The 57,671-nt window shown below is 43.9% G+C and carries 48 protein-coding genes (1 of these 48 running past the window's edge); 44 read left to right on the top strand and 4 right to left on the bottom strand.

Annotated features, from left to right (window positions below):
- The 23 genes from MHI51_RS18410 to MHI51_RS18300 form a co-directional block, all read left to right on the top strand.
- On the top strand, nucleotides 1–703 hold the end of the coding sequence (locus MHI51_RS18410; RefSeq protein ID WP_076277809.1) for a glycoside hydrolase family 52 protein. Its footprint begins 1,409 nt before the window's first position; 703 of the gene's 2,112 nt are visible here — the last part of the coding sequence; its start codon lies off the left edge, out of view; its stop codon occupies nucleotides 701–703.
- A 184-nt stretch (nucleotides 704–887) separates the two neighbouring features.
- Nucleotides 888–1,742, top strand: coding sequence for an AraC family transcriptional regulator (locus MHI51_RS18405; protein WP_076277791.1), 855 nt, complete (start codon nucleotides 888–890; stop codon nucleotides 1,740–1,742).
- A gap of 138 nt (nucleotides 1,743–1,880) precedes the next feature.
- Nucleotides 1,881–2,768, top strand: coding sequence for a DUF6923 family protein (locus tag MHI51_RS18400; RefSeq protein WP_340033241.1), 888 nt, complete (start codon nucleotides 1,881–1,883; stop codon nucleotides 2,766–2,768).
- Between the two features lie 32 nt (nucleotides 2,769–2,800).
- Nucleotides 2,801–4,177: an ABC transporter substrate-binding protein gene (locus tag MHI51_RS18395; RefSeq protein ID WP_405173171.1), complete on the top strand. Its 1,377-nt coding sequence runs from the start codon at nucleotides 2,801–2,803 to the stop codon at nucleotides 4,175–4,177.
- Between the two features lie 104 nt (nucleotides 4,178–4,281).
- A complete protein-coding gene (locus MHI51_RS18390) occupies nucleotides 4,282–5,172 on the top strand; it encodes a carbohydrate ABC transporter permease (protein WP_076129840.1) in 891 nt (296 codons plus the stop codon).
- Nucleotides 5,173–5,256: 84 nt separating this feature from the next.
- A complete protein-coding gene (locus tag MHI51_RS18385; RefSeq protein ID WP_081393686.1) occupies nucleotides 5,257–6,093 on the top strand; it encodes a carbohydrate ABC transporter permease in 837 nt (278 codons plus the stop codon).
- Nucleotides 6,094–6,105: 12 nt separating this feature from the next.
- Complete coding sequence (locus MHI51_RS18380; RefSeq protein WP_405173170.1) at nucleotides 6,106–6,966, top strand: metallophosphoesterase family protein; 861 nt, start codon at nucleotides 6,106–6,108, stop codon at nucleotides 6,964–6,966.
- A complete protein-coding gene (locus MHI51_RS18375; RefSeq protein WP_341003053.1) occupies nucleotides 6,963–8,165 on the top strand; it encodes a Gfo/Idh/MocA family oxidoreductase in 1,203 nt (400 codons plus the stop codon). Before MHI51_RS18380 ends, MHI51_RS18375 begins: the two co-directional genes overlap by 4 nt.
- A 2-nt stretch (nucleotides 8,166–8,167) precedes the next feature.
- Nucleotides 8,168–8,683 (top strand): GNAT family N-acetyltransferase, encoded by a 516-nt coding sequence (locus tag MHI51_RS18370; RefSeq protein ID WP_405173169.1) that lies wholly within the window; start codon nucleotides 8,168–8,170, stop codon nucleotides 8,681–8,683.
- 187 nt (nucleotides 8,684–8,870) lie between these two features.
- Nucleotides 8,871–9,908, top strand: coding sequence for an ROK family protein (locus MHI51_RS18365; protein ID WP_076277785.1), 1,038 nt, complete (start codon nucleotides 8,871–8,873; stop codon nucleotides 9,906–9,908).
- 10 nt (nucleotides 9,909–9,918) lie between these two features.
- Nucleotides 9,919–11,121 carry an MFS transporter gene (locus tag MHI51_RS18360; protein ID WP_405173168.1) on the top strand — a complete coding sequence of 401 codons (1,203 nt, stop codon included), beginning with the start codon at nucleotides 9,919–9,921 and terminating at the stop codon, nucleotides 11,119–11,121.
- Nucleotides 11,122–11,186: 65 nt separating this feature from the next.
- Nucleotides 11,187–12,278: a glycosyltransferase gene (locus MHI51_RS18355; protein ID WP_405173167.1), complete on the top strand. Its 1,092-nt coding sequence runs from the start codon at nucleotides 11,187–11,189 to the stop codon at nucleotides 12,276–12,278.
- Entirely contained in the window at nucleotides 12,278–12,895 is a 618-nt protein-coding gene (locus MHI51_RS18350) for a glycerol-3-phosphate acyltransferase (protein ID WP_342409886.1), read from the top strand. Before MHI51_RS18355 ends, MHI51_RS18350 begins: the two co-directional genes overlap by 1 nt.
- Before the next feature lie 223 nt (nucleotides 12,896–13,118).
- Entirely contained in the window at nucleotides 13,119–15,350 is a 2,232-nt protein-coding gene (locus tag MHI51_RS18345; protein ID WP_076277782.1) for an AraC family transcriptional regulator, read from the top strand.
- A 195-nt stretch (nucleotides 15,351–15,545) separates the two neighbouring features.
- Complete coding sequence (locus tag MHI51_RS18340) at nucleotides 15,546–16,520, top strand: sugar ABC transporter permease (protein WP_076217808.1); 975 nt, start codon at nucleotides 15,546–15,548, stop codon at nucleotides 16,518–16,520.
- A 30-nt stretch (nucleotides 16,521–16,550) separates the two neighbouring features.
- Complete coding sequence (locus MHI51_RS18335) at nucleotides 16,551–17,414, top strand: carbohydrate ABC transporter permease (RefSeq protein ID WP_076129850.1); 864 nt, start codon at nucleotides 16,551–16,553, stop codon at nucleotides 17,412–17,414.
- Between the two features lie 87 nt (nucleotides 17,415–17,501).
- Nucleotides 17,502–19,088 carry an extracellular solute-binding protein gene (locus tag MHI51_RS18330; RefSeq protein ID WP_076277781.1) on the top strand — a complete coding sequence of 529 codons (1,587 nt, stop codon included), beginning with the start codon at nucleotides 17,502–17,504 and terminating at the stop codon, nucleotides 19,086–19,088.
- A 104-nt stretch (nucleotides 19,089–19,192) separates the two neighbouring features.
- Complete coding sequence (locus MHI51_RS18325) at nucleotides 19,193–20,629, top strand: glycosyl hydrolase family 28 protein (RefSeq protein WP_405173166.1); 1,437 nt, start codon at nucleotides 19,193–19,195, stop codon at nucleotides 20,627–20,629.
- A gap of 31 nt (nucleotides 20,630–20,660) precedes the next feature.
- Nucleotides 20,661–26,180, top strand: a complete 5,520-nt coding sequence (locus MHI51_RS18320; protein ID WP_405173165.1) for a discoidin domain-containing protein — start codon at nucleotides 20,661–20,663, stop codon at nucleotides 26,178–26,180.
- A 214-nt stretch (nucleotides 26,181–26,394) separates the two neighbouring features.
- Nucleotides 26,395–26,817, top strand: a complete 423-nt coding sequence (locus MHI51_RS18315) for an SRPBCC domain-containing protein (RefSeq protein WP_076129854.1) — start codon at nucleotides 26,395–26,397, stop codon at nucleotides 26,815–26,817.
- 1 nt (nucleotide 26,818) lies between these two features.
- Complete coding sequence (locus tag MHI51_RS18310; RefSeq protein WP_076182444.1) at nucleotides 26,819–27,151, top strand: helix-turn-helix transcriptional regulator; 333 nt, start codon at nucleotides 26,819–26,821, stop codon at nucleotides 27,149–27,151.
- Between the two features lie 109 nt (nucleotides 27,152–27,260).
- Nucleotides 27,261–28,292 carry an ATP-binding cassette domain-containing protein gene (locus MHI51_RS18305; protein ID WP_076129855.1) on the top strand — a complete coding sequence of 344 codons (1,032 nt, stop codon included), beginning with the start codon at nucleotides 27,261–27,263 and terminating at the stop codon, nucleotides 28,290–28,292.
- 2 nt (nucleotides 28,293–28,294) lie between these two features.
- The gene (locus MHI51_RS18300; RefSeq protein ID WP_038574573.1) at nucleotides 28,295–29,110 is read left to right on the top strand and encodes an ABC transporter permease; all 816 of its coding nucleotides are present in this window, start codon (nucleotides 28,295–28,297) and stop codon (nucleotides 29,108–29,110) included.
- Between the two features lie 139 nt (nucleotides 29,111–29,249).
- Here MHI51_RS18300 and MHI51_RS18295 read toward each other — a convergent pair whose 3' ends face one another.
- On the bottom strand, nucleotides 29,250–29,903 hold the full coding sequence (locus tag MHI51_RS18295) for a TetR/AcrR family transcriptional regulator (RefSeq protein ID WP_076277777.1): 654 nt from the start codon (nucleotides 29,901–29,903) through the stop codon (nucleotides 29,250–29,252).
- Nucleotides 29,904–30,102: 199 nt separating this feature from the next.
- Here MHI51_RS18295 and MHI51_RS18290 point away from each other — a divergent pair, with 199 nt between their 5' ends.
- Nucleotides 30,103–30,888: an SDR family oxidoreductase gene (locus MHI51_RS18290; protein WP_076277776.1), complete on the top strand. Its 786-nt coding sequence runs from the start codon at nucleotides 30,103–30,105 to the stop codon at nucleotides 30,886–30,888.
- Between the two features lie 49 nt (nucleotides 30,889–30,937).
- On the opposite strand, the gene MHI51_RS18285 is transcribed toward MHI51_RS18290, so the two are convergent.
- Nucleotides 30,938–31,147 (bottom strand): hypothetical protein, encoded by a 210-nt coding sequence (locus MHI51_RS18285; protein ID WP_405173164.1) that lies wholly within the window; start codon nucleotides 31,145–31,147, stop codon nucleotides 30,938–30,940.
- 1,230 nt (nucleotides 31,148–32,377) lie between these two features.
- On the opposite strand from MHI51_RS18285, the gene MHI51_RS18280 reads away from it, so the two are divergent.
- The 13 genes from MHI51_RS18280 to MHI51_RS18220 all read left to right on the top strand — a co-directional run bounded on the left by MHI51_RS18280 (nucleotide 32,378) and on the right by MHI51_RS18220 (nucleotide 45,973).
- The gene (locus tag MHI51_RS18280; RefSeq protein WP_076129753.1) at nucleotides 32,378–32,704 is read left to right on the top strand and encodes a PadR family transcriptional regulator; all 327 of its coding nucleotides are present in this window, start codon (nucleotides 32,378–32,380) and stop codon (nucleotides 32,702–32,704) included.
- Nucleotides 32,705–32,710: 6 nt separating this feature from the next.
- Nucleotides 32,711–33,673 (top strand): permease prefix domain 1-containing protein, encoded by a 963-nt coding sequence (locus tag MHI51_RS18275; protein ID WP_076219900.1) that lies wholly within the window; start codon nucleotides 32,711–32,713, stop codon nucleotides 33,671–33,673.
- Between the two features lie 251 nt (nucleotides 33,674–33,924).
- Nucleotides 33,925–34,683 (top strand): YveK family protein, encoded by a 759-nt coding sequence (locus MHI51_RS18270; RefSeq protein WP_076219899.1) that lies wholly within the window; start codon nucleotides 33,925–33,927, stop codon nucleotides 34,681–34,683.
- Nucleotides 34,631–35,338, top strand: coding sequence for a CpsD/CapB family tyrosine-protein kinase (locus MHI51_RS18265; RefSeq protein ID WP_405173163.1), 708 nt, complete (start codon nucleotides 34,631–34,633; stop codon nucleotides 35,336–35,338). Before MHI51_RS18270 ends, MHI51_RS18265 begins: the two co-directional genes overlap by 53 nt.
- Before the next feature lie 5 nt (nucleotides 35,339–35,343).
- The gene (locus tag MHI51_RS18260) at nucleotides 35,344–36,579 is read left to right on the top strand and encodes an oligosaccharide flippase family protein (RefSeq protein ID WP_076194869.1); all 1,236 of its coding nucleotides are present in this window, start codon (nucleotides 35,344–35,346) and stop codon (nucleotides 36,577–36,579) included.
- A gap of 76 nt (nucleotides 36,580–36,655) precedes the next feature.
- Nucleotides 36,656–37,882: an O-antigen ligase gene (locus MHI51_RS18255; RefSeq protein ID WP_076194873.1), complete on the top strand. Its 1,227-nt coding sequence runs from the start codon at nucleotides 36,656–36,658 to the stop codon at nucleotides 37,880–37,882.
- Nucleotides 37,830–39,140, top strand: coding sequence for a glycosyltransferase family 4 protein (locus tag MHI51_RS18250; protein WP_405173162.1), 1,311 nt, complete (start codon nucleotides 37,830–37,832; stop codon nucleotides 39,138–39,140). The genes MHI51_RS18255 and MHI51_RS18250 overlap by 53 nt, the downstream gene beginning before the upstream one ends.
- A gap of 66 nt (nucleotides 39,141–39,206) precedes the next feature.
- Entirely contained in the window at nucleotides 39,207–41,117 is a 1,911-nt protein-coding gene (locus MHI51_RS18245; protein WP_076194875.1) for a nucleoside-diphosphate sugar epimerase/dehydratase, read from the top strand.
- 3 nt (nucleotides 41,118–41,120) lie between these two features.
- Nucleotides 41,121–42,239: an LCP family protein gene (locus tag MHI51_RS18240; RefSeq protein WP_256721903.1), complete on the top strand. Its 1,119-nt coding sequence runs from the start codon at nucleotides 41,121–41,123 to the stop codon at nucleotides 42,237–42,239.
- Between the two features lie 24 nt (nucleotides 42,240–42,263).
- Nucleotides 42,264–42,890 (top strand): sugar transferase, encoded by a 627-nt coding sequence (locus MHI51_RS18235; protein ID WP_076129746.1) that lies wholly within the window; start codon nucleotides 42,264–42,266, stop codon nucleotides 42,888–42,890.
- Nucleotides 42,887–43,684 (top strand): N-acetyltransferase, encoded by a 798-nt coding sequence (locus MHI51_RS18230; RefSeq protein ID WP_076277769.1) that lies wholly within the window; start codon nucleotides 42,887–42,889, stop codon nucleotides 43,682–43,684. The genes MHI51_RS18235 and MHI51_RS18230 overlap by 4 nt, the downstream gene beginning before the upstream one ends.
- Entirely contained in the window at nucleotides 43,677–44,810 is a 1,134-nt protein-coding gene (locus MHI51_RS18225) for a GNAT family N-acetyltransferase (RefSeq protein ID WP_076219539.1), read from the top strand. Before MHI51_RS18230 ends, MHI51_RS18225 begins: the two co-directional genes overlap by 8 nt.
- On the top strand, nucleotides 44,807–45,973 hold the full coding sequence (locus tag MHI51_RS18220) for a DegT/DnrJ/EryC1/StrS family aminotransferase (RefSeq protein ID WP_405173161.1): 1,167 nt from the start codon (nucleotides 44,807–44,809) through the stop codon (nucleotides 45,971–45,973). Before MHI51_RS18225 ends, MHI51_RS18220 begins: the two co-directional genes overlap by 4 nt.
- 6 nt (nucleotides 45,974–45,979) lie before the next feature.
- Here the strand turns inward: MHI51_RS18220 and MHI51_RS18215 are convergent, their stop codons facing one another.
- Entirely contained in the window at nucleotides 45,980–47,626 is a 1,647-nt protein-coding gene (locus MHI51_RS18215) for a glycosyl hydrolase family 28-related protein (RefSeq protein WP_405173160.1), read from the bottom strand.
- 101 nt (nucleotides 47,627–47,727) lie between these two features.
- Between MHI51_RS18215 and MHI51_RS18210 the strand changes: the two genes are divergently transcribed.
- The 6 genes from MHI51_RS18210 to MHI51_RS18185 all read left to right on the top strand — a co-directional run bounded on the left by MHI51_RS18210 (nucleotide 47,728) and on the right by MHI51_RS18185 (nucleotide 55,212).
- Nucleotides 47,728–48,672 carry an NAD-dependent epimerase/dehydratase family protein gene (locus MHI51_RS18210; protein WP_076129741.1) on the top strand — a complete coding sequence of 315 codons (945 nt, stop codon included), beginning with the start codon at nucleotides 47,728–47,730 and terminating at the stop codon, nucleotides 48,670–48,672.
- A 27-nt stretch (nucleotides 48,673–48,699) separates the two neighbouring features.
- Entirely contained in the window at nucleotides 48,700–49,818 is a 1,119-nt protein-coding gene (locus tag MHI51_RS18205) for an acyltransferase family protein (RefSeq protein WP_076277765.1), read from the top strand.
- A gap of 838 nt (nucleotides 49,819–50,656) precedes the next feature.
- Complete coding sequence (locus tag MHI51_RS18200; protein ID WP_076219534.1) at nucleotides 50,657–51,712, top strand: LLM class flavin-dependent oxidoreductase; 1,056 nt, start codon at nucleotides 50,657–50,659, stop codon at nucleotides 51,710–51,712.
- A gap of 82 nt (nucleotides 51,713–51,794) precedes the next feature.
- On the top strand, nucleotides 51,795–52,478 hold the full coding sequence (locus tag MHI51_RS18195) for a Crp/Fnr family transcriptional regulator (protein ID WP_405173159.1): 684 nt from the start codon (nucleotides 51,795–51,797) through the stop codon (nucleotides 52,476–52,478).
- A 108-nt stretch (nucleotides 52,479–52,586) separates the two neighbouring features.
- Nucleotides 52,587–53,399 (top strand): DNA alkylation repair protein, encoded by an 813-nt coding sequence (locus MHI51_RS18190; protein WP_076219533.1) that lies wholly within the window; start codon nucleotides 52,587–52,589, stop codon nucleotides 53,397–53,399.
- Between the two features lie 238 nt (nucleotides 53,400–53,637).
- Entirely contained in the window at nucleotides 53,638–55,212 is a 1,575-nt protein-coding gene (locus MHI51_RS18185) for an acetamidase/formamidase family protein (protein ID WP_405173158.1), read from the top strand.
- Nucleotides 55,213–55,265: 53 nt separating this feature from the next.
- On the opposite strand, the gene MHI51_RS18180 is transcribed toward MHI51_RS18185, so the two are convergent.
- The gene (locus MHI51_RS18180; protein ID WP_038571749.1) at nucleotides 55,266–55,712 is read right to left on the bottom strand and encodes an Lrp/AsnC family transcriptional regulator; all 447 of its coding nucleotides are present in this window, start codon (nucleotides 55,710–55,712) and stop codon (nucleotides 55,266–55,268) included.
- A 569-nt stretch (nucleotides 55,713–56,281) separates the two neighbouring features.
- Between MHI51_RS18180 and tyrS the strand changes: the two genes are divergently transcribed.
- Complete coding sequence (gene tyrS, locus MHI51_RS18175; RefSeq protein ID WP_076129736.1) at nucleotides 56,282–57,541, top strand: tyrosine--tRNA ligase; 1,260 nt, start codon at nucleotides 56,282–56,284, stop codon at nucleotides 57,539–57,541.
- Nucleotides 57,542–57,671: the final 130 nt, after the last annotated feature.

Below are 57,671 nucleotides of genomic sequence, written 5' to 3'. Positions count from 1 at the left end.
TGAACAAAGAAATGGTGTCATGGGGCTTGATAGCTCACGTACGATGGGCGGAGCCGAAATTACTACGTATGACAGTCTGGATGTGTCTTTAGGTCAGGCTCGTAACAATATTTATCTGGCAGGAAAATGCTGGGCTGCTTACTTGGCTATGGAGAAAATATTTGCAGAGCATGGGCGTGCGGAACAGTCCAAAACAGCAGGGGATCAGGCTGAAAAATGCGCCGCAACAATGGTGGCAAGTGTTACAGCAGACGGGTATATTCCGGCTGTCATTGGAGAAGGCAATGACTCCAAGATCATTCCGGCTATCGAAGGCCTTGTGTTCCCTTACTTTACAGGCTGCAAAGAAGCTCTTGATCGTAATGGACGGTTCGCCGCCTATATTGGCGCACTCGACAAGCATCTGCATGCGGTGTTACAGCCGGGAGTATGCTTATTCGAAGACGGAGGCTGGAAAATCTCTTCAACCAGCAATAATAGCTGGCTCAGTAAAATCTATCTCTCCCAATTCATCGCCCGCAGCATTCTGGGACTGGAATGGGAGGAACGGGGAGCGGCAGCGGATCGTGCTCACGTAGCTTGGCTCACCCATCCGGAGCTTTCCATCTGGAGCTGGAGCGATCAGATTATTTCCGGTGAGATCACGGGCAGTAAATATTATCCGCGTGGCGTTACAGCGATTTTGTGGTTGGATGAGAAATAAGAGTAGATAGTTTCAATAAGTAGAAACGGAATATGCAAAAATACTAAGAGGGGGCTACCCCTCTTTTTTGCTGTTTCGAAGTATACACCTTTCGAAGCTGAGAGGAAATTAATATAGCTTTTACAGCTCATTGACGCGGAGCGTATATAGGCTTGTTATATTGAGGGGAAAAGGGGGATGAAATATGAGAGAAATGGAAGAATCGTCCTTTACCACTACCCAGCCTGTTCTTGCAAGCGATACTTTTGGTTGGGATAAGCTTCAGGTTTCACAATGGTATAGCCCGCAGCAAGCTTTCACCCCATCCCCGGAGTCAAAATATTTAATTGGGATTCACTGCACAGCCTACTACGAAAACTATTACACCATTCATATTACCCCTTGTAATGAGAGCCTTCTTTGTCCTTGGGGCAGAACCTCGCTCTATTTTTTGAAAATTGAAATTACACCAGCGGTCATCGAAGAGATTGCTCGTGAATCAGGTTATCTGAAGGAAGGACATATCCAATTGGACCGCAAATTTCATGTCAAGGATTCCAAGCTGCTGCAATTAGGGCTTTGGATGCTGGAGGAATTGCAGAATGGCGGTGCCAAAGGGAAAATATACAGCGACTCTTTATCGAATATGTTAATTATTCATTTGTTACAACACTATTCTTCTGTGATCCCCCAGCACTCAAACAGTAAAACGCCCGCCAACCAAGAGATATTTCAGGTCATTCAATTTATGCGTGAGCGGCTGGAAGATGAGATTCAACTGACTGATCTCGCAACTATGGCTAATATGAGCCAATCACATTTTATTCGGATTTTTAAACAACAGACAGGATATACCCCCCATAACTATTTGATCCGGCTGCGAATCGAACGTTCTAAATTTCTTATTCGTTCCGGGAAAATTGGGTTGAAGGAAATTGCGTCTCAGGTGGGTTTCGCCGATCAAGGACATTTTACTAGATTGTTCAAACGAGAAACCGGCCTAACCCCAAAGCTGTATGCGAATCAAAGCGCCTCCAAGCCTAATCATATGGTTTATTAATTTTATTCTTGTAAATGAGAGTTTTATTCAAGGAATGAAGTGTTTTGTTCAATTAGAGAGCTGCAGCCAGCTCCTATAATAAGGTTGAAGTAAGGCGTACAAATGCCGAACTACAACCTTATTAGGAGGAGAGAAAACATGAGATTAAAAAGATTATTCAGTCTGATTTGCGCGGGGGTACTTACGACCAGTTCTTTATCTTTAGTAGCATCTGCCACACCTGTCGGACCGGATAACCTAGTAAACACCGAGGTAGAGTCCAGCGCAGAGTCAACTTCAGCTTCTATGATCACTGCTGGATGGCATGAAGTATCCAAGCAAACCTTTTGGGTACTAGATGCTCTTGAAAGAGGACAAGGGGTGGCTACAGACGGGAATTCATGGATCTTTAATTCCTCGTATGGGCTCTTACGGACTGGACTTGATGGAAAATCCGTAAAAGCACGGAATGAATTGGCTATTCCACTGGAGATTGCCTCCCAAGGTGGAGACCATATTGGTGATATTTCCTACTATAACGGTAAAATATACGCTCCTATTGAAGACGGCAAAAACTATCAGCATCCTTACATCGCCCTTTATGATGTGAACACTTTGAAATATACAGGCACATCCTATGCTTTGCCGCTGAATTTGCATATTGGCGGTGTACCATGGGTAGCGGTGGATGCCGCTCGCGGTCAGGTTTATACAGCTCAGTGGAGTAATGCAAGCGTCTTGAATGTACTTAGCCTCGACGATATGCATGTAATCACAACCGTTCCACTTTCCCAAAGCATTGATCGAATTCAAGGTGCCGAAGTGTACAACGGGGTTCTATATGCCTCTACGGATAACGCGACCCAAACGGTTTACCAGATTGATCCGGAGACTGGAAACGTATCTGTGGCCTTTGATCGCAATCTGCCTAGTGGTACTGAAGCTCAGGGAATTGCTGTATTGCCCACCGCTGATGGTGCCCAGCTTCATATTCTTGATGTAGGCTCAAATCGTATTAGTGTGAACTTTCGCCATTATGCATTCTAATTCAAATCCAAGCGAAAAAGGGGCTAACAGAAATGCTAAAGCAATCCAAAATCATTCTGACGCTATTATCCGTTTCTATGCTGGCAGTAGCGGGCTGCGGCCAAGCAAATAATAGTACAGTTGAAGCCAAAGCGAAAACTAATAACGCTCAGCCTACAGCAATCGTAGCAACTCCTGAATCCACAGAGACTCCAGCCGCTAAACCGGTGGAGATTACCTTTTATTATCCGGTTAATGTGGGGGGGCCTCTTACTAAAGTAATCGATGGGATGGCTAATGCATTCATGGAACAGCACCCAGAGATTAAAGTTAATCCCGTGTACACAGGCAATTACGGTGATAATACCGTAAAAATCCAAGCGGGTGTACAAGCTAAGCAGCCACCGGATGTCGCGGTCATGATGTCAACAGAGCTATACAGCATGCTCGATATGAATGCGATTGTTCCGCTGGATGATTATATTGCGAAGGACAAGGACATTCAAATGGAAGACTTTTATCCCGCCTTTGTGGAGGATACTCAGTCTGAAAGTAAAACGTACAGCCTGCCCTTTCAGCGAAGCACGATTGTTATGTATTACAACAAAGAAATGTTCAAAGCCGCAGGACTTGATCCAGAGAAACCACCCACTACATGGGATGAGCTTGTAACTTATGCTAAGAAGCTGAACAAAGACGGTCACGTTGGGCTGGAAATTCCGGGCAATGATGATTCGTATTGGATGTTTCAAATGCTTGCTCGGCAAAATGCTTCTGATCCGAAGCAAAACATAATGTCTTCCGATGGCAAAAAAGCGATGTTTGATACACCGGAGAATGTGGAGGCATTGCAATTCTGGTTGGATTTGTCCCATAAATATAAGGCGATGCCGGAAGGTGTTATTGATTGGGCCACGGTTCCAACAGATTTCATTCAAGGTAAAACAGCCATGATGATGCATACAAGCGGCAACTTGACCAATGTAAAAAATAATGCAAAATTCGAATTCGGTGTAGCGTTCCCACCTGCACAAAAGCAATTTGGATCACCCACTGGTGGCGGCAATCTGTATATTTTCAAGGACACATCTCCTGAAAAACAAGCTGCAGCTTGGGAATTCGCCAAATACATGACGGCTTCGGAACAGGCGGCCCTCTTCAGCAGCTCATCCGGTTATGTTGGCGTAAGAAAATCCGCATATGATACAGATGCAATGAAGAAATATACGGCGGATTTCCCGCAAGCATTGGTTGCAAGAGACCAGCTGGAATATGCGTTCCGGGAATTATCCACTCATAATCATGGTAAAGTATCGACGGTAATAACGAATCAGATTCAAGCGGCATTGGCAGGAGAGATTGATGCCGCAGGTGCGCTCAAAAAAGCGCAAGCAGAAGCAGATCAGGCACTAGCTCCCTTCAATAAGTAATTATTAAGGTATGGGGTACGCCAGGACAGCCTTGGTAGCATGTTCTGGCGTCATTCCATTATTCAATAATCGTAGAAACCTTTAACAGGGAAGGATTGAATGGTATGAATGCCGGATGGAGTGAGAGGCTTAGACGAAACGGATTCGGCTGGGGACTTGTGTTGCCGTCGCTGCTTTTTCTTTGCTTGTTTACTTATTACCCTATGTTTAAATCGCTTTGGCTCAGCTTTTATGAGAAAAACTTAGCAACTCCTGAGCCTTTGTTCGTAGGATTTGAGAATTACGCTAATCTATTGCATGACCATGTTTTTTTGAAGGTGTTCAGTAACAATATATGGTTCGCTCTTGGCACAGTACCAACCTCAATAGTTTTGGCTTTCTTGATGGCACTGTTTGCCGACAAGGCGATAAAAGGGCGGGGACTGGCACGTCTTTCTTTTTTCTATCCGAATATGATCCCAATGATCGCGGTGGCGAACATTTGGTTGTTTCTGTATACCCCTCATTTTGGGCTTTTCGCCAGATTGGCTTCTTGGATCGCGGATCAGCCTATGAATTTGCTGGGAACCCCTGATACAGTGATGGGCGCATTAGTCATCATGATGATTTGGAAAGAAGCCGGATATTTTATGATTTTTTATTTAGCAGGAATGCAGCAGATTCCTAAGGATTTATATGAAGCGGCTGCAGTAAGCGGAGTTGGTACGTTCACCTCCATCCGTAGAATTACAATTCCGCTTACGATGCCAACTACGCTGTTCGTGGCTGTTGTGGCGATAACGAATTCCTTTAAGCTGGTTGACCATCTCTGGATTATGACAAAAGGCGGCCCGAACAATGCAAGCAACTTGCTGCTTTATTATATCTACGAGTCCACTTTTAATTTCTACGATCAAGGAATGGCCGCATCGATGACGGTGGTCATGATCGTGTTGCTGCTCCTGATTTCCTCTTTGCAGTTTTTTGGCTGGGATCGGAAAATTCATTATGAATAGGAGGTGGAATCCGTGGAGGATAATCCATTAAAGCTGCCCTTAGTATTAAGGCAGAATACACGTAAAGCTTTAGAAGAGGAGCGTATGTTGAACTCAGAAAAAACGAAGCGCCGAATCCAGCAGATACTGTGGCATGTGGTTGGATTTACTTTTGCCGCGGTCTGGATCATTCCCTTCCTATGGGTGGTCAGAACGGCTTTTTTACCTAAAGACGTCGCTATCGATTCGGGCTGGTCTTGGGGCTTTACGTTCGAGAATTTGATTCATGTCTGGAATGGAGCGCCTTTTGGACGATTTTTAATGAATACATTGCTGGTGTGCGGTGTTGTGCTAGCTGTGCAACTCGTTACGATGACAATGGCTGCTTATGCGTTCGCACGAGTACGTTTCTTTGGAAAAGAGCTGCTATTCCTGTTATTTTTAGTGCAAATTATGGTGCCGCCAGATGTTCTTATCTTTTCCAACTATCAGGTGTTGAACGAAATGGGTCTGCTGGATACCAAGCTGGGGATTATGCTGCCTTACTTTGCCTCCTCCTTTGGAGTGTTTCTCTTAAGACAATCCTTTAAGCAATTACCCTATGAGCTCGATGAAGCTGCCCGGGTGGAAGGCGCCTCACGGCTGCGTATTCTTTCCAGAATCTATGTTCCACTGTCACGCCCGATTTATGTGTCCTTTGCCATCGTGTCGGTCAGCTTTCATTGGAATGATTTCTTGTGGCCGTTAATTGTAACCAATTCAGAGGAAAATCGCTTGTTAACTGTAGGATTGGCCATGTTCGCAAAAGCCACGGAATCAGGCGCACAGTGGTCTGATGTCTGCGCGGCTACGCTGATTGTCTCGGCACCCTTAATGATTGGATTTTTATTGTTCCAACGGCAAGTGATAGGTAGTTTTATGAGCTCTGGCATTAAAGGTTAGGAGGAGGCATTTATGAGGCTGGCGATTATCGGAGACTTACATTATCCGGACGAATTGTTAAACAACAAGGTTTTGATTAAAGAGGCACGAGATGCTTTTTACGAGCAATTTATGAATTTATTTTTGTCCATCCCAGCCGATTATCATATTTCTGTGGGAGATATGGTGCATGCAGGAGAATTTAGCGAATTTCATTATATCATGGGTAAGATTAAGGACAGCAAGCATTCCAGGCGTTTTCTACATGTTCTTGGCAATCATGATACGTACACTTATCCTAAGCAAGAAATCCTTTCCGTCACCCGGCAGCAGCGATACAGTGTGATTGAAGAGACCCGTGCGATCATTATATTGCTGGATACCGCACGGGAAAATCGTGACGATTGGAGCGGAACGCTTGATGATGAACAGTTAGCCTGGCTCGAAGCACAAATGAAGCGGACTACAGATAAGCCACTATTCGTTTTTGGCCATCATCCCTTGTATAATACGACGGCTAGATCAACTGAGCCAATGATGTCACTGGATCCCAGCTTGGATATTTGGCCGATATTGAAGCAATGGCAAGGTGTGGGTTTCTATTTCAACGGGCATAATCATGTGCATTCTATCGTTAGACAAGAAAACTGGCATTTCATTCAAACGGCCTCCATTCTGGATATTCCTGCTGCTCGAATTCTCACTGTGCTTGAAGATGAGATCCGGTTAGAGATGGTGAGTCTGGCGAGCGAGCAATTAAGTAAATGGTCTTCATTATTTACCCTCAGCATTTTTGATTATGAAAAATATCCGCAGGCTGAAGGGGAGGCGGGAGATCAGGAACTAATCATCAATCGATTTCAAAGGGACAGAAAGCAGGTGGACCAGCAATGAATCGCCAGCCAGTAAGATTAGCCATCGTAGGCGGGAATCGCGGGGCCAGTTTTATGAATGCACTATACTCTCTATCGGATCGGATACATCTCACCGCCACTTGTGACTTGAATGAGTGGGTTCTTAATCAATGGAAAGAGAAATTTCCGGACATCCGAACCTATCGGGATTATCATGAAATGTTAAAAGATTCGGCGATAGATGCAGTGTTTATCTTAAGCCCCATGCATTTGCATGCCAGACAATCTATGGATGCTTTAAAAGCGGGTAAGCATGTCCTAAGCGAAGTGATTTCGATCCAATCTTTAGAGGAAGCTTGGGAGCTTATTGAAACTGTTGAACAAACTGGACTTAAATATATGATGTCTGAAAATTACTGCTTCTCGCGCTCCAATCTGACGATTAAACATATGGCGGATCAAGGCATGTTCGGTGAAATTACTTATCTGGAAGGCGGATATATCCATGATTTGCGTCACTTGACTCATCATCCGGATGGATCTCTGACTTGGCGGGGGCAGTTACATCAGCAGTATAACGGGATCAATTATCCGACGCATTCTATAGGTCCAGTTGCCCAATGGATTAATCTCAATAAGCCTGATGGAGATCGATTAAAAAGCATCTCGACTTTTGTTTCTAAATCAAGATCCTTACAATATTATTTTGGAGAGCATTATGGAAAAGATCATCCGGCAGCGCGTGAAGGTTTCTGGCGGCAAGGGGATAGCGCGGTTGCGGTCATTCAAACGGAAAAGGGTGTACTGATTGAACTGCGTGTAGACTGGTCCTCCGTTAGACCTCATAATAAAACTCATTATTTGCTGCAAGGAACTGAAGGGGCGTATATTACGGGCCGCCATCAGCAAGAGGAAGATTTGATCTGGTTCAGGAATCTTTCGCCCAAAAATATAGAGGATGGAGAGGAATTGTGGGAGCCGTTAAACAGCTATCAGCCACTTTATGATCATCCAACATGGAAAAAATGGGGCGAATACGCTGCTGGGACGAAACATGGCGGAGGTGATTTTATGGTGCTTGAGGAATTCATTTCCGCGATTCAGGAGGATCGGACCCCTTCGGTGGACGTATATGATGCCGTTACTTGGAGTTCTGTGTTTACATTATCTATGGAATCTGTAGAGATGGGTGGGAAAGTTATAGCTTTTCCTGATTTTAGATCGAAGGTGAAAATTTGACGGTGAATCAGGCCCTTTCCAAACTTGTAATGAAAAAAGATATACTGTCCGACTTGCCTGCTTTTCTCTGTCCTACCGGGTATCTAATTCGTCATTTCGAGCCGGATGATGAACGGAACTGGGAAGAGCTTATCCGCCATTCTTTTACAAGGGAAGTTAAATTTACTCATAAAATCAGTGCTCATGTACCCTTGTATTCGGATCGCTTGTTGTTCATTTGCCGCGGGAATCAGCCTGTAGCGACAGCTACGGCCTGGGAATTAGGCAGTGGAGACCCTAAGAGCTGGTACTTGCATATGGTTGGAGTGCTTCCGGAATATTCTGGCAAAGGCCTCGGTTATGCTGTAAGTCTTGCTGTTTTGCACAAAATAAGAGAATCAGGTGGAGCGGCAGCCTTTTTAGAAACCGATGATTTCAGATTGCCCGCCATCCGTATTTATTTGAAATTAGGATTTCAGCCGGTGTACTTAGACGATAGTCATCCTGAAAGGTGGGAGCGAATCCTGCAAAGGCTTTGATTTTGACAATGATAAATGCTAGGAATTAGGGGGGGCTATACGCCTCCTTATTTCATTCTTGCACCTACTGAAGGAGCTTGATTCAAGAATTAACTTGTCGTTAGGTTTAATTGCTGCTATAGTCATACTGACTTATTAAACGCGTTTAATAAGTCAGTATGACTATAGGTGAGAGAGTGGGAGAGCCATGGCGAGTGAGAAACGACTTCCTTCACAGCAAATGAAATCTGAAATTATCCGAAGTATTCGAACAGCATTATTAGAACTAGGAAAAGCAACGAAGGCAGAGTTAAGCCATAAATTGCAATACAGTTTCCCAACGATAAGTAAATTTCTAATGCAGATGGAAGAGGCAGGGGAAATAACGGTCAGCGGTTTGGATGAGTCAAGTGGGGGAAGAAGGGCAATAAGATACACCTATAATCCGAATTATCGGTTAGGGATGGCTGTTTTTTTGGAAAAAAATGAAACCAATTATACCATCTATAATTGCATTGGCGAGGTAATCAAAGAAGGGAGTTTGCCCAGTATTCTTGAGGAAGATGTTAGTAAACTGGTCATGCTTATTGAAGATGAAAAAAAGGCCAATCCTAAAATCCATTCTGTGGCTATTGGAGTTCCAGGTGCGGTGAATCATGGGCAGATTTTTCTGATTCCGGGTTATGAGAAATATCAGAATTTAGATTTGAAAAGACACATAGAAGATCAACTATCTATTCCGACAATCGTGGAAAATGATATGAATGCCGCTGTAATCGGCTATATGACGCAACGAAATTTGAAAGAGAATATATCTCTAATGTATCTGTATTTAGGGAAAAATGGTCCGGGGGCTGGGATCGCGGTCAATGGTGAAATCGTGCGAGGAAAGACGTTCTTTTCAGGAGAAGTTCAATTTTTGCCACAGTATGATCATAAAAATTTCATAGAGGCATTAACTGGTGATCCTGTTGGACAAAGTATGCAATCGATTCATAGTGTGGATGCCATTAGTCGATTAGTGGCTACTATGACTTCTATTTTGAATCCGCATTATATTATTTTTTGTGAGGATGAATTAGCTCCAGCCATGCTTAATCAAATCTATGAACGGAGTGCAACATACGTTCCGAAGGAGCATCTTCCAGCGTTAGCGGTAAGTAACTTGAAACGTGATTATCTGAATGGATTACAAAGTCTTGGATTAGGCTTATTAGTTTCACAACAAATAGATGAGAACAATTAAGGAGATAACTATGGCAACTTTTTTTCTTATTATTATTTATTTAGCATTTATTAGTTTAGGCTTGCCGGATTCATTGCTTGGCTCCGCTTGGCCAGTGATGAGAATGGACTTAAATGCTTCATTAGGTACTGCTGGAATTCTTTCGATGGTTATTGCAGTAGGGACAATTGTGTCCAGTTTAATGAGTGGTGTTATCCTTAAACGTTTTGGTACAGGTAAAGTAACTCTTATTAGCTGTATCATGACTGCTGTAGCGTTGCTTGGTTTTGCAGGGTCACCTTCGTTAGTCTGGTTAATTATTGCTGCAATTCCACTTGGTTTAGGTGCGGGATCTGTAGATGCCGGATTAAATAGTTATGTGGCTACGCATTATAAAGCCCATCATATGAGTTGGTTACACTGTTTCTGGGGAGTGGGCGCCACGCTGGGTCCTATTATTATGGGCTCTTTTATCTCTGGAGAAGGTCTATGGCGGCAAGGTTATCTTACGGTTGCTTACATACAATTGAGCTTAGTCATTATTCTATTCGTTACACTGCCCTTATGGGATAGAGTGGCTGGGAGCAATAACCACCCGAATGCTGAAAGTGATCCTGAGTTCAACCATCCGGAGCTAGAGCATGCCACAGAGAACACAAAACCATGGAAATTAAGAGGGGTAAAGCTAGCAATGTTAACCTTTTTATTTTATTCTGCCATCGAAACGAGTATGGGCTTATGGGGGAGCAGCTTTCTTGTAAACATTAAAGACATTCCTGCATCAACTGCAGCGACATGGGTATCATTTTTTTATCTAGGGATTACCTTTGGTAGAATGGTGACGGGTTTCATTACTTTTAAAATGAGTAATAAACAGCTAATTCGATATGGCCAGCTCATTGCTTTAATCGGTACGGTACTGTTAGTATTGCCGCTTCCAACTATAGTTTCACTTGTAGGATTTATGATTATAGGTTTAGGGTTAGCACCCATTTTTCCGTGTATGCTTCATGAAACCCCTGTACGATTCGGGAAGAAACATGCTCAGTCGATTATGGGCTTTCAGATGGCAACAGCTTATACTGGCACCACGCTGATGCCGCCTTTTATCGGCTTATTAGCTTCGAAATTCACGCTGGGTATTTTTCCTGCGATGATCGTTTTTTTCGCCATCGTTATGCTCTTGTGTACAGAAAAGCTAAATCAATACTCAGCAAAAGTAAATGTCGGTTAAATTTGAATTGAATATATTACGGACTAACCCTTCATATATATAGTTATAGGAGGGGGGAGCTGTAAATGTGGTTGTTAATTATTATAGGTGTTGGATGTCTCTCTGGTTTTATATTGTTTAGAAAGAATATATTGGCCGCCGATCCCGAACATTTTCAAGGACCGGAGAAATTGTCCATCATCATCCCCGCAAGAAATGAAGAATACAATTTGCGTTTTCTGCTCGACTCACTCCAGCTCCAAACCATTACCCCCTATGAAATTATTGTTGTGGATGATTTCTCGGAGGATCGGACCATGGAAATTGCCGAAAGCTATGGAGTTAAGGTTATTGCCAACAGCAGTCTCCCTGAGGGATGGACGGGCAAGAGCTGGGCAGTCTGGAATGGATATTTACAAGCCTCGGGCGATATTTTTGCTTTCTTGGATGCAGATATCCGGTTAAAGCCTAACGCTCTGGCCTCATTATTAAAAGTAAGGGAGCTATCGAAAGGTGTCATTTCGGTAGTTCCTTTTCATCATACAGAAAAGCTGTTTGAGAAACTTTCCTTAATCATGAATATGCTGGGGATCTTCACATTCACCTCTGTTTTTGAAAAGAATAACGCTAAAAAAGGTTTATACGGTTCGTGTATTCTAGCTTTAAGGCAGGATTATGAAAAAGTTAATGGCCATCAAAGCATTAGATCTGAAGTGCTGGATGATTTGTCTTTAGGAGAGAAGTTTATCGCTGCAGGTGTTCCCATTAGAAATTTTATCGGTTATGGCTTAGTATCTTTTCGTATGTATCCGAAGGGGATAAAAAGTGAGATTGAAGGCTTCAGTAAAGGGGCTGTCTTAAGCACCTCAACGTTAAGCCCGCGGACAATTATTCCAATCGCGCTTTGGGTGATCGGACTCATCATCTCAGAAACTGTGTTTATTTTTGCGAATACTTCATGGTTTATGCCTTTATTGATCGGTTATCTCCTTTATATGTTCCAACTCTTTTATTTTATAAAATATGTAGGTGTATTTGGCATCGTTATTCCTGTATTTCACGTGGTGGCAACTCTATTCTTTATCTTGATTATGCTTTATTCGATATATCAGGTCGTTTTTCTGAGGCATGTAAGCTGGAAAGGAAGGCAAATCCAGGTGGGAGGCCCTAGGGACTAATGATCATATTGTGGGTCGCGGGTTTATTTTTGTCGGGATCTCTTATGTTTTCCTATTGGCTTGGTCTTGCGCGTAAAAAGAACTTGAAAGACATTGGCGACGGTAATCCGGGGGCATTGAATCTATGGAAGTCATCTGGCTATAAATTAGGAATTTTTGGGGTGTTGTTGGATTTTTTAAAAGGATATTTGCCTCTTTTATGGGTAATGGAAAGTCATTATAGTCAGAGTTATTTCATTATTCCGCTAGCCTTAGCTCCTATTGCCGGTCATGCCTTCTCTCCATTTCTTAAAGGAAAAGGAGGGAAGGCGATTGCCGTAACCTTTGGGGTATGGAGCGCGTTGACAGGATTCAAGGCCTCTTTAGCGTTAGCAGTTATCCTGGCAGTGTTGAAAGTGCTCGGCAGCGGATACAAAAGCAGAGGAAATTCACCTGTCTCGGATGGTGTGCAAGTGGTTAGCGGAATGCTGCTCCTTTGTGTTTATTTGTGCATCAGTAAGTGGTCTGCTCTTATCCTGTGGGTATGGTTTGGGAGCTTTGTGATCCTTATGTATACGCACAGGTTAGAATGGATTGCATGGGTGAAGGAATATTCAAAAAGGGAGCGGGGGCATTGAAGTTACTTTCTTTGTCGCGATAGATGTTTTGTATAGGTTAATAAACAGGTTTCCAGCGATTAATTTCGGGGAAGCCTGTTTTTTTCGGTTTTATAAGATGCGTTATCTTTAAACAGAAGATTTTATAATGGCTAAAGTTGGTGTATTTTAGTATCTTTAATTATAAATGCTTTCAATTTAGAAAGTTACAGAGATAGGGCTATGAACTAAAGGGGGGCTTGTGATGAAGATCGGCGGCAGATTAAGAAATGGAGGCACATGGTTTACCCATCTGATTTTTTCATTCACATTATTAGCCGTTGTTTTAATCGGACTTGTGGGCAGTTATCTGTATGTTCAGGCTAATCGCTTAATGGTGGATGAGATTGCCAGAGACAGTAAGCAACGACTGATGACTTCAAGTGATTTTGTGGAGAATACGCTGCTGCAAAAATACGAAAACAGTATCCGCAACCGAGCAGTGTCTACCTTGTCGTTAGAAAATCAATCTATGCTGAATTATTTACTGGATAGTGAATGGGAAGGCAATACGAGCAGAATATTAGCTTTTCGCAAGGATCTCGAAATTTTCAAGCTTACTAATGAAGGCGTTTACAAAATATCTACATACTTCGAGAAAGGAAATTATATCATCGATAACAGCCAATTTTATTCGAAGCTGGACAATTCTCCAGATGCTTCCTTCTTGAAAACTTCAGTGACACCAGCCTTAAACCGCTGGACATATAGAACGTTATCGGATGAAGAAGAGGTGTTGACTTACGCAATCGCCCTTCCCTATGGTGCTTTATCAAAAACATCAACAGGCACCATGTACATTGACGTTAGCTTAGAATACATCAATAAAATGATTTCCAGCACGATGAGCTCGCCGATGGAAAAGCTATATGCTTTTGATGAAAAGGGCAGCCCTATTATCCATACGGGCTCGAACGTCGAAGAGGGGCTTAAGACTGCTAAGCAATGGATGGAGTCAGCAGGGAATAATAAGGAAATTCATTATAATAAACGCGACAAATATGTGTTGTCTTTTAAAAATGACCAAACCTCGAATAATCAATGGAAATACGTATTAATACGGCCTATGAATTCATTTGTATCCTCATCAAAGCAGCTGAAGAGCCAAATATTTGTCAGCTGTATCCTGGTATTGTTAATTGGGCTTCTATTCGCATATTTGATTTCCAAACGTGTATATGTTCCGATGAAGAAGCTTGTTAACAATGTTCGCAGCTTTTATCATCCAGGCACCGTAAACTATTCGCAAAATGAATTCGCTATTATTGGTAGTACAATCTCAAAGCTAGGTCGAAAAATCGAAACCTTAGAATCTAAAGCTAAAGTGAATGAACTAAAAAATCTGGTATTAGGTGCAGGCGTTGGCTCGGATTATTACGATTATTTACCTTTGCAATGTCATTACATGACTAGCTATATTCGTATAACTAAGGGAGATTGCGAGGAATTCAGGGCTTTTTATGAACAGCATGCTGCCTATAGCTTTTATAAATTTATCAGCTTAAATACCCAGGAAGCGGCGCTTATCTATTTCAGTGAGTTGAATAAGGATCACGAAGAGCTGGAGCTTCTATTATTGAAGGAACTGGAGCTTATAAAAAATGTGTTGCCTGAGCAACTACACTTTGGAGCAGCGCTTGGATCGAAGGTTCAGGCACCTGAAGAAATACCCTTTTCGTATCAAAATGCCTTACATGCCTATCGATATCGGTTTATCTATGGTTCGGAAGCTATTGCGCGGTATTCACATATCCCGCTTAACGATGTTACGCCACACTTATTCTCTTTTGATCTTTATAAAAATGCCTTAAAGGCGGGCAATGACGTTACGATGAACAGGTTTATGGACGATTTCCAAAGGGTCATGGAGAAAGGTGATGTCCAATTGGAGACAGTTGAGTTAGGCCTGCTTCAGTTGGTTACGGTCCTGTATCAGACCATTATTGAGCTTGATCTGCAACAAATCGTTTCGCCTTCCAGTCTGTTCGATGAGTTCAAAAAGGAGACGTTGGCCGAAACCCTTGATTCCATTCGTGATTTATCGGCACAAATTACAGCTTATATTCAAGAGTCAGGAAATCACGCACATACAGAGATCATTCATAAATTAAAAATCTTTATCGATGATAATATTCAAGAGGATTTATCGCTAAATAAATTATCTGAGGTTGCTTCGTTGGCGCCATCGTATATTTCTACCTTGTTCGGAACCGTTATGAATGAATCGTTCACTGAATATGTAACCCGAGTGCGGTTGGAGAAGGCGGCTGATTTATTAAGAGAAAAAAAGCAGCTGTCCGTGGCTGAGATTTCTGCTCAGGTGGGTTATCGTAACCCGCAATATTTTCACAACAAATTCAAAACACGTTACGGAGTTACACCGGTCCAGTATAGGAACGCAGGCAATGCAAACCATTCGAACCATTCAAGTGCATAATTCTCCAATCCATGTGGAAAAGGCAATCGTCTCGCGATTGTCTTTTCTTTTGTTCGAAAAATTATAGCCCCAATACGAAGATAATTTACTGATTTTAATGAATTTACAATAGAAAAAGCGCTTACAATGCCCTAACGTAAGGGGTGTTCAGACACAGTCTTAACGCAAAATCGTATTCGGAAGGAGAAAACAACTATGAACCCGGCAAGCACTGCTGGCATTCAAAAACAGGGAGAGAATCTTAAGCCGAAAGTCTCGAGGTGGACACATACTTGGCGCCAATACAAAAAAAACAAATATTTATTCTTATTACTAGCTCCCGTGATCATCTGGTATACCGTATTTGCTTATGGCCCGATGTATGGCATTCAACTGGCTTTTAAAGATTATTTTATTCGTGATGGAATTTGGGGAAGTCCTTGGGTCGGCTTAAAGCATTTCGAATATTTGTTCACAGCTTCACCCGACTTTTTGAAAATCATTAAGAACACGCTTATTATCAGTTTTTACCATATCATTTTTGGTTTTCCTGCACCGATTATATTGGCTCTGTTATTTAACGAACTTAGGTTTTCCTTCTTCAAGAAGGTTGCACAGACGATATCCTATTTACCCCATTTCTTATCCTGGATCGTTATTGGGGGGATATTGATCGCTTTGTTATCTCCGAATTCCGGTGTGGTCAATTATATTATTCAGTGGCTCGGCTTTGATCCCATTTACTTTTTAGGCAGCGAGAAATATTTCCGCTTTACGCTCGTTATGTCAGGGATATGGAAGGAAATCGGCTGGGGAACGATTATATACTTAGCAGCATTAGCAAGCATCGATTCCCAAATGTACGAAGCTGCAGTTCTGGACGGAGCCAATCGCTGGAAACAAACGTTATTTATCACCATTCCTTCGATCCTGCCGGTGATTGCTATTCTGCTTATTCTTCGGGTAGGGAGTGTGCTGGATGCTGGCTTCGATCAAGTCTTAACACTTTATTCACCAGCTGTATATGGGGTGGCGGATACGTTAGATACTTATGTGTACCGGATAGGTCTGCAAAACTTTCAGTTCAGTCTAACGACGGCTGTTGGATTATTTAAAAATGTGGTGGGTCTTATCCTGGTGTTATTTGCTAACTTCATAACGAAAAAAATGGGGCAGGAAGGTCTTTATTAATGAATGAATGTAAGGAAGGAGTAACTACAATTGAAGCTATCCACTGGTGAAAAAGTATTCCAAGTCTTTCTAATCCTATTTGTAATCATTCTTTGTATTACGATGATTTATCCCTTCTTGCATGTGCTTTCTATATCGTTTAGCACCCCTGCGGAAGCACTACGGCCGGGAATTCATTTCTATCCCAAAGAAGTTTCCTTCTTTGCTTGGAAGCGTGTACTGACAACAGATACGGTCTGGCAAACGATGGGGAATACGGTTTTCCGCACAGTTGTAGGAACAGTTCTGACACTCGTGTTTCTGTCACTGGGAGCATATCCGCTATCTCGTAAATATTTGCCGCACCGGGGATTTTATACAATGTTCATTGTCGTAACGATGTTTTTTGGCGGCGGGCTTATCCCTACCTATCTGCTAATCAAAAGTCTGGGACTTATAAATTCGTTATGGGTTTATATTGTCCCCGGCCTGCTCAGCACGTTTAATCTTCTGCTCCTGCGAAATTTCTTTATGGGTATACCGGAGGAACTGGAGGATTCAGCTAAAATAGATGGGGCTAATGATATGCGGATCTTATTTACGATTGTTATTCCGCTGTCGAAGCCTGTTCTAGCAACATTAGCCCTATGGACTGCAGTAGGGCACTGGAACGCTTGGTTTGATGCAATGTTGTATATGCAGGATCAATCAAAGATTGTACTGCAGCTTTTCTTAAGACGGCTTGTTATTTCAGCCGAAGGAGATCCGATGTTACCACTTCCTACCAATGAGCAGGCTCCTGAAATGGTCAAAGCGGCTATTATTATGTTTACAGCGCTGCCTATATTAATGATCTATCCATTCCTGCAACGTTTCTTCGTCAAAGGAATTATGGTTGGATCACTTAAGGGTTAGAAGGCTTAGAACGGTTTAAACAGTCCGCTATATCCGCGGGCTGTCTAAATATATAGATGAACAAAAAAAGGGAGGAAATAAAAGAATATGAGGCATACATCCAAGAAATGGTTGGAAATTGCTGCGATAGCCCTATCGGCTTCACTTGTCATGAGTGGTTGCGGCGGGAATGCGGCGAATAATAGCACTAACGAAGCGAAGGCGACGAATCAAGGTCAAGGGGGGGCATCAGCAGCTGAAGCTCCGATTGAAATTATTTGGGCGAACAACTTTAATACGCCAGAAGAAGACGGTAACTATGTGCAAACCGAGCTCGAGAAGAAATTTAATGTAAAAATCAAAAATATTAAATTGGAACGTGGAACTTGGAAAGAACAATTTTCGGTGCTTCTAGCTTCTGGAGATATTCCTGATATCTTCCCGGTCGATGCAAACGAAACGGATATGGTGCAATGGGCAGATCAAGGGATTATTGCGACGATTGATAAGGCAGAAATTGAATCCCTGATGCCGAAATATGCAGCAGCATTGGATTCGGTTGATTCCGGGGCATGGGGCGTAGGCTTATACAACGAAAAAAACTGGGGCATCCCGAAAATTTGGCCAGGTGGTCTTGATGGATTTATTCCGGGCTATAATGAAGCCTGGCTGAAAAATATTGGCTACTCAGAACCTCCAAAGACCCTGGAAGAGCTTGAGGATGTACTCACCAAATTTGTTAATGAAGATCCGGACAAAAATGGGAAGAAGGATACTTACGGCTTAATCGGCCGCGGCAAGCTTCCAGAGCAATTGTTCACAAGTGTATTCTCAGCATTTGCTGTTTCCCCTTATCAGTTCAAGAAGGATGCTTCCGGGAACGTAGTTTATGGAGGCATTACAGAAGAGACGCGATCAGCATTGGCGTTATTGAGCAAATGGTACAAAGCAGGTCTGATTGATCCTGAATTCATAACTAGTGATAATAACGAAATCAATATTAAATTTGCTGATCAAAAAGTGGGTATGGTTGATAACGGGAAGTGGGGCAATTTTTATAAAGAATCTGGGTTTGTCGCAAAACCTGGTCTAGAGAAAGGTCAAATATTCGTGCCTGGCAAGCCGTTTACAGCCCCAGATGGCGTTGCTTATTCTTTCGCGTATGGTGCAAGACAGGCACCGGTATTGTTCGGTGTTCAACTCGAAAAGGATGAGAAGAAACGTCATAAGATTATGGAAATTCTCGAATATGTGTCTACGGATTCCGAAGGTTTTCTGCTGACAGGTTTCGGTCAATTGGGTGTGAGCTATGATATGGAAGGGGACCTTGCCATTCCAAAAGCGGATGAAGAGGTTAGTGCTCCGAAGATGGGAGCAGGTAATTTCTATAATCCACTTAGCTCCACAGACACTTCAATGGAAAAACATACGGTAAAACAAGAATTGCTAGATTTGAGAGACAAGATCACTCCAGGTGTTACACCATTGCTAGATGTACTGGGACCAGCGGTATTAACAAGCAAACCCAAGTATTGGGGCAATCTGAAGACGTTGCAAGATACGTTTGTTATCAAAGCAGTTACAGGAGAAGCGAACACGGGTAAAGATTTTGATAATTTCAAGGATAGCTGGCTAAAGGCCGGAGGTCAGGAAGTAACGGATGAGGTAAATAAAGTGCTGGCAGATCGTAAATAGCAGGGTTCGCTGATTAGTACTGGATGATAGGCTGGAGCAAAAGCTTGCTCCAGCCTATTTATTAAACCCTTAAGTGAGTTGATTCTAAGATAACGGAGGTAAAAATGAGCGAATTAATTATTTATGAGCAGCCGAATGAAACCCTGGGGAAAGACGATTTTACAGTGAGTGTACGAGAGCCTGGTGGGGTATGGCAAGCACTGTTTGTTTTTGAAGCAAAGGTGGATATGCATCAGGTTCGATCGACATCGATGGTTTATTTTGATATGGAAGGCACGGTGGAGGTCTCTGTTCATTGTAATAACCGGCAGATTGAACAAGCGGTTATTCGCCCTTTGGCAACCCATATTCCCTTTCAAATCGAAGAGAATACCCTTTTGTTCACATTGGAGCACCCGTGTAAGCTTTCCATTGAAATCAATGGAGAACGTTTTAGTAACTTGCATCTTTTTGCCAACCCCTTGGAGACAGCCCCACCTATACTTGACGATGATAATGTAGTGCTTGTCCAACCAGGAATACATCAATTTGCGGCTATCGCAGAACAAGTTCAGCATTTGTCAGAAAGGGCTAATGGGGAGCGTCAGACGATATATTTTATGCCCGGGCTTCATCAATTCGAGAATCCAATGCTGCATATCCCTTCTGGGACCACAGTTTATATTGCCGGAGGCGCGCTCCTTTGCGGATCCATAATGATTGACCATGCTGAGAATGTTGTTGTTCGCGGCAGAGGTGTTCTGTATTTAGCGGATATGGAGAAAACCACTTATTTAAGAGGCGTTCAAATCCAGCATTCTGAACAGATTGAGATCGAAGGGATCATCACGCTTGATCCTCCGCATTACAGTATATATATCGGAGCGTCTAAACATATCCGCATTCATAACTTCAAAGCTTTCAGTACACGCGGCTGGTGTGATGGAATTGATATGATGGCTAGCTCAAATGTGGATATTAAAGATGTGTTCTTGAGAACTTCTGATGATTGCATTGCCATTTACGGCAGCCGTGGAGAGTATTATGGAGACTCACGCCATATCACAGTTAAAGATTCCATACTCTGGGCGGACGTTGCTCATGCCATGCATGTCGGTATTCATGGTGATCACCAACATAATGGCGATTTTATAGAAAATATTTGGTTTGAAAATATCGATGTGCTTGAGCATCACGAGCCGCAGGAAAATTATTGGGGGGTTATGGCAATCTGTGCAGGGGATAACAATACCGTTCGTAAGGTTACTTTCAAAAATATCCGGGTGGAGGATTTTGAACTGGGGCAGTTGTTTGATGTCCGCGTGGTGTGGAATAAAACCTATAATCCGGTGGCAGGACGATGTATCGAAAATATAGAGTTTAGCGATATCACCTACAATGGGAAGAATATCAATCCTTCCCGTATATTCGGCTATGACGAGGAAAGAGGTGTGAAGGATATTTATTTTTATAATCTTCAGATTAATGGGGAGGTTATTGTCGACCTGAATAACAAACATTTTGTAGTGAATGAATTTTCCAGCGGTATTTATTTGCATTAAATCAGAGGATGTAAATGAATGGAGGAGAACAATGAATTCATTTAAAGAGCTACTCTTTGGAAAATCGCTTAAACGTATTGTTAGGATCACAGTTTCCTTAAGTTTGTTGATAACGCTAGTGCCTTTATCGGCAGAAGGAGCCGCAGTAGAATCGACAGAGCTGTCGATAATTACGGATTACCAACCTACCATTAATGAGGTTATAGATGAAAGCGGATTCAAACATCCGGGTGTTGGCCTGACCAAGGATATTCTTGAGAATATTAGGACACAGGTACGGGCGCAAAAAGAACCCTGGATCACTTATTATAATCAGATGCTTCTCTCTCCGGCAGCTTCAAGGACGGTCACTTCCAACAATCAAAGTGGTGCGGATCCGTTGAAACCAGCGAGCGATGCTTTTAATAGCCAGGGCTTTAATTCAAGATTTATAGCGGATGGTTTGAAGGCTTATACACAAGCTCTATTGTATGTAATATCGGGTGATGAGGTTTACAGAGCCAATGCCATGCATATTATCCGGATTTGGTCACAGATGGACCCTGAGAAATACGTGTATTTTAATGATGCACATATTCATACAGGAATTCCACTTAATCGAATGGTTACTGCGGCGGAAATCTTAAGGTACACAAGTGCTCAAACTGAAGAGCTGAAATGGACGGAAAAAGATGTCGCTGATTTTACGAATAATCTTATTAATCCGGTTATTGAAACGTTCCAACACACAAATGATCGTTTTATGAACCAGCATCTTTATCCGCTGCTTGGAGCTATGTCAGGTTATATTTTTACAGGAAATACAGAGAGGTACAATGAGGGAGTTGAATGGTTTACCGTCAATAAAACCGCTGTCGATCAAGGGCAAAATGGCGCGATAAAAGCTTTATTCAGATGGGTTGATACAAATATTGTAACAGGGGAAAAAGTTAATCCACCCGTAGTTCAGCATGTTGAAATGGGCAGAGATCAGGCGCATGGCGCTGGGGATATAACGAATGTAGAGATTTTATCACGTTTATTATTGGCTCAGGAAACAAAGGTAGATCCGGTAGAGGGGACTGTTTCTAGTGCGCCAAATGCGGTGGGTCCGTATGAATTTCTAGATCAACGGATTTTAAAAGCTGCCGACTACTTTGCTCAGTATATGATTGGCCATGATACACCATGGATTCCAGTGGCGGCACATACAGATGTAAATGGAAATCCAACGATTATCTATAAACACTTGGCTGGCGGTTACAGGGGGAGAATTGGGGGTAATGTCTATGATCTTTATTATTATTATAAATATACAGCTGGAATAAATATGGAGGTTGAAGCTCCTTATTTTAGCGAGATGTTTGCTAAGCGATTGCCTTTCTATTGGGAGTCTCCGGATGGAGGCGGGGATTATTGGCTGTACATTCCTAAAGAAGCAGAGGGCGAGGGTACGCTCAATTTGCCGAAGGTGATAACGAATCCAGATTTGAGAGAACTAGAAGACCGGTACACGAAGCTTGATGGTCACTCCACCACAAAACAAGAAGGAGACACTACTTACGTTGAAATTACCGCAACAGATGAGGGCAGTAAAATTGCTTTTGTGGGTGCAAGCAGTGGCGAACGAATCATTGCTTTTAAGATTCGGACTAATGGCATAGCAACCATGGAGGTGTTTGGCGATACCGTTACGCTGCCTGATACAAAGGGGCAATGGAGGTATATTCAGTATGAGTTCAATGAGTTCCAAGGCTTCAGCGATCTTGTCTATTTTAATGTAAAAGGAAATGGAACAACAGTCGATATTGACCATATTAATTTAAAAGCTGGGGCACAGCTTACCCCTCCAGTATTTACAACAGGAAAGGCACCAGTATCTTTATTTACCTATGAGGGATCTACAGCTGCAATTCAATTTGATTTCTCTGCGACAGACGCAGGTGAAACGGATGTTGTTACCTATCAAGCGGATCAGTTACCTGAGGGTGCAGTGTTCAATGAGACTTCAGGTGTCTTCTCTTGGTCTGGAGCACATGCGGGAACCTACTCCTTTGTAGTGAGTGCCGCAGATGGAACTTCGGTTACAGCTAAGGATGTTAGTGTTGTAGTAGCGAATGATCGGCAATCTGCCGTCAACGCCGTCATTTCTCCTTATCATGTTGATGTGCCTTACATTTCGGCAACGTTAGCTTACTATAAGCAAGTGCACGCTGAGGTAATGGATGTAATTACTACTGCCACTGACGAGGTCTTCTATCAGAAGTTATTTGACCTGAATCTCGCAGTGCAAAGTCTTAAAGAATTGACGCCATTAATGAAAGATGGAAGTGTTAATTTTACGAATATGTTTGTTAGCTCAACCTTTGGTAACGCTGTCCCGAATCTGCTGGACAACACAAATGATAGTTTTGTGGGGTATTATACAGCGCAGGATCGGGCGCATTACATGGATTTAGGACCGGATTTTCAAATATCAGCAGAAAGCTTTGAGCTTCAGGTAAGAGCTAGTTTTCCGGAGAGAATTGGCGGCGTTGCAATGTTCGGATCGAATGACAAAGAAAATTGGACCCGCTTAACCCCCGGCTTGACAACAGTTACTGAAGAGATGCAGAGACTTGAGGTTCAAGCAGGCCTGGAGCATGAAAAATTCCGATTTTTGAAAATGGAAATGATAAAGCCTTCGAGTACTATGCTGGAAATTGCTGAATTTAGAATCTTTGGCCAGCGGTATGAGACAGTAAATCAATTAGAGTCCGTGTCCATTCACTCGGATCAAAGCTTAAGAAATCGAATTATACCAGGGGATACGATTCAATTATCCTTTAAGTCTACAGAAATGATCCATAATGCCACGGCCCATATACAGGGTCAACCTGTTGCAGTCAGTTCTGTGGACAATATCAACTGGACAGCTAAGCTTGTGGTGAATGAAAATGTTCCATCAGGTACTGTGAAATTTAAGATCAATTATAAAACGGCAGCTGGAGCGGATGCAGTAGAGACTATTTTTACAACAGATGGTTCTACTTTATTCATTGCAGATCAGACGGGACTTGTCGCTAATGTGCTTGAGATAGCAAACCTAATCGATTCCAGTGGGAGAAATCCGGCTGATCTTTTGGCAACAGCAAAAGTTTTATTTGATAATCATTTAGGTTCTATCACTGATTTTCGTTTAAATGGCAGTGGTTATGGTGCATATCTAACCTTTGACTTTAAAGAAGGCGGCCAGGCATTGCTGTCTAGGGTAGAAGTAATCGGAAGGCAAGATAATTATGCGGGCAGAATTAATGGAACAGTGGTGCAAGGCTCCAACGACAATGTGACGTGGATCACGATCTCTAATGTAGCAGGAAATACGCCGGAATGGCAGACGTTGACGATTAACAGCACAGAACCCTATCGTTATATCCGCATCACCAATGGAAACAACTGGTATGGAAACATGGCTGAACTACGTTTGTATGGTGATGTTACAATCAATTCAAAGCTTGATGTGGTGTCTATTAGCTCCGACCAAAGTATCCAGAAACGAATTGTGCCTGGGGACACGGTGAAATTGTCTTTTAAAGCAAGCGATGCAATTAACCAAGTGAATGTCAATATTCAGGATCAAGTTGCAACCGTTGCTACTGTCGATAAGATCAATTGGACGGCTGAAGCGGTCATGGGCAATAACGCACAACCTGGACCTGTGAACTTTAGTATTAAATACAAGTCAAAGGAGGGAATCGAGGGGCCGGAAAAAACATCAACTACAGATGGTTCCTCTCTGTACATTCCCGATGAGACCGAGTTGATTAGTAATGTGCTTGCGATTACTAATTTAAGTGATTCCAGTGGGAGAACACCAACCGATCTCAGGAATGTTGCGGGATCATTATTCGATGGAAATGCAGGCACAATTACGGATTTTCGGGTAAATGGTAGTGGATATGGAGGATTTATAACGTTTGATTTTAAAGAAGGGAATAGGGTCCAACTGTCCAAGGCAGAGGTGCTTTCCAGGCAAGATAATTATTTTACACGAATCAATGGGACTGTGGTTCAGGGTTCGAATGATCATACAAGCTGGACGACAATCTCCTCTCCTGCAGGAAAAACGATGGATTGGCAGACCTTAAGTATTAGTAACGCAGAAGCCTATCGTTATATCCGGATCTATAATAGTAGTAATTGGTTTGGAAACATGGCGGAATTACGCTTTTATGGCGTAGTGAAAGGGGCGGACTCAACAGCTCCGGTGACAACGGATGATGCGCCACAAGGTTGGACCAACAAGGATACGTTGGTAACCTTCACAGCTACAGATGCAGGCTCTGGTGTTGCGGCAACCTATTTCACAGTAAACGATGGCGAGCAGCAAACCGGGAATTCAGTTATTTTGTCCAATGAAGGAACCCATAAGTTAGTTTATTGGAGCGTTGATAGAGAGGGTAATGTGGAACAGCCGCAGAAGCCTGCTGTGGTGAAGATTGATCGGACCGCACCACAGGTGGTAATTAAAGGAGAGAGTTCCTATACCATAGAGCAGACATTAAACATCACCTGTAGTGCAGCTGATACTGTATCAGGCATCACTTATTCGCCATGTGATTCAACGCTCGCAGATGTTAAAGCATATACGCTGGAAGCGGGAACTCATAGTGTAACTGCGAAAGCCGAGGATGCGGCGGGCAATGTCGGGCTGGCAGAGCATTCGTATAGTGTATATGCGACATTTGACAGCTTGTCGGCATTAACCGAAAATTTTGCAGCTGAGACGGGTGCTCCAGATTTAGAAAACGTAACCAATTCACTTAAGCAGCAGCTGGCTAACGCCAAAGAAAAAGCTCAGCAGCATGCTGGCGCAGAAGTTCATAGCTTGCTGGAAGCTTTTAATAGTGAAGTGAATCTCCAGAGCAATCAGGTGTTCACTTCTGAGCAGGCAGAGGTTCTAGTCCGTTGGTCACAATGGCTCCAGAGTACAACTCCGCTTGCTGGTGGAGCCCCTGGAAAGCCAGTGTTAACTGACAATAATGGGCACGACACCGGGCTTCGAGATGGCAGCTATGCCGTCACGATGAATCTTTGGTGGGGGAACAACGGTACCGAGTTTAAGCTCTATGAAAACGATGTACTGATCAGTACCCAGATGCTGACGGACAGCTCACCGAATGCACAAGCCATGAGTACGGATATTTTGGGCAAATCAAATGGAACCTACAAGTACACGTGCGAGCTAGTCAACAGCTTCGGTTCGACTACCTGCGATCCGCTAATCCTTACTGTTACAGATGCAGCGCCGGGCAAGCCTATAGTATCCCACGACAACTGGAGTGGGGATGGAACTTACGACGTTGTGATGAATATGTGGTGGGGAACGAATGGTACTGAGTACCGTTTGTATGAGAACGGAGAAGTAATCGACACACAGACACTAAGCACGGCTACCCCTGCGGCTCAGATGACAGTTACGAAACTTAAAGATAAGGCACCAGGTGTATATGAATACTACGCGGTATTAGTCAATGCATCAGGCGAGACATCTAGCGAGAAAATCACAGTAACTGTCAAGCCAAGAAACTGACCATAGAGCTGATGTAATAGGAAGGCCCTTTCTTCGGGATGACCAAGGGAGGGGCTTTTTTATAGCAGTTAAAGGATACTATTGAGGGATTGAGACGTTGAATAACGAACGGAGAATTAGGGAAATCTGTAAATTTACATAACACCTAAAGGTGTTATAATGAAAAGTGAACCCAAAAGGTGTTATATTAAATGAATGCTGGAGGCTATTTATTATGCAAACTCAAGAACCCTTACAAGAAATTCGTCAAACGATTTTACTAAATGCGCCAATAGAAAAGGTTTGGAAAGCTGTTGCCACGGCAGAAGGAATGGCAGCCTGGTGGATGCCTAGTACATTTGAGCCTGTTGTTGGGCATGAATTCATCCTGCATGCTGGACAATTCGGAGATTCTCCTTGTAAAGTAACTGAAGTTGATCCTCCGAATCGTGTTGGTTTTAATTGGGGGAAGGATTGGCATCTTGCTTTTGAACTGAAAGAAATCGAAGGGAAAACTGAATTTACCTTGATTCATTCTGGATGGGACCCTGAAAAAGTTACTGAATTTGGACAACCACATCCAATCGTACGCGGCTTTATGAATAGCGGCTGGGAAAAAATCGTCCAAGAAAAACTTCCTGCTTATATCGAGGCTTAATATGCCGGTTGCTGAAGCAGGACATGATGTATTTCAAGCGATAGCAGATCCTACCCGCCGCAGTCTGCTCAAGCTGCTCGCTAATAAGGAAATGTCTATAGCATCTATTACGGATTGCTACCCGATCAGCCGAACCGCTGTTAATAAGCATTTACAGGTATTGTCCGATGCGCAGCTTGTTAGCAGTCAGAAAGTCGGACGGGAGACCCGGTATAAGCTTCAGCCAGAACCTTTGCTGGAGCTGCAAGATTGGCTTGCCTTTTTTGAAGGTTACTGGGCTAATAAATTGTTTGCGCTTAAAGAATATGTTGAGTCTGACTCAGACGAGAAGTGATAAGCCGGGTGGCGTGAGATCGCGCTCCCCGGTTTTTTGTGTTGTTTAAATTCAGTTTATAAAAGGGAGTTACCATCACAATACAAACTAAAACGTTGGAGGAATTGTAATGGTAAATGAACGCAAAAAAATAATTGAGCCCAACCCTGGAGATTGGGCCGTCGAAGCGCGTGGGCTCGTCAAAACGTTTGGTGACAATCGCGCAGTTGATGGAGTAAATCTGAACGTTAAGGCAGGCACGATTTACGGCGTTCTTGGTCCCAATGGGGCAGGAAAGACGACAGTAATTCGGATGCTGGCTACGTTACTTCGCCCGGATGCGGGGTCGGCGCGAATCTTCGGGCATGATGTGGTAAAGGAGTCGCAGATTGTCCGGCAATTGATAGGGGTTACGGGACAATATGCTTCTGTGGATGAGTCACTTAGTGCTACAGAGAATCTGATTATCTTTTCACGTCTTTTAGGGTTAGGGCGGGCAGAGGCGCGGCAAAAGGCAGCGGAGTTGTTAGAAGAGTTTGGTCTGACGGAGGCAGCGAAACGGCCGCTTCGAAATTTCTCTGGCGGTATGCGCCGACGTCTGGATCTTGCAGCGAGTCTGATTGCCCAGCCCCCGCTTATCTTTTTGGATGAACCAACAACAGGTCTGGACCCACGGACACGTTCGCAAATGTGGGATACCATTCGTCGGTTGGTGAACACAGGATCAACAGTGCTGTTAACTACACAGTATCTTGAGGAAGCCGATCAGCTGGCAGACCGCATTGCAGTTATTGATCATGGCCATGTCGTTGCAGAAGGCACCGTGGATGAGCTAAAAGCTTCAGTGGGCACCACCTCGCTGCACTTAAAAGTCCAAAATCTTAAAGATATCGCTCAAGCGCGCCGGATTGTGGAACATGTGCTGCATATCCAGTCTATTGTGCCGAATGAGGCTGGAAAAATTACTGCACCGATGGCGAACGCTGATTTAGTCACTGATTTGCTTATTGCACTCCGCGAAGCGGGGATTCCACTCGCGGAGATGAGTGTGCAGAAACCGACGCTTGATGAAGTGTTTTTGACGATCACTGGCCATGGAGTTACAGATGAGGCATCCCAAGCATCACAAGAATCAATGAATAAGGAGGCAGCAAGAGCATGAGTATGAGAACTTCTACTATTAGTCCAGGTGCGACCCGACAATTGAAAAACCATACGAGCTTCAAACAATCTGTTCGTAACTCGTTAACGATGGCTTATCGCGGGATATTGAAAATACGTCGCACACCCGAGCAATTGTTCGACGTAACGCTGCAGCCAATTATTTTCACACTAATGTTTACTTATATTTTTGGTGGAGCCATATCAGGAGATGTAGTGAGCTATTTGCCCGTTATTATTCCTGGTATTCTAGTGCAGACTGTAATCACGACCTCCATCGTCACTGGTGTCCAACTGCGGGAAGACATGGATAAAGGGGTGTTTGACCGCTTTAAGTCATTGCCGATTGCCCGTATAGCCCCATTAGCCGGAGCTTTGTTGGCAGATACGATTCGATATACGATCGCTACTGTGCTTACTTTTGTCATGGGCTATATTATGGGTTACCGACCTGATGGCGGTCTGGAGCATGTCGCAATTGCTGCGCTTTTGGTTATTGTCTGCTCCTGGTCGATTAGCTGGATTTTCGCTTTCTTTGGTGTGATTGCCCGAACCGCTTCCAGCGTACAAGGGATATCAATGATTGTGTTGTTCCCACTCACGTTTCTATCCAACGCCTTCGTGCCTGTAGATACGATGCCTAACTGGCTGCAATGGTTTGTCAAAGTCAATCCAATCTCGCATCTTGTGTCAGCTGTCCGTGAGCTTGCTAACTCTGGAACCGTAGGCTGGGATTTCGCTATCTCACTTATCGGAGCCGCTGTGATTGTTGCAATTTTTGCACCTATTACTGTGCGTGCATATATGCGCCGGACATAATTAGAGAGAAGAAGAAAAGCGGCAGAAATGCCGTTTTTTTTGTGTTTTTTTAGCATGTTAAAAAAGCCGTGATCTAAGGATATCCCAAGATTACGGCTTGAATTTATTGAGTAGGGACTTGCAAAGAGGCCTTTTAGAATTAATTATCTTTTTTAAAGAAGGTATGAATTAAATTGGAGACCGATCTATCATACAATATTTTAGCCGTTTCCTCATTTTGAATATGTCCCCCTAAATGCAGATGAATGACGCCATGCAATGACGCCCACACCAGGTTCACAACAAGCAGAGGGTCTTTTTCGTTAATAAATCCTTGTTCGATGGCTGCTGTAATAAGGGCTATCACTTGTTGTAGTGCCGTAAAGATAGCATGTAAGCTTTCCTCCTCCGGTTTGAATTCGCTAAAGGCTCCTCCGAACATAACCATATAATAGCTAGTATGATTCCGTGAGAAATCCCAATAAGCTTGTCCAAGCTCGCGAAGATATAAATTTAGATTGTCTTGTTTTGGAACCGCTTGAAAGGCAGCAGCCAACAATTTACACCCTTGCAGAAAAAGCTCCTTAGCTAAACCTTCCTTGTTTCCAAACAAGTTATAAATGATTTTTGTGGGACATTCCATTTTTTCAGCAACCTTACGGATGGTTACACCTTCGGGTCCAGATTCATGCATAATGGCCGCAGCGGCTTCGATAATGTTCAGTCTTAATATTTCCGCATGCCGTTGCTTTGCTTTTGGGTAGGTTGTAACGGATTCAGCATCTATAGAAGATATTTTGGACGATTTTTGCATGTAGTTTCACTTCCTTAGAACTTTACTTTAGCTTTTTTTAGATAGCCGTTATTTCTAACCCTTATTTTACTGATGTAGAAGAGAAATAGCCAATAATTAAATGTGTAGAACTTTATTTGACAACACAACCTCACTTGGATACAATGATTCTTATTGAAACACTGTTTCTAAATGGTCGTTAAAGGGAGAGAGGATAGCAATGATTACAATTCAAAATAAATGGACGTTGATTACCGGAGCTTCTTCGGGGATAGGTGAAGCGTTTGCTCGAGAACTTGCAGCCAAAGGAAGTCACTTAATTTTAGTCGCCCGTTCTGAAGATAAACTGATTGCTTTAGCGGAAAAATTAAAACGAGAATTTCAAATTCAAGCGGAGGTTCTAGTTGCTGATTTATCTCAAGAAGGTTCCCCTGACAGGCTCTATCAACAATGTGTAGAACGTGGCTTGAACGTTGATATTCTTATTAATAATGCAGGTTTTGCTACGCATGGGCTTTTTGAACAACTATCTGGTTCGAGACAACATGAAGAAGTGATGCTAAATGTTTTGGCGGTTGTAGATCTGACCCATTTGTTTTTGCCAGAGATGTTAAATAGAAAAAGTGGAGTGATTTTAAACGTTGCATCAACAGCTGCATTTCAACCTCTCCCTAATATGGCTGTATATGGAGCGACAAAAGCTTTTGTATTATCATTTACTCAAGCGCTATGGGAGGAAAATCGGAAACGGGGCGTACAATTTCTTGCGTTATGTCCGGGGGCTACGGAAACAGAATTTTTTAATGTCGTGGGAGCCGATGAGGCTTCGGTAGGCAAACGAGACACTCCAGAAAATGTCGTTCAAGTGGCTCTTCGGTCACTTCAGGCTAAAAAAGTATTTGCTGTCCCAGGATTTACAAACTATATTTCTGCTCAAATGTCACGTTTTTTCACACGAAAACAAATGCTTTATTTTGTTGGACGCATGCTCCGTACACGACATTAATAGGTCAACGTATTCAAGTTGGTGTATTCGTTAGCAATGATCAAGTATTTTAATTATAAAAAAACAACAAAACAGCGGTTCTCCCCAATATGGGAGAACCGCTGTTTTGTGTTTTGACTTGCTGACTTTGACTCCGTTCGCTTGAATTTACATCATCAACATCAACATCAACATCAACATCAACATCACCATCACCACCAACAACAACAACATCATCACCAACATCAACAACATCATCACCAACATCAACAATATACATCTAATCACATCGCCGACTCATAATCATCCACCGTGGTACGGACCCAGATGATGTTATTAGCATGTTTTCGCAGTTCTAGCGTAGTTTCGGACTCCAGTGCAGCTATTCCCTAGAAGTGGGCTCGAAAATGGTGATTTGTGCGCCAATAGGTGCATTAGGGTCCGATAGGATCAGAAAAGTGGGGAATTTCTGCGAATAAGGTCAACTGAGTCCGATAGTATCTCGTCCAGGGTAATTAACTAACTAATGTATTAAGGTTCAATAAAAAGGAAAACAAACCAGCGTTGGTTTGTTGCTTCAATAGATAATGGGGCAAGCAAGGCTAACGGACCCCAATGACACTATTAGTATGTTTTTCGCAGTTCCAGCGTAGTTTCGGACTCCAGTGCAGCTATTCCCTAGAAAGGGCCCTAAATATGATGTTTTGTGCGCCAATAGGTGCATTGGGGTCCGATAGGATCAGCAAAATGGGGGATTTCTGCGAATAAGGTCAACTGAGTCCGATAGTAGCTCGTCCGGCAAAGTAAGGGGAAGTAAACACCTATGTTCTTGCAGTCAGCCTTATTGTATTAAGGTTCAATAAAAAGGAAAACAAACCAGCGTTGGTTTGTTGCTTCAATAGATAATGGGGCAAGGAAGGCTAACGGACCCCAATGGCGTTATTAGTATGTTTTTCGCAGTTCCAGCGCAGTTTCGGACTCCAGTGCAGCTATTCCCTAGAAAGGGCCCTAAATATGATGTTTTGTGCGCCAATAGGTGCATTGGGGTCCGATAGAACCTGAAAAGTAGTAAAATGCCTCGAATAACGCCAACTGAGTCCGATAGTACCTCATCCGCCAAACTAAGAGTAGGTAAACGTCACCGTCTATGCACACAGCCTACTAGTAAACACCATCGTCCTGCAAACAGCCAATTGGAGAACACCATCGACTTCGCAAACAGCCTACTAGTAAATCGTCCTGCAAACAACCAATTGGTAAACACCCCGCCTTCGCAAACAGCCTACTAGTAAACACCATCGTCCCCGCAAACACTACTGGCCTGCACCTTCGTATACCTAACCTCATATTGGAAGCTACGTCATGCGCAGACAGCAATTGTGATTTAATCAAGGAAGGTTCGGTCCTCAAATTATGTTGGCCTATTTTTCCATTAACTACTTCATCTGTCGTAGTAATTATGTTATACTGCAACTACTACGACAGATGAAGTAATCATGGGGGGATATTTTTGATCAGCAGTGATGTTATACGCGGTTACAATGATACGATGATCCTATACATGCTGCTGGACGGGGAATCTTACGGGTACGAGATTTCCAAAAATATCAGGCAGTTAACGCAGGAGAAATATGTCATGAAGGAGACAACGTTATATTCTGCCTTCACCCGACTGGAGAAAAACGGATATATAGAATCCTTTTATCTGGATGAGAGTCTTGGCAAGCGGCGTACGTATTACCGGATTACCCCTTTGGGTCTCGCCTATTACCGAGAAAAATGTGAGGAATGGAAGGTTACACAGCAAGTTGTAAACCAATTTATCAAGGAGTGGTGATAGAGCATGGAGACGATCATAGTATATCTGGATAATATGTTTGCGGGTCTGCCAAAGACTCCGGAACTGGAACATCTGAAGCAAGAGCTGCTATCAGGGATGGAGGAGAAGTACCTGGAGCTGAAGCTTGCTGGCAAGTCGGAGAATGAGGCGATTGGTATCGTCATATCGGAATTCGGCAATATTGAAGAACTGACAGCAGAGCTTGGCATCAATCCAGTTGCGCCAGAACAGGCTATTCCGGTGCTGACGGAAGAAGAGGTTTACGCTTATGCGGCGGCTAGACGAAGCGCTGGATTATGGACGGGTATCGGCGTTTTTCTCTGCGCATGCGGAGTGGCGTTTTTGATCACCCTGGATACAATATTTGAAAATAAGGCTGTTATGAGTGATAAAGGTTCTATGCTGGGGCTGGTCGGAATGTTCGTGCTGGTCGCTATCGCGGTCGGGATGTTTATACACAGCGGAATGAAGCTGGATCGCTTTAAGAGTCTGGAGCAAGGCTTTCAGCTGCCTTATGCTCTAAAGATGGCGCTTCAACGGAGCCAAAGTCTTTATGCTCCGACTTACCGTCTTTCTCTGATTACAGGAGTCTGCCTATGCGTGCTGTCGCCGGCTTTTATCTTTACCACTAGCTATGTCAACGATGACTATGCTCCCTATGGAGTCGCTGTTTTTCTGTTTATTGCAGCTGTGGCGGTGTTTTTGTTCATCTATTACGGGAATATCCAGGGTACTTATACGAAGTTGCTGGAGGAGCCGAATATCACTGCAGAGAAGCAGGAAGAGAACCGATTTGTTGGAGTTGTTGGGGCTGTATTATGGCCTTTGGCGACGGCGATTTTTCTGTTCACGGGTTTTGTCTATGGGCGCTGGGACGTCAATTGGGCTGTATTCCCAATTGCTGGAGTTCTATCCGGCATGTTAAGCAATGTTCATCATGTTCTGAAACGTAAAGATATCTCCTGATGGTGTTGACTGCACTTGTACATTCCTGAACTAGTTAGACTATATGTAAGGTATTCTACCAGTAGATTTCGCTGGAAGAATGCCTTTTTTTGTTGGATTTTAACAGGTGAGCTAAATGAGCCCTTTAATATTTTGACATTTAAATTTTAAGTACGGACTTGGACATATGTTGAGAGAAGGAGAATATGAATATACAACAATAATCTTGTTAAAGAGGCGACAATACATTAACTAGTTAGGAGAAATGATCGATGGAATTCGAACTGGGCAGCATTTTGAAACTAGTAAAACGTAGGCTGCTGTTCATTATTGTATTATGTATCGCTGCAGTCGGGCTAGCTGGTAGTGTTAGCTATTACGTTTTACAGCCGAAATACGAGGCGACAGCTTCTATACTTATTCAAGGGGACAGGCAGCAGAAAGCAATTAATGACATTATGGCCGGACAAAAGCTGGTAACCACTTACGGGGAGATCATTCGAAGCAGCAGGATAGCGGAAGAGGTTGTCAGAACGCTGCAGCTAAAAATGACAGCGGAAGAGTTACTCAAAAATGTGAAGACAAGAACCAATAGTGAATCACTCGTAACAACGGTAATTGTGACCAATTCAAAAGCTCAACGGGCAACAGATATTGCGAATGGCTTTGGAGAAGCCTTTAATGCGAATATTCAATCGATTATGGGAGTGGAGAATGTTGTATTTCTCGACCGTGCCAAGGTTCCTTCTGATCCTGTCTCACCTAAGCCGGTCTTCAATATGGCTGTTGCCTTCGGATTGGCGCTGATTACCGGGATCGCAATCTCTATCCTCCGGGAATTGATGGAGAAACCCGTGAGAAGTGCCAAAGATATTCAGCTTGATTTGCAGCTTCCGCTTCTGGGAACCGTGGGCAAATTGAAGCCACGTAAACGGCGGAATAAAGCGAAAACCAAATCAGCAGAAGGAGCCACAAGTTATGAAGAAGAAAACGCCAATATTATATTGCCTGGAACAACCGAAGTCATCTAACGGAGATCAATTCCGAAGCATACGCTCCAATATTCGTTATACCCGCGTTGGTGGAGAGATCCGCTCTTTATTAGTCACAAGCTCGCTTCCGGATGAAGGGAAATCAACGGTAGCCATAAACCTGGCGATTGCCATGGCGGAAGCTGGTAAGTCAGTTCTACTCATTGATGGGGATCTACGTACGCCAACGGTGCATAAGGCATTTGATCTGCCTAATTGGATCGGGCTTAGCAGTATCTTAGTGGATCATACCCGCTTAGAGGATTGCATTATTTCTATTGAGGACGCAGAAGGTTTGTCAGTATTGACCTCTGGTCCGATTTCACCAAATCCCGCTGAATTATTAGGCTCTGAAGGAATGAAGCGATTGTTTGCAGAGCTGAGCGTGCGTTTTGATACGATTGTCATCGACTCATCTTCTGTATTAATGCCATTTTCGGATGCCCTTATTTTGGCAACGATGACTGAGGGGGTATTGCTAGTTGTGAAATCCGGAAAAGTGCTCTTAAAGCACACGAGTTCTGCCAAGCACTTGTTAGAGCAGCAGGGAGCACATTTACTGGGAGCCGTATTGAATTATCGGAAAAAGAGCAGGCGTTCCAAGATTCGTGGTGAAGATTTTGCCGAGTGGGCCTCTTCTTCAGGAATGGTCTGACGTCTATGTCATTTGCTTCTCTTCGTTATTTGCTCGGGAATATCACTTACGCTGGTGCTCAGTTTGTGATTGTGATCCTGCTGAATAAATTCGGGTCATCGGCAATCGTGGGGCAATATTCGCTAGGGCTTGCAGTTACTGCTCCGATCTTTATGCTGTCGCATCTACATCTTCGTTCCGTATTAATCGTTGATTCATCGGGGAAATACAGTTTTGGAGACTTTCTGGGCTTACGGCTGATAACAACCGCCCTTGCGTTTACGATTACCGCAGGTTTTTGCATAATGAGTGGTTTGGATTGGAATACAGCATTGGTTATTTTCTTCATCGGTCTGTATAGAATCGTTGAATCAATCAGTGATATTTTATTAGGCATCGTTCAAAAGGAGGAGAGATTAGATCAAATCTCAATCTCCAGAATGGCAAAAGGGTTATTCTCCATTCTAATCTTCATCCTCGTATTTATCCCTACACAGAGCCTTATTCTTGCCTTGTTAGTCATGATTATCGGATGGTTAGCGATAACGATTGGATATGATGCTCGTAAAGCGAGAATATACACTTCTCTCAGGCCACTCTTCAACAAAAGAAGCCTATGGAGTTTACTGATCGTCAGTTCACCGCTAGGCGTGGTGTTGGCGTTGATGTCGTTAAATACGAATATCCCATTATACGCGATTTCCTATTTTAAAGGGGAGCATGACTTAGGTATTTATGCTTCACTCTCATATATGATTGTTGCCTGTAATGTTGTCGTCACCGCACTTGGTGAAGCCATAACACCACGTCTTGCCAGGTGGCATTCAGCCGGGAGACACAAGGAGTTTGTCACTTTACTCAGCCGAATGATAGCGATGGGTTTGGGTTTTAGTTCGGTCGCTTGTTTGATAGGGTGGTTGTTTGGACACAAGCTGTTAACCTTATTATTCAGTTCAGACGTGGCAGGAGAGTTAGGGTTGTTTCATTGGCTGCTGGCGTCCACCATGCTGGTATTTATTTCATCCTACCTGTGGTACGCCATAACGGCTACCGGAAGGTACAAAGCCCAGATTCCATTGTTTCTGTGCACAGCATTCACTAATGGCTTATGTTGTCTGATCTTCGTACCTCATTACGGGGTAGTAGGTGCTGCGATGGGAGCTAGTTCGTCGTTATTTGTACAGATGATTGGCAGTGTAGTTGTGCTGTATCGTGTCATCGGAAAGGTAAGAAATCGGGAACAGTCGGAAGCGGCAGCATAAGTTCTTTGTTTTATAGGAAAGTAGGAAAGTAGGGACTTGTATGACATCTGTATCTGTTGTAGGGAAGCCCTACACCATGCATAATTTATTTCTGTTTGCGGTCATGGGGTATATCATATGCCTTCCGGCACAGTTTGATTTTGGTGGAGCCTTCCGTATCGCCCCGTCGGATCTCTTCTTAATGTTAGGTTTGTTTGCCGCTGGATTCCATCTCAAATTGGACCGGAGGATATTCAGTTCATGGCATTGGGGCATGTTGTTCATTTTTGTTCTAGCTTCCTTTGTATCCATTTGGCGCAACGGCTTCATAACCCAATACGCCTTACTGCAAAAAGATATTGGATTCATACTCCTATTGTTGACCTACATCATGCTTGTGCAAGCCGTAGATAGCTGGGAACGGTTATATAAGATGCTCCGATTTTTCCTGATCAGTGTGCTGCTCTTAAATGGTGTTGCCCTATTCGCTTTTTTCAGCGGAGTAAAGGTTCCGTTTATGGTGCAAGACGGGCGGTTGTCCGGCATGTTAATTGATCCCAATGCATACGGGGGATTGCTGGTGACGGCTTTTGCCATTCATATCATGACGAGTGGGGAGAAGATAAAGCTGCTGCGGGGATGGGTCAGCATACTAGCGACGATAAGCTTAGCCGGGGGCATTATGATGACTTTCTCGCGCTCGTCATGGATTGGTCTCTTCCTTGTATTACTTACACTTTTGATTACCAAACCTTCCAGACTGCTCAAGATCGGAATGGGGTTTGGTGTAGCTTTTATAGCTCTGCTGCTGTATAAAGGCACCGCTTATCTAAATGTGCTGGAGTCTATGTCCAGCAGACCTTCCCAGATCCAGTCGCGTCTTGACATCATTGACAAAGCGGTGGATTGGATCGCACAAAGTCCATTATTAGGCATTGGGCTTGGTTCCTATAATTACGAACTGCGCATTATTATCCACAACACGCCAATATGGTTTTTGACTGAATTCGGCTTATTGGGCTTGATTGTATATGGAGGATTTATGATTTGGTTCTTCATTGTGGGTATCCGTTCTTATCGTGCAGCAGATCCCATTCATAGGCCAATTATTATGGCATTGCTGTTGTCCCATGCGGCGATGATTGGGTTATCGATGGGTATTGAGGCGTTATTCCAGCGGTATTGGTGGTTCATGATGGCGATGAACGGAGCTTGCATCCGGTTAACAGACAAAAACCTGAAAGGAGAGATGCCCTATCGAACCCAACACGTTGAACGGTCAACTGGGCGCAAGCTTCGACAACGAGCAGAGCAACCTCAATAAAAGCTCAAGTAAGGACATCGGGAGTATTCCAGCTGAGGGTGGCTTACAAGCAAAGGTTGCTTTTGTAGCCTCCATATATGGGCATTTCGAGAGTTTTCATTTACCTTACATGGTGTTATTGCTGCAAAAAGGGTGTGAAGTCCATGCTTACGCTCAGCCGGGCGAAGCCAGACAGCGCTTGGAACAGCGGGGAATTGTATGTCACGACGTACCTATACAACGAAGTCCTTTACAGTTGAAGAATTGGACGGCTCTGCGGATCTTAACGAAAAGCTTCCAAGCGGAAAAATTTCAGTTCGTCCATGTACATACACCAGTGGCTTCGATTCTCGGACGGATTGCAGCCCATAGAGCAGGTGTCCCTAGCGTATTGTATACAGCTCATGGTTTTCATTTTTTTAAAGGTGCTCCTTTTCTGAACTGGATGCTTTATTATCCGTTGGAGTATTTGATGGCACGTTGGACGGATGTACTGATCACCATTAATAGTGAAGATTATGAGCGTGCTCAGAAATTCCCTGTCCGAAAAAAAGTAACTTATGTGAGCGGAGTCGGGCTTGATCTTCAGGTATACGGTAGCGGTGAGGGGGATAATGAAATTGCAAAAATGATGGGGGAAAGTCGTCACCAGCTATTTGATTTACCTAAGAGTGACAATGATAATCCTTCATTCGTTGTTCTCTGCGTCGCTGAGTTAAATGCTAACAAGAACCAAAAACAGTTGATCGAAGCACTACATCATTTGGGTGATCAAGCAAGCGATATTCATCTAGCATTCGCAGGTACAGGTCCTTTCGAGCAAACCCTTATAGAACTTGCTACTCGGTTAGAGGTTAGGGATCAGGTGCATTTTCTGGGGTTCCGAAGAGATATACCGGATTTGCTACAAGCGTGTGATGTTGCGGCACTTGTGTCTTATCGTGAGGGGTTACCCCGGGCGATTATGGAGGCGATGGCAGCAGGCAAACCCGTGATCGGCACACATATTCGGGGCATTCGCGATTTGATTGAGCATGAGTCAACGGGCATGTTGGTTCCAGTAGATGATATTGCCGCTACGGCAAAAGCACTGGTTCAACTGCGAGCGGACGCAGCTTTGACCGCAGCAATGGGTAAGGCGAACAAGGACAGGATTATTCGCTATGGATTGCCAGCGGTGCTTCGTGAAATGGACTCGATTTATATAGAAGCGCTGAAAGAACCAGGGATAAAGCCATTTCCGTCTGAATTACAAACGGGTCTGACAGCAGATAGATAATTCATTCTCGCATATACGACAACAAACGAATAAACGAATAATTAGTTAATTAGGGAGAAAGAAGTGATGAAAATGCGGATCGTACGTTTAGTCATGTTGGATGCGGGAATTATAGCGGCTTCAGTGTGGCTTGTGTTTTTACTTCGGTTTGATTTTCAAATCCCTGAGCAGTACATGTGGATGCTTCCGTGGGCGATACTCATTCACATTATGGTGTACGCAGCGTTCTCATTTGGATTCAAGGTGTATAACAATATCTGGCGATACACCGGTATAGGTGAGTTATTGCAGCTGCTAAAAGTGAGTGCTTTAACACTCTGCGGAGTGGTCGCTGTCAATGTATCTGCGCATGTATTCGTCCCTTCCTATCGATTGCCGATTTCGATTTATTTTGCAGCGGGTTACGTATTTCTCGGCATTGCCGGCTTACGTTTAGTTAACCGCCTCATCAACGATAGATTCGAAACACTGGGAACAAAGGGTTCATCCGAAGGCAATCTGCTAATCGTTGGGGCAGGGAAAGCAGGCATCCTCGTTACCAAAGATATCAAGCATTCAAGATTTAAATTCATGAACCCAGTTGCCTTCATAGATGATGATATCTCAAAGCGCAAGCTGGAGCTTATGGGGTTGCCGATTGTCGGTAACCGTAACTTCATTCCCCAGGCAGTCGAGCAGCTGGATATTTCGTTCATTATCATCGCTTTGCCTACGGCTCCTCAAAAGGAATTACTGGAGATCATCGAAATCTGCAAATCTACCAAAGCTCAGATCAAGTTAATGCCTAGTATGACCGATATTTTGGACGGGAAAATGGCCATTAACATGATCCGTGAAGTATCCGTAAATGATTTGCTGGGGAGAAGTCCCGTAGAAATTAATACGGAAGAGATTCGTGAGAATTTGGGAAGCGAGTGTATTCTCATCACGGGTGCAGGCGGTTCAATTGGTTCGGAATTATGCCGGCAATTGGCTGCGTATCGTCCGAAGGAAATGCTGCTTTTGGGGCATGGAGAAAATAGCATTTATCTTATTGAACAAGAGTTGCGACAGTTATATCCCGATCAGATCATTCATCCCATTATAGCGGACATTCAGGATGTATCGCGGATCGATAACGTTTTTCAAAAGTTCCGCCCCTCCATTGTGTATCATGCCGCTGCGCACAAGCATGTTCCTCTTATGGAGATGAATCCAGTAGAGGCAGTTAAAAATAATGTGATCGGCACAAGGAATGTAGCGGAAGCGAGTGCTAAATATGGTGCTAAACGGTTCATCCTCATCTCATCGGATAAGGCGGTTAATCCTACCAGTGTTATGGGGGCCACGAAACGAGCCGCGGAAATGATCATTAATGATCAGAATTCCTTAAGTAAGACGGTTTTTGCCGCTGTACGTTTTGGTAATGTGCTGGGCAGTCGTGGCAGTGTCATTCCGTTATTCAAAAGACAAATCGAAAACGGCGGCCCGGTGACGGTTACACATATGGATATGGTGCGTTACTTCATGACGATACCCGAAGCGGTACAGTTGGTTATTCAAGCAAGTGTGCTGGCACAAGGGGGAGAAGTGTTTGTGCTGGATATGGGTAAGCCAGTTCGTATATACGATCTAGCGAGGGATTTAATCCGCTTGTCGGGTCTCGAGCCTGACAAAGATATTCCCATTGTGGTCACTGGCATTCGTCCTGGAGAAAAATTGTTTGAGGAGCTTTTGACTGAAGAAGAAGGGTTATTGGTCACTAACAACTACCGTATTATGATTAGCCGCCCGCAAAGTGTCTCCAGATCTGAACTGAATTTGGTGTTGGGGGTTCTGGAGAACTTGTGCAAACGGTATGAACTGATGCCAAGCAGTCATCAGATCAAAAAACTGCTAAAGCAGCTAATTCCAAGCTATTCGGGCTTTCAGGAAGAACCGCAGGTGGGCACACATGATCTTGAACGCATTAAATCCGAAGTTCATGCGGGAATCTGACCTATGAAGTCGACTAAGCATTCATGGATGACAAGATTATGGGGCAAGCGCGACAAGGCAATTACAGGTAAACGTTCACGCATGCGGCGGGTGGGACGATACAGCCTGATTGTTATTCTTGTTGTGGTTGTAGTTGGGGGGATCTGGATTGGAGGGATATTGAATCCAGAGCATCGTTTTAATAAGGCGATACTTAACCCCTTGACGATCCCTAGCTCTAATGTGGTTACGGACAATGAAGCGATGGTGCAATCGCTCAGCACACCAGCCCCACAAGCGCAAATGGATGAGCTTACCCTTACAACGTCTACACAGACTCCAACTGCGGTGACATCTCCAACAGACAAGAAAAGCTCATCCTTTAATGTAGTGCTAATTGGAACAGACACTTGGGGCGGAGAAAGCTCGCGGGCAGATACGATCATGGTTGCCCATGTGATGCCGGATCAACGGAAGGTGAATATCGTATCTGTGCCGCGGGACACGCGGGTTTATGTGCAGAACGTCGGTTATACCAAGATCAATCATGCACATATCGTTGGTGAAACAAAGGGTGGGAATCAGCAGGGTACGCTGACACTGATTCAAGCCGTTAGTGATTTTATGAATATTCCTATTCATTACTACATCAAGACGAACTTCTCCGGTGTTCGTGATTTCATCGATTCGATCGGCGGGATCGATATGCTGATTGATCAGGATGTGACCATCACTCCGGAGATCACCATCAAGAAAGGTGAGCAGCATCTGGATGGTGCCCACACGCTTTATTTAGCAAGGGAGCGCTACTCGACTCCGGAGGGTGACTTTAGCCGCCAACGGGAGCAATTCAATATCGTTCGGGCTGTAGCCAAAAAGCTATTAAGTCCGGAGCATATTCCTGATCTAGCGGGACTGCTACTGCGTGAAAAGAAAGACATTATTGATACGAGTTTTAGTGACAGTGATTTGATGAGCTTAGCTTGGCTATTCAAAGGAATGGATTCCGCAGATTTTGCTTACGAACAGATTCCTGGCCATAACAGCTCTGCTCTAGATCCGCTCGTCCGAACCAAAGTGTATTATTGGAGTGCAAATCCGGAAGAGGTAAAGTCACTTACAGAACGTCTTTTTACGGAATAAGAGAAAGGCGGGGGAAAGACTACCATGTATCGCCATATGAAGCGGGGCTTCGATTTGGTGGGAGCGATCGTTATGTTAGGTGTGTTTAGTCCGGTCATGGCTGTGGTGGCGTTGCTGCTTCGGATAAAGCTGGGAAGTCCTATTTTGTTCAAGCAGCAGCGGCCGGGAATGGGAGAAAGACCCTTCTACATCTACAAGTTCCGAACCATGGCTGAAATGTATGATGCGCAGGGCCAGCCGTTATCGGATGCTCGGCGTTATATCAAATTCGGCGGATTGATTCGAAAGCTGAGTCTGGATGAGCTCCCGCAATTAGTAAATGTTGTGAAGGGAGAAATGAGTCTGATCGGACCAAGACCTTTGCTCATCCGTTACAGCCCGCATTACTCTGAACGGGAGCGGCTGCGATTTACTGTAAGACCCGGAATAACGGGATTGGCGCAGGTATCTGGACGTAATACTTCGGAGTGGAAACAGCGGCTCTCCTATGACGTTACCTATGTTGAGAAGCTAAGCTTTAGATTAGATGCGTTGATCTTATGCAAAACTGTGCTGAAGGTGATCCGCCAAGATGACGTTGTGGCCAATCCGGGTGAGCATAGTCTGCCGCTCGATGAGTACAGAATGAACCAAAAGGAGGGGTCGGCATGAATTTGCGGTTTAGTCCGCTTCAGGAAGATGATATTCACCTTGCATGCCGGCTCTTACAGAGCAACTTGCCAGAGTCGGTCTACAATCAAACCATATTCGCCTGTGGCGGTTATCCCGAATATTTGAAAGCAGCATGTAAATGCGGAAGCCATTCAGCAACACTGCTGATTGGTGCCTATTCTGAAGACCTTCTTATTGGATTCGCTGAATGGCGAAGAATGGAGCAGATGCTGGTTCTGAATAACTTGAATGTGGACGCAGCTTATCGAAAAGACGGCATCGGCGGCAAGCTTATGGCGTACGGGGAGACGTTGGCCCAAAAGGATGGCATTTCGAAGCTGGCACTTGATGTATTTTCGTGGAATGAGCAAGCTCATGCTTGGTATTTGCGGCTTGGTTTTGCAGAGGAAGGCCGGACTTACTGGTATGTAAGAGATTTGGCTCCATCGATTGATAGGGATAGAGAAGCATTGGCGTACATCATAGATGATTATCCGATGGCAGAGGCATATCATCAAAAGTATGGATTCTCTTCTCTTAAGATTAGAACGAAGGAAGAGACTTCAGTTGTGGGCCGGTTAGGTGAACAGTATTATCGTATCCAACTGCAAAGTGGAGGGTGGAGTGGCTGCAATCTTTTGACAGACGTATTAATGGATTTAGACCGGGAGAAAAGGCTATTGTTGCTTTCTTCAGATGCTTATTTGCGTGAGCGAGACCCCGGGCTAATCTTAAGCACTGAAAGTATACGTATGATCAAAATATTGGAGAATCAAGAGGTGTTGTATGAGTAACTTTATCGTGTTAGGCAGCTCTAGTTCAGCGGAATGGGATGCCTATTTGAACCAGTTAGAGACGAAGGATATCTATTTCTCCTCAGCGTTTTTTCGGCTGTTTGAGGATGGAGAGCATCAGCAGGCAGAGCTGTTTGTTTTTAAGCAGGGAGACCAGCTCATAGTTTATCCTTACTTACTTCGCTCCATAAGCCATCTTCCTGCCGTAATCCAACTGGGGCTTGAAGGCGATTGGTACGACATTAGTACACCCTATGGATACGGGGGACCGATATCGAATCTCCCTCCGGGAGCCGAACGAAGTGAGCTGTACCGGCAATTCAGTGAAACGTTCACGGATTACTGTAGAGAGAAAAAGATCATGACCGAGTTTGTAAGATTTCATCCCTTGATTGGCAACGCTACGGAATATCAAAGTGGTCTGACCACCGAATGGAATAGGAATACAATTTATATTGATTTGACTGTGGGTTCGGAGTCAGAGCTCATCCGGCATTATGGCAGCAATCATAAACGGAATATTCATAAATTAAAGTCCGCACCCTTTACGATTCGAAATTCGAATCTGAAGGATCGTATTGAGTCCTTCAGTGAATTGTATTACGGAACACTAAACGATTTACAGGCGGATTCTTTTTATTATTTTCCCAAAAAATTTATAGAAGATACTAGTCATCTACTTGAGGGGAGAGTAGAGCTATTCGAAGCTATGGATGGGGAGAAAACGGTGGCGACCAGCATCGTGTTACATGAACGACCGTGGATGCATTATCACCTATGTGGTTGGGATCGCGCCTATCTGCAGTGGTCACCTACCAAATTGCTAATACACGCAGCAGCCAAGTGGGGGATGGAAAATGGCTTTGAATGTTTTCATCTTGGCGGGGGATATAAGGGGAATGACGACTTATTTCAATTCAAGCATAGATTCGCGACACAACTGGAACCCCTTGACTATTACTTAGGTAAACGAATTTTTTACCCAGAGTTGTATGAGCGGATCATATCCTTTTGTGACACCAGAATATCAGGAAATTACTTTCCGCTCTATCGGCATCCAGATCTCGATATGATATGTATTCCATCTGAAGAAATCGGTCCAAATGGAGAAAGGAGCTTCGCATGAGCATTAGTCAAACGAGCATTCTGCCACGAATCTTGTTATCCCCGCCGCATATTAGTGGTCGTGAGCAGGTCTACATGGAGGAGGCGATACACTCTGGTTGGATTGCTCCTATTGGTCCGCAAGTTGATGCGTTCGAGCGGGAGATGGCCGCCTACACAGGATCAAAGGGTGCACTAGCGTTAAGCTCTGGCACGGCGGCGATTCATCTCGCACTTCGTCTAGCCGGTGTCACACAAGGAGATTACGTGATCTGTTCTACGCTCACGTTCGTTGCTAGCGCCAATCCTATTTTATATTTGGGGGCCACCCCCGTATTTGTCGATTCAGAGCCTGAGACCTGGAACATGTGTCCGCTAGCTTTTCAGCGGGCCTGCCAAGCTTTGAATGACAAAGGGCTGCTGCCAAAAGCGGCTGTTGTCGTCAATTTATACGGACAAAGTGCTGACATGGCGCCCATTGTAGAAATAGCTGACCGATATGGAATTACCTTGATTGAGGATGCTGCCGAATCACTGGGCGCTTTCTACCAAGGCAAGGCCAGCGGAACGTGGGGCCAATTCGGAATCTATTCTTTCAACGGAAATAAGATTATTACGACGTCAGGTGGGGGCATGCTCGTATCCGACGATACCGAAGCCTTAGATCAAGCGCGCTTCTGGTCTACGCAAGCCCGAGACACTGCCCCTCATTATCAACATTCCGAAATGGGATACAACTATCGGTTAAGCAACCTGTTGGCAGCCATAGGACGCGGTCAATTAGAACTGCTTGAAGAGCGAGTAGAGCGTCGCAGATCTATTGGCCGGCGATATAGGGAACGGTTAGGTTCCATACCGGGTCTTCATTTTATGCCGGAAGCGCGCAATTGTCGCAGCACGCACTGGTTGAGTGCGCTGACCATCGATGAAGAAGTGGCGGGGTTCTCTTCACAACAACTCCTGTCATGTCTGGAACAGCACAATATCGAAGCTAGACCTGTATGGAAACCGCTGCATTTACAACCCTTGTTCGAGAGCAATTACTACTATCCTTACAGTGAGGAATACAGTGTATCGGATAAATTATTTTCAACAGGTGTCTGCCTGCCTTCTGGAAGCTCTTTATCGGATGAGGATTTGGAACGTGTCGTTTATGCGATAGAGACATGTAACCAATACCGTTGATTCATCTTATTTAGCCTTCCATCCGCTGGCAGCTGATCCGCTTTCCTTCACATAAAAAGTGGCTTGTGCCGTGCCATCCGTTCGCATGGCCAGACTGCCAACTGGGGCGGTTACGACTCCCTCGGGCGAACCCTCTACTATGAACACCGCGGGCAACACTGCCCCCCCAGTGAGGCGAATGGCCCGTTTGAAGTTACCGTAGGTCGAGAACCATTCAGGGAGCGAATATGGATTATACAAGGTTCCTAGTGATGTGCCTTGCATGCCGATTAGTGTTTCGAATTCTAGAATTCGCTTTACCTTCACTGCTCGGGTATCAAACACCGCTACATTATTGAGGCGCAGAGACGGTTTAGCTGCACCGTAAGAAGAGACTAGCACTACCTGATTGGTTCCGCTATTGCGGACGATCATATTGTCGACAGTAGCCATCGCGTCAGACTCCGTTGTGAATAAATGCAAGGTATTGCCCGTTAAATCCTGTGCATCTATCGTCCCCACATAAAGATCTCCTCCGTCGATTCGGACACCACTTGCTAAGGTGGAACCCGAACCGTACATTCCTAACGAACCGATATGCAATCTTGGTTTACCTCCGGCAGCATTAAACGCTGTATAGATCGCAGGGCCCCCGATGCCATCGAACTTGGCGCTAGCGATATCAATAAATTGTGAATAGATCGTCTGTAGACCGAAGCTAGCTTTATGATCGGTGGAGCGGATAGCCAAGTGATTGATTTTCAGCGTCAGTCCATAGGACAGTAAGGCTGGACTTACCGATCCGCTTACAAGCATATCTAGTGAACCGATGTTGAGTGTCCAGAGTCTAGCGATAGCATCTGTAAGCCCTGCTGATAGATCGTTACCGAAACCTATGGTTGTCAAGGAGTCGAATCGCTGATAAAAGCTGCGCGTTCCTTTAAAGACATCGGGTTCAAGATCGAGAGAGTTAGCACCAGTAAAACCAGGCGCGCCACCGCGGCTATTATTCAGAACCGCTCTGTTGACATGAAGCTGGTCTACAAAATGGACCACAAAGTTCTTTCGTCCAGCAGTCTCACAGCGTGCATATCCGATGTGCACATTAACGGAGGGGATTTCTTCTGTCCCCCCAATGAAGATATTATCCCCATAGCAATCGTGAGAGTACACTGACTCTATCGTTATATTTTGCGAAGAAGAAATGAACAAGCCGTGAAGCTGATCGTTGACGGCTGTTTTAACAGTCGATGCACTTCCATCAATTTCAAGGGTGCCCGCGATTGTAATATTTGAGGCATTTAAGATTACTAGAACCCTAGTGTCTGAGGGTGGGTTCGGGGCAAGCACAAGTTTGGAGCCGGCTTCAAAGCTTAAATTCGTTTTGGCTGGAATTCGAAGACACCACCAGTCGAGGATGGAGGGGTTACGCATGCGTCCCGAAGATACCTTATATACACCTGGAGGAAAGATTACTACTTTGTTTTTGGCGTTTCCCGCATTGATAGCATTTTGAATCGCTACTGTATCGTCCTTAATACCGTTTCCTACAGCGCCGTACGATCGGACGTTCACATAACCGTTAGTCTCAGGGTCTATTTTAATAGATGTGACCGCACCATCAGAAAGGATGGACGTAGTCACCGAGCTGTCTGGAATAGGGGCAGTAGCCATATACTTCACTCCTTTATCCTTTGATTTTGTATTTTATGTGAATTTTTCGGGGAATGCACGGTACAAAGATCACTCTTAGCGGGCGAAAGGAGTTTTTTATTTTGAAGGTATTGGTAACTGGGGGGTTAGGCTTTATTGGATCCCATGTGGTTGATCGGCTAATAAAAAAGGGCATAGAAACTGTGATTGTAGATAATGTATCCGGAGCCTCCGGTCTGACTTATATGAATCCTGCTGCGGTTCTGTATAAGTACGATATTCGGGATGAGACTTTGCATGAGGTGTTTAACCTTGAAAAGCCAAATGCAGTCATTCATCTGGCTGCACAGATCGACGTCAGAGAATCACAGCGGAACCCGTTATTTGATGCGAATGTGAATATTGTTGGCACGCTGAATGTACTGCGCATGTGCGAGATCCATCAGGTTCAAAAGCTAGTTTATGCCTCGTCGGCAGCGGTTTATGGGAACCCGGAATATTTGAGCATTGATGAGCAGCATCCTTTAAATCCCGAGTCCTGCTATGGTGTATCCAAAAGTGTACCAGAGTCATATATTCGGATGTTTGCCAGCTTACATGGGCTGAAATATACGATTCTGCGTCTCGCTAATGTATATGGGCCAAGGCAAAGTTCGCATGGAGAAGCTGGCGTTGTATCCGTTTTTCTGGATCGCATAAAGCAAGGGAAGGATCTCGTAATCTATGGGGACGGTGAGCAGACTAGAGATTTCGTCTATGTGGAGGATGTGGCGCAAGCGTTCGTTGACGCGGTTCAGACCGAAGGCAGGGTGAATAATGAGACGATGAATATTAGCTGCGGAATACCAACCTCGATAAATACGATGGTTCGGATGTTAGGGGACATCACGGGTCGGGATTTCTTGACAACCTATGCGGAGCCCCGTCCGGGGGATATTCTCCATAGCTATTTAAACAATCAAAAAGCCCAGGAATTATTGTCTTGGTTCCCTAACCATAACTTTCATACCGGGCTGGAAAAAACAATTACTGACCGCTTAAGTGTAGGAAGCGCAGTAGATCATTAAAAGCACCCATTGAAAGGGGCACTCCGCATGGAACGCAAAATGAACTCGGAAATGTTCGTTCTTCGTAGTGTAGCCTGCTTAAGTATAGCCCTGCTGCATGCTCTTTACCGGGTTTATGACGATGGAAATACATCTTGGGTAGAGTCGGTGGGTTTACTGCTAACGTTTGGCACACCTGTATTCGTATTTATCTCCCAATTCGTGTTGTCATTTGCCTATCCCAATGAAATTCCAGCGAGATTTTGGGAGAAAAGAATCAAGTATATTTTATTTCCTTACTTTTTTTTCGGGACCTTGTATGCAGGACTAAAAGGATTGGAGCTGTCGAGTAGTGACGGCATTCCTTTGCTGCAGGCTTTTTGGTATTACCTCTGGCGTCATTTGCTGATTGGAGATTTCCATGGCTATTTTATACTGATTATCTTTCAGTTTTATGCTTTATTCCTCTGGTTTCAGACGTATGCGAAGCGGCTTAACCCCCGCAATGTTCTAATTGTATCGTTCCTTATTAACGTTATCTATTTGGGTTTCTTCAACTTTACTACGCCCGCAGATACGGCAGCCGCCCATTATTTCTGGGATAAAATGTACTGGATTTTCGCACCTGGTTGGATTTTTTACTTTACAGTAGCCTATTACTTGGGACGAAATGAGCTGTGGTTCCGGGAAAAATTAAAAAAGTTCCGCATAGCCGTATACACGCTCCCGGTTCTGACAGGTGCGCTAGTGCTGTTCGTGAATAGTCAAGGCTGGATAACGGCGCATAGCTCCAAAAGAATTGATATGCTTCTATTCGCCTTAAGCATGATTTTGCTGCTCTTCTCCGTGGCATCGAAAATGAAGAAAGTGCCACGTGTACTGGAATGGAGCAGCAGATATTCTTTTGGCATATACTTGCTTCATCCTTTGCTATTGGCTATATTCGTTAAGCTTCCAGCTTCATTTGGGTTGCAAAACCTTGGACTATTTAGTGTTCTGCTGCAATTTGTCGGTTGTGTGGTAGGCTCGGCACTTATAATGAATTTAGCGAATCGTATTCCTGGCGGAGCGTATGTATTCGGTCGGATCGGCGTTGGGATAAACCCAAGCAAACCACCGAAATCGCTGGATAAGCCGATAACTCCGAATATTGGGAATGCAAACTAGCTTGGATTTGAGCGGCCGCTAATCGTCTGTGTTAAGGTGATTAGTGGTCTTTTTTGTTTTTGTATTATTGCGATTACTTCGCTAATTACATTGCTAATTACATTTGCTATTACATCGCGATTACATCGCACTAGCAGCACCCTCTCAATTCTCATTAAAAAAGCAAAATAGTTGTAAAAAGTACATTTAAGCTCTTATGCTCGCAGCTTTAGGGCAGTTTAATTGCATATTTTACAACTATTATTCTAGAATCCCGCCATATTGAGGCAAGTGCTCGTATTTAAGTGTACAGAGTGCAACTAAATCCACAAAGGCTACCCTCAAAGCATATATAGTTGCACAAAATGCAATTAAACAAACTTCGTCGTTACCACGCCTTAGCTGCACTGTGCGTTGGTGGTAAATGCAATTAAACAAACTTCGTCGTTACCACGCCTTAGCTGCACTGTGGCGCATTGGCGGTAAAGTCCCAGTATAATTGTTGTATTGTGGTCAGTTCACACGAGGTCTTGTTTGTCGGACCGTATTGCAGCTATTTTCACTTTTTAGTTCATTTTGCGATAGTTTCGGACTGTATTGCGCTTATTTCCATAAAAACACACATTATGGAAGCTACTTTGCACGAATAGCTGCATCTAAGTCCGATAATTTAGCAAAATGAATGAAATTATTAAATTAACGGCTCCTCAGTCCGATCTATAGTGAGGGGGATCTAATTAGATGAACTTCGATTATAGTCGAAGGGACCTAAATTAGTTAGTATAATTAGGTAGTCCCTTTATGGTTTTTTACATCCAGAGAATAATGCATCGTGCAGAATATTAGGAGGAAATGAATAGTGGAACTTGGAGTAAGCACATTTGTCGAGACCACACCTGATGTCCAAACGGGTGAGACAATAAGTCATGCAGAACGACTACGTGAGGTAGTGGAGGAAATTGTACTTGCCGAAGAGGTGGGATTAGATGTATACGGAGTAGGTGAGCATCATCGGCATGATTATGCGGCGTCTTCACCTGCGGTTGTACTGGCTGCGGCTGCTTCGTTGACTACTAAGATCCGGCTGAGCAGTGCTGTAATGATCCTGTCTTCAGCCGATCCGGTGCGTGTGTTTCAGGACTTTTCAACGCTGGACGGAATTTCAAACGGACGTGCGGAGATTATGATCGGCCGGGGTTCGTTTACAGAGTCTTTTCCTCTATTCGGATATGATCTGAAGGATTATGAAGAACTGTTTAATGAGAAGCTGGAATTGTTATTAGCCATCCAAAAGTCAGAAAAAGTGACCTGGAAAGGCAAACACCGAGCAGCTATAGAAAATTTGGGGATTTACCCGCGTCCGGTTCAAGATCCTTTACCGATTTGGATCGGGAGTGCAGGAAGTCCAGAATCTGCGATCCGCACAGGATCACTAGGTTTGCCTTTTGTTTTAGCGATTATAGGGAATGTTCTACCACTGGATTATGCGTCACATGTACAGCTTTACAAAAAAGCAGCAGCTGAAGCCGGGCATGATATTTCAAAATTTCCAATCGCTTCGCATTCACACGGGTTTATAGCGGAGACTAATCAGTTAGCGCTGGAGAAATTTTTCCCTTCAACGCATGCCCGGACCAATGTGCGGGCGAAGGAAAAAGGAACACCTCCGTACCATCGTGCAGATTATGATGCAGCGTGCAGCTTAGAGGGCGCCCTTTACGTAGGTGATCCAGAAACTGTCGCTAATAAAATCATTCATCTGCGCAAGCATGTGGGAATTACGCGATTCTTTTTACATGTGCCGCACGGCACGATGCCTCATGAGGATGTTATGCAGGCGATTAGACTGCTGGGCACCGAAGTGGCCCCACGTGTGCGGGAAGAAGTAGCGCGCTGGGAAGCAAGTAACCGCTAATTTAGTAAGCTGCGTCCTTAGGACGTGGCTTTTTTTGTAAGGTATACTGAAGAAATGAATAGCGTTTTATACAGGAGGGGCAATGGAAAAAAATCATTATTTATCTCAATTCAATTTGCTTCAATCGTTAGGACTGGAAGATCTAATTGAAATGGAAGAATTAACGCGAATAACAGTAGTCCCCAAAAATACATATATCCAAACACCGTCAACCTTTTCTGAAGGACTGTTTTTTGTGAAAAAAGGAAAGGTTCGCTTATACCAATTAAACGCAAACGGTAAGCAATTTACATCGGATATCCTCAGTGAGGGTAATGTTTTTGGTGAAATGGGTATGATTTCTTTTGGAACGAAGGAACATTATATTGAAACGATTGTGGAAAGCCATATCTGCACAATTGATCCTGCAAGGTTTGAAGAATTCATCTCTCACCGGCCTAGGTTTATGATGTCATTATTGCAAGTATTGAGCGACCGCATAAAAAGTATGAGTCAGTTAACTCAAAATCTAGCCATCGGAAATCTGCATGATAAAATATTGTGCGTTCTTTTAAAGCTGGCGGATCAGCATGGGGTTGAGCATAAGGATAATTGTTACAAAATTAATGTTCCTCTATCGCATCAAGAAATCGCTAATTTAATTGGAGCCAGCAGAGAAGCTGTAACAGTGGCATTGCAAGAATTGGTGAAAGCGGAGGTTATTCAGACAGGGTTCAGAACTATCTATATCCAGCGAGACAAGATTTTGGAAAGAAATATAACATAGATATCGAGTTGTAAACGAGATTACAGCTTCATTTTTAGAAACAACGGTATCCTAGCTATGACATGAAGGTGATTTAAGCTTTCAAATCATAGTGAAGGGACGATTTCCATGGAACACAGGAAGGGCGCTCGGAGGGTTACTGAAATCCCCGTTGAGATTGTAGAACTGCTGAATAAAGGATATTTACAGAGCGTGAATTTAACGGAATGGCTTGCTGTGGATCATCTTGTCTTGTTGGAAAATGTACTGAATGAGCTAGGTTTTGAACAGGAAGCTAAACCAATTTTACAAAGGCTGAATGCGTTATCGGAAAAGAAAATCATGAAGCTCATCCCGGTGATTTCACGTGAGTGGCAGCTTCTATTTGACTGTAAATCAGAGCTGGAACGTTCCCGGCTATTTGCTGTGTTAGCTCATCATAAATCCGATAGTGTTCGCTGCTGGGCTGCTTATATCGTGGGCCAGAATCATCAATGGAGTCTAGTTCAAAAACTAACAGCAATCCGTCCTTTTGCAGCGGATGGTCATTTTGGGGTGCGTGAGATTTCATGGATGGCTTTAAGGGAATCAGTCATTGCCGAGCTGGATGCTTCCATTGAATTATTAAAGGCTTGGATTCATGATCAGGATGCGAATATTAGGAGATTTGCGATCGAATTGACGCGCCCACATGGGGTATGGGCAAAGCATATTACAGCGCTCAAAGAAAATCCAGCGATTGCCCTTCCGCTATTAGAACCTCTTAACTCTGATCCGGCAAAATACGTTCAGGATTCTGTAAGCAATTGGTTAAATGATGCTAGTAAAAGCCATCCGGCATGGGTACAGCAAATTTGTGACGATTGGTTGTACCTATCAGGTACCAAGGAAACAAAGCGGATTGTAACCCGGGCAACAAGAAGTATTACTGATCAAAAATAAAATTAGTGCATTACTTTAGACTGGATAATCCAACGCCAAACACTATGAGCTAATAAGTGTTGGCGTTTTTTTATTGTGGATAACTTGGATAATTCAAGAGAAAGACTCCTTCGTGTTTATTATTTAAACCGAAATTCGTGAAAATATTTATATTGTTAATCCTCAAGTCATCTGTTATACTCAGAAACACCAAATGTTATAAAAACTAACACTAATTAAAAGAATGGAGGATTTTCGTATGAAAAAACAAATAATTCGTAATGTAGGTGTCACGTTATCCCTATTTTTAGGGGTGAATTCGTTATCTGTTGTTATGTATGCTAACACGACAAACGATGCATATAAACCAAAAACCCATGTTCTGAAGGCGAATTCGGAGACTGTTCGATGGGGGAATATAGGTAAGGGAGATCCAGCTCTAACTGTGCATTCGGGAGACATCGTAACGGTTGAGGCCATTACACATCACTCTGGTGATGATTACGAGCGGATGATTAAAGGAGATGCGGGAGTAGAGGATATTTTCCACTGGATTGAGGGGGAGAAGAAAGAAGCGCTCCGCGGGCCAGGCGTACATATTATGACGGGTCCCATCGCTGTTGAAGGTGCTGAACCAGGAGATGTGCTGGAAGTTAAGATTCTGGACATGAAGCTGAGACCAAATGGGAATGACCAATACGCTGGCAAAACATTTGGCGTGAATGCCGCAGCGAACTGGGGTTATCTATATGGAGATATGGTGGAGGAGCCGAAAAAGCGTGAGGTAGTAACCATCTACGAGATGGATACGGAGGGTGGAACAGATTATGCAACAGCTGTATATAACTACAAATGGTCTGCGCAAACCGATCCAGATGGTCAAGTGCACCCGACAATTGACTACCCGGGTGTTATCGTTGACCATAATACGATTGATAAAAACTTCGATGTGCTAAAAGGTGTGAAAATTCCGGTTCGTCTCCACTTTGGTACAATGGGTGTGGCGCCGAAAGAAGCGGATGTTGTTGACTCCGTTCCACCATCTTACAACGGCGGTAACGTAGATGATTGGCGGATTACGGAAGGTGCGACGATGTATTATCCTGTATCCGTAGCTGGTGCACTACTGTCGATCGGTGACCCGCATGCCGGTCAAGGCGATTCGGAGATTAATGGAACTGCGATCGAGACATCGGTCACTGGGGATATACAAGTCATTCTTCATAAAAAAGCATCGCTTAACAACAAGCTGAAAGGTTTAAACTTCCCATTACTTGAAAATGAGAACGAGTGGGTTGTGCATGGATTCAGCTACGCCAATTATTTGGAGGAGCTGGGGGCTAGTGCTCAGACGGATATCTTCAAAAACTCGTCCATCGACAAAGCGATGAAGGATGCCGCTCATAAAACAAAAGATTTTTTAATGGCTGGAATGGAATTGAGCGAAGATGAAGCGTATTCTCTGATGTCTGTGTCAGCTGATTTTGGAATTACACAAGTGGTGGATGGAAACTGGGGCGTACACGCCTTAATTGATAAAGGTCAATTCGGCGATTCCGAGCGCAAGCCCGTGGTTTTACGGAGCAGCTTTGAGAACTTTGGAGCAAAGGTTGGCTGGCAGCCAGCCACTAAGACAGTTACGCTAAGCTACAATGGCAATGTTCTGGAGATGAAGGTTGGAGCGACAACGGGGATTTACAACGGAGAGACAGTGAAGCTTGCAGCCCCAATAAGTGTTGTGAACGGGAAGATCGTGGTCAGCGAATATTTCGTGAACTTTTATAAAGCTAAGCTGGCTAAGACAGAGCAGGACGAAATAGCAATTATTCGATAATCCTAAAAAAATCTATATGAGAAAAGAACCGTCTTTATAGGCGGTTCTTTTTCTTATATATTCAATCCGTCCTGATTTTTGTGGCGTTTTAATAAGATTTGGTTTTCTACACGTACCAGTCCATCCAGACAGTAGATTGATTCATGCATAAACCGTTCCATCTCTTCAAGATTCTCTACCAAGATGTGAATATGCAGAATACATGGTCCCGTCATTTCGTATAATACAGCTACGCGTTCGTTTTCCTTTAATACATCGACGATATGATTTAAATGAGCAGGTTCTACTTCAAGTTCCAGGTAGGCGGAGATTTTCTTTCCTAGCTTTTCAGCACTGATGACAATCGAGAACTGTTCAATAATCCCTTGATTGACTAGCCGATCAATACGATCTTTCACCGCGACACTTGATAAACTGACTTCTTTAGCTAGATCAGTATAGGAAATTCTGCTGTTTTGGGCCAGCCGCATCAAAATATGGTTATCGATAGGATCTAGCATGCGGATTCGTTCACCTCTTTTTTCGTAATTGTATCAGAAAAAAAGTGGAAATGCCTAGTAGCGCTTTACAGTAGAAGTGTGTGACGGCATTCTCTGCTGAAGATAGTTGACATAAAAGAATTATTTCACTATACTGGCTGTAATCTTATATACGATATACGTTGAAGGAGCCCAGTAGTAACTTAGTCCCTGTTTCAGAAAGCCGGGGGTTGATGAAACCCGGTACACACTAAGCTTGCGAATTACACTTTGGAGTATCTCGGGTAATACCGAGCGGAATGGCGAACGATATCTCGTCAAGAGTGGTATCAATGGTATGCTTGAGCATAAGCGTTTCATGGGTGCAATCTGGGTGGTAACACGGTTATTCAATCGTCCCTATGTCTACAATAGACAAGGGGACGATTTTTTTTATTTTAAATATAAGGATTTATAGGGTTCACTTCATCAATACTCCTTATATTTCTCGCTGAAACGGTCCCGTCCTAATCAGGAGGGCGAACCGTTTCCGCTTGGCGGACTGATGTTTCATTTATAGGATAACTACTAATTTTGAGGGGTGTAAGGCAATGAATATCATCGACGAACTAGAATGGCGCGATGCCATCAATCAACAAACAGATGCCGAAGGGCTTAGAGAACTGACCAATCAAAAATCGGTATCCCTGTACTGCGGTGTAGATCCAACAGGTGACAGTATGCATATTGGCCACTTGATTCCATTCATGGTGCTCAAAAGATTTCAACTGGCAGGACATCGTCCGGTGATTCTTATTGGTGGGGCTACGGGAACGATTGGTGATCCAAGTGGACGTCAATCCGAACGCTCTTTGCAAACGCTGGAGCAAATCCAAGCCAACGTTGACGCACTTACAGCACAGATGAAAAAACTGTTCGTGACTGATGGCGACAATCAAATCCGCATGGTGAACAACTACGATTGGACGCATAAAATCAATGTTATCGAATTTTTGCGTGACTATGGTAAAAACTTCAGCATCAATTCGATGCTTGCCAAGGATGTTGTAGCGAGCAGATTGGACAGCGGAATTTCCTTTACGGAATTCTCCTACCAAATCCTGCAATCCCTGGACTATCTGCACCTGTTCCAGCATGAAGATGTGCAGCTGCAAATCGGTGGTTCTGACCAATGGGGGAACATCACAAGTGGCTTAGATCTGATCCGTAAAAAAGAAGGTTCTGAGGCGGTAGCATTCGGACTTACCATCCCGCTTATGCTGAAAGCCGATGGTACAAAATTCGGTAAAACAGCTGGCGGAGCCATTTGGCTGGATCCGAACAAAACGACAGCTTTTGAATTCTACCAGTTCTGGGCGAATACAGATGACCGTGATGTTGTGAAATACCTGAAGTACTTTACATTCCTCTCTAAAGAACAAATTGATGCACTTGCAGAAAAGGTGCAGACCGAACCGCATAAACGTGAAGCGCAAATAACACTGGCTGAAGAAATGACCAGATTCGTGCATGGTGAGGAATTGCTGGAGCAGGCTAAACGTATTACTGCCGCTCTGTTCAGTGGAGATATTAAATCTCTGACCGCTGACGAGATCGAGCAAGGCTTCAAGGAAATGCCGACCTACGAAACGACATTGGAGTCCAAAAATATCGTGGAGTGGCTGGTAGATCTAGGAATTGAGCCATCCAAACGTCAAGCGCGTGAAGACATCACCAAAGGCGCAATTTCCATGAACGGTGAAAAAGTTAGCGATGTAGCATTTGAAGTTACAGCCAGCGAAGCCATCGGCGGACGTTTTATCATTATCCGTAAAGGTAAGAAAAACTACAGCCTGGTGAAATTGTCCTAATAATAAGAAGCCTTCCTTATGAATAAGGAAGGTTTTTTGTTGTATTTTAAGTATAGAGGCCGACTATTTGCATATTAAGTGAAATTTGAAAGGTGAAATCGTCAAAATTATGGTAAGCTTAGGATTCGTG

It is taken from the genome of Paenibacillus sp. FSL H8-0260 (assembly GCF_045040625.1).
Taxonomy (GTDB): Bacteria; Bacillota; Bacilli; order Paenibacillales; family Paenibacillaceae; genus Paenibacillus_AQ; species Paenibacillus_AQ odorifer.
This window is presented reverse-complemented; position numbering and strand designations above follow the sequence as displayed.

Bases quoted from the DNA above. Each gene is read 5' to 3' on its own strand.
- MHI51_RS18405 (WP_076277791.1), top strand. From the start codon at position 888: ATGAGAGAAATGGAAGAATCGTCCTTTACCACTACCCAGCCTGTTCTT.
- MHI51_RS18400 (WP_340033241.1), top strand. From the start codon at position 1,881: ATGAGATTAAAAAGATTATTCAGTCTGATTTGCGCGGGGGTACTTACG.
- MHI51_RS18395 (WP_405173171.1), top strand. From the start codon at position 2,801: ATGCTAAAGCAATCCAAAATCATTCTGACGCTATTATCCGTTTCTATG.
- MHI51_RS18390 (WP_076129840.1), top strand. From the start codon at position 4,282: ATGAATGCCGGATGGAGTGAGAGGCTTAGACGAAACGGATTCGGCTGG.
- MHI51_RS18385 (WP_081393686.1), top strand. From the start codon at position 5,257: ATGTTGAACTCAGAAAAAACGAAGCGCCGAATCCAGCAGATACTGTGG.
- MHI51_RS18380 (WP_405173170.1), top strand. From the start codon at position 6,106: ATGAGGCTGGCGATTATCGGAGACTTACATTATCCGGACGAATTGTTA.
- MHI51_RS18375 (WP_341003053.1), top strand. From the start codon at position 6,963: ATGAATCGCCAGCCAGTAAGATTAGCCATCGTAGGCGGGAATCGCGGG.
- MHI51_RS18365 (WP_076277785.1), top strand. From the start codon at position 8,871: ATGGCGAGTGAGAAACGACTTCCTTCACAGCAAATGAAATCTGAAATT.
- MHI51_RS18360 (WP_405173168.1), top strand. From the start codon at position 9,919: ATGGCAACTTTTTTTCTTATTATTATTTATTTAGCATTTATTAGTTTA.
- MHI51_RS18355 (WP_405173167.1), top strand. From the start codon at position 11,187: ATGTGGTTGTTAATTATTATAGGTGTTGGATGTCTCTCTGGTTTTATA.
- MHI51_RS18350 (WP_342409886.1), top strand. From the start codon at position 12,278: ATGATCATATTGTGGGTCGCGGGTTTATTTTTGTCGGGATCTCTTATG.
- MHI51_RS18345 (WP_076277782.1), top strand. From the start codon at position 13,119: ATGAAGATCGGCGGCAGATTAAGAAATGGAGGCACATGGTTTACCCAT.
- MHI51_RS18340 (WP_076217808.1), top strand. From the start codon at position 15,546: ATGAACCCGGCAAGCACTGCTGGCATTCAAAAACAGGGAGAGAATCTT.
- MHI51_RS18330 (WP_076277781.1), top strand. From the start codon at position 17,502: ATGAGGCATACATCCAAGAAATGGTTGGAAATTGCTGCGATAGCCCTA.
- MHI51_RS18325 (WP_405173166.1), top strand. From the start codon at position 19,193: ATGAGCGAATTAATTATTTATGAGCAGCCGAATGAAACCCTGGGGAAA.
- MHI51_RS18320 (WP_405173165.1), top strand. From the start codon at position 20,661: ATGAATTCATTTAAAGAGCTACTCTTTGGAAAATCGCTTAAACGTATT.
- MHI51_RS18315 (WP_076129854.1), top strand. From the start codon at position 26,395: ATGCAAACTCAAGAACCCTTACAAGAAATTCGTCAAACGATTTTACTA.
- MHI51_RS18310 (WP_076182444.1), top strand. From the start codon at position 26,819: ATGCCGGTTGCTGAAGCAGGACATGATGTATTTCAAGCGATAGCAGAT.
- MHI51_RS18305 (WP_076129855.1), top strand. From the start codon at position 27,261: ATGGTAAATGAACGCAAAAAAATAATTGAGCCCAACCCTGGAGATTGG.
- MHI51_RS18300 (WP_038574573.1), top strand. From the start codon at position 28,295: ATGAGAACTTCTACTATTAGTCCAGGTGCGACCCGACAATTGAAAAAC.
- MHI51_RS18295 (WP_076277777.1), bottom strand. From the start codon at position 29,903: ATGCAAAAATCGTCCAAAATATCTTCTATAGATGCTGAATCCGTTACA.
- MHI51_RS18290 (WP_076277776.1), top strand. From the start codon at position 30,103: ATGATTACAATTCAAAATAAATGGACGTTGATTACCGGAGCTTCTTCG.
- MHI51_RS18285 (WP_405173164.1), bottom strand. From the start codon at position 31,147: ATGTATATTGTTGATGTTGGTGATGATGTTGTTGATGTTGGTGATGAT.
- MHI51_RS18275 (WP_076219900.1), top strand. From the start codon at position 32,711: ATGGAGACGATCATAGTATATCTGGATAATATGTTTGCGGGTCTGCCA.
- MHI51_RS18270 (WP_076219899.1), top strand. From the start codon at position 33,925: ATGGAATTCGAACTGGGCAGCATTTTGAAACTAGTAAAACGTAGGCTG.
- MHI51_RS18265 (WP_405173163.1), top strand. From the start codon at position 34,631: ATGAAGAAGAAAACGCCAATATTATATTGCCTGGAACAACCGAAGTCA.
- MHI51_RS18260 (WP_076194869.1), top strand. From the start codon at position 35,344: ATGTCATTTGCTTCTCTTCGTTATTTGCTCGGGAATATCACTTACGCT.
- MHI51_RS18255 (WP_076194873.1), top strand. From the start codon at position 36,656: ATGCATAATTTATTTCTGTTTGCGGTCATGGGGTATATCATATGCCTT.
- MHI51_RS18245 (WP_076194875.1), top strand. From the start codon at position 39,207: ATGAAAATGCGGATCGTACGTTTAGTCATGTTGGATGCGGGAATTATA.
- MHI51_RS18240 (WP_256721903.1), top strand. From the start codon at position 41,121: ATGAAGTCGACTAAGCATTCATGGATGACAAGATTATGGGGCAAGCGC.
- MHI51_RS18235 (WP_076129746.1), top strand. From the start codon at position 42,264: ATGTATCGCCATATGAAGCGGGGCTTCGATTTGGTGGGAGCGATCGTT.
- MHI51_RS18230 (WP_076277769.1), top strand. From the start codon at position 42,887: ATGAATTTGCGGTTTAGTCCGCTTCAGGAAGATGATATTCACCTTGCA.
- MHI51_RS18225 (WP_076219539.1), top strand. From the start codon at position 43,677: ATGAGTAACTTTATCGTGTTAGGCAGCTCTAGTTCAGCGGAATGGGAT.
- MHI51_RS18220 (WP_405173161.1), top strand. From the start codon at position 44,807: ATGAGCATTAGTCAAACGAGCATTCTGCCACGAATCTTGTTATCCCCG.
- MHI51_RS18215 (WP_405173160.1), bottom strand. From the start codon at position 47,626: ATGGCTACTGCCCCTATTCCAGACAGCTCGGTGACTACGTCCATCCTT.
- MHI51_RS18205 (WP_076277765.1), top strand. From the start codon at position 48,700: ATGGAACGCAAAATGAACTCGGAAATGTTCGTTCTTCGTAGTGTAGCC.
- MHI51_RS18195 (WP_405173159.1), top strand. From the start codon at position 51,795: ATGGAAAAAAATCATTATTTATCTCAATTCAATTTGCTTCAATCGTTA.
- MHI51_RS18190 (WP_076219533.1), top strand. From the start codon at position 52,587: ATGGAACACAGGAAGGGCGCTCGGAGGGTTACTGAAATCCCCGTTGAG.
- MHI51_RS18185 (WP_405173158.1), top strand. From the start codon at position 53,638: ATGAAAAAACAAATAATTCGTAATGTAGGTGTCACGTTATCCCTATTT.
- MHI51_RS18180 (WP_038571749.1), bottom strand. From the start codon at position 55,712: ATGCTAGATCCTATCGATAACCATATTTTGATGCGGCTGGCCCAAAAC.
- tyrS (WP_076129736.1), top strand. From the start codon at position 56,282: ATGAATATCATCGACGAACTAGAATGGCGCGATGCCATCAATCAACAA.